Below are 54,986 nucleotides of genomic sequence, written 5' to 3'. Positions count from 1 at the left end.
AAGCACTTTGCCATTGGGCAGAAGGGAGGCCGTGTGATAAATGTGCTCATCGGCCATGTTGCCTGTGACACTCCACTGGTTCGTCTCGGGATCGTAGAGCTCGCCTTTGGTGAAGACGCTGCCAGCGCCCTCACCTCCCACGACAAGCACCTTGCCATTGGCCAGCAGAGTGGCCGTGCGGTTGTAGCGAGCGACGGCGAGGGTGCCGGCAGCACTCCATGTGCCAGCGACGGGATCGTAAAGTTCTGCGCTGGCAAGCGCACCGCCGTTCGCGACCCCTGAAGTGACCAGTACCTTGCCGCTGGGCAGCACGGTGGCGGTGTGAAAAGTGCGCCCGGTGATCATGCTGCCCGTGGGGCTCCAGCTATCTGTGGCGGGGTTGTACCGTTCAGCGCTTGCAAGAAAACCCCCGCCACCGCCGAACCCGCCGGTGACGAGCACTTCACCACTGCGCAGCAAAGTGGAGGTGTGGACACTGCGCCCGCCAATCATGCTGCCGGTAGCCCTCCAGGCGCCAGGGCCTACTTCGTATCGCTCGGCACTTGCGAGGTAGCCGCCAGTATTCCACCCGCCTACAACGAGCACTCTACCGTTGGACAGCAGGGAGGCCGTGTGGCTGACCCGGCCGGTGGCCAGGCTGCTGGTAGTGTCCCAGGTGCCGGTAGCGGGGTCGTAGAGCTCAGCGCTAGCGAGGTAAGTGCTGCCATCTCCTCCGGCAACAAGCACTTTGCCGCTGTGCAGCAACGTGGCGGTTTGAGAACTGCGCTTGTTGGCCAGGTTGCCAGTGGTGCTCCACATGCCTGTGGCGGGGTCGTACAGCTCGGCACTGGAGCGTGCGCCGTTGCCTCCCCCACCAGCCACCAGCACTTTGCCACTGGGCAGCAGGGTGGCGGTGTGACTGATACGCGGTGTGGTCATAGTGCCTGTGGCGCTCCATGTGCCAGTGACCGGGTCGTAAAGTTCAGCGGTGGCAAGGTAGCCAACGTCCGCGTTGTTCCCCCCCGCGACGAGTACCTTGCCGTTGGGCAACAACGTGGCAGTGTGGGCGTCGCGCGTGGTGACCATGGTGCCCGTGGTGCTCCACTGGCCGGTGGCCGGGTCGTAGACCTCTGCGCCATTCCCCGCGACAAGCACTTTGCCATTGGCCAGCAGGGTGGCGGTGTGGAACAAACGTGCGCCGGACATGCTGCCCGTGGCGCTCCAACTGCCTGTGCCAAGGTCGTAGAGTTCGGCGCCGGCAAGCGCGCCGCGGCTCCCTGCTCCACCGGAAACCAGCACCTTGCCATTGGGCAGCAGGGTGGCGGTGTGGTACGCGCGCCCAGCATTTAGATTTCCTTTGGCGCTCCAGGTGCCTGCGACCGGGTCATACAACTCGGTGCTGGCAAGGTTGCTGCTGCTGTAGGCCCAGCCCCCCGCAATCAGCACGGTGCCATCGGGCAGGACTGTTGCGGTATGGGCTTTGCGTGCGGTAGCCAGGCTGCCGCTGCCAGCCCAGGTGTTGGTCTGCGCCTGCACAACACCTGACAGCAGCACCATGGCCAACGCGACGGTGCAGCGCAAAAGCGCCCCCGGGACGGAGCGGCGGATCATCGCCATGGCCCCGCTACGGGAGCCAGGCGTCTGGTAAATCCGGGACAGCGAACGCCGGATCTGATGAATGCGAAATAAGACCGCTGTGCACTGGGCTTGCAATGGCTTCACTGGAACCGTCTTCCCTGAATGAGTCTTTGGGGGGAGAAGGCGCCGAATGAAAGCCAGTACCTCCTGGCTGGAGTGAGCGCGAGACGAACATCGCTGACCAGCTATCGCATCCTAGGAGGGTCAACCACATCCAGATTGACTGGGAGTTTCAGACAAATTGACTGTGCGTATCAAAATCTGCGTGCGGGCATGCCCGACGTGGCACAACATCCTCCGGCGGCTTGCCTGGGCACAGGCCCATGCGACGCCCCCAAGCATCCACGGCATCCTGATGGTGCTCCAGCGCGGCCCCGCGAGATCGTCAATCCCTGTTTGCAACCGCCTATCTCTGTCAGCAACACCCCACCAGGTCGTCATGATGGACCCCGTGAGCAACCTGGACCTGCTGTTCACGGAGGTTCGGAGCCTGGGCCTCACGTTGTCACAACAGTGGCCGATGGGAGATCAGACGGTGTTCATTCCCGGCCACGGCCCCGGGAGCACGTTCGGGCGGGAGCGCCAGAGCAATCCCTACGTGGGCGGGACCTGAGCCCCGCTGGACAGCCCCGCGGCGGCGCGCGGCCCGTGGCCCGGCTTGCATGCCGTGCCGTGCCGTGCCGTGCCGTGCCGACGGAAGTCTTGGTGTTTTGGATGTTTTTGGCCGCCAGCGCCTATCCATCAAGCGCCAATAGCTATTATATTGATAGCATAACCAGCCCCACCACAGGCGCCTGGCGTGCCCACCAGGACACACGCCAGACCCCGTGGCGGGGTTGCTTCGCTCGCGCCGTGCTTCGCCGGGATCAGAAGTCGAACGAGGCCGACAGGCGCACGGCGCGCGGCGCGCCCACGTTCACCCGGCCCGCGCCCCAGATGCTCTCGAAATACGCGCGGTTGGCGAGGTTGGTCACCGTGGCGCGCAGCACCACCGGTTGCGCGCCAAGACGCGTGGCGTAGCGGGCGCCCACGTCCAGGGTGGTCCAGGACGGCAGCTTCACGCTGTTGTCGCCCGTGAGCCATTGCGAACCGGTGTGGTTCACGCGGCCGTTCACCGACAGGCCCTGCACGCCGGGAACCGCCCAGTCGGCACCCAGGTTCAGGGTGAGCCGGGGCACGCCGAACTGCGCGCTGCCCTGGTTCACGCCCTTGTTCGTCCGGGTCTGGTCGGCCTCGGTGTAGGCCACGCCGCCCAGCAGGGAAAGCGCCGGGGCCAACTGCCCGAACACGTTCCACTCCACGCCCCGGTTGCGCTGCTCGCCGTCGAGCACCTGGCGGTTGTCTTGCTCGATCAGGGCGGGCTTGCTGATCTGGAACAGGCTCACGGTCTGCGTCAGGCTGCCGCTCACCCACTTCACGCCGACCTCCACCTGCTTGCTCTTGTACGGCGCGAAGGTCTGGCCTTCGTTGGCATAGGGCGCCTTCACGGTCGTGCCCGCGCTCAGGCCTTCCACGTAGTTGCCGTACAGCGCAACGGTCTCGCCCCAAGGCTTGGCCACCACGCCCACCAGCGGCGTCACGGCGCTCTCCTTGTACTTGTTGAGCTTTTGGTGCACCCGCTGCGCGCGCAGGCCCAGGGTGAGCTGCACCTGGTCGTCGGCGAACGACAGCGTGTCGACCGCGCTCAGCGCCGTCATCGCGTCATCGTTCATCTTGCTGTAGGTCGATGCCGCCGCCCCGGCCGGCATGGTGATGGGCGTGGGGTGGTAGATGTTGCTGTTGATGGGCGCCGTGCCGTTGCCGCGGCTGCCGCCTTCGTAATTCATCACGTTGGCGGCCAGGGTCAGCCTGTGCGCCACGGCGCCGGTGCCGAACTGGCCGCGCAGGCCCAGCTCGGCCGTGGTGGTGCCGTACTCGCCCCAGGAGTTGTAGGCCGTGCCCGTGGCGTTGCCCGAGGCCGCGTTCGCCGCCGTCCACACCGGGCGGGTGCCGAAGATGAAGCCGTCGTAGGAATGCTCGGCCTTGCCCGCCGAGGCAAACGCCGTCCAGCCCGCGTTGATCTTCGCCTGGCCGCGCACGATGAGGCCCTGGGTCTGCGTGTTGCTGTACACGCCCTCGCCGTAGAAGAAGTTGGTGGAGCCGTCGGGCGCCTTGGGCACCGTGGTCCAGCCCGCGATGATGGGCTGCATGGGCGAGCCCTTGCGCACCTTGTTCCTGAGCGAATAGGCATCGGCCTCCACGTTCCAGCCCTCGCCCTGGTAGTCGAGCGCCAGGTGGCCGATCTCGCGCGCCTTGGTCTGGTGGTCGAGCCAGGTCTCGCCGCCCGACAGCACGCCATTGACGCGCACGCCCAGGCGCTGTTCCCCGCCGAAGCGGCGCGACACGTCGGCGTGCGCGCCCACATTGGACTTAGACGAATAGGTGGTGGTCACGCGCGTGAGCGGCTCCTTGCCCGCGCGCTTGGGCACGAGGTTGATCGCGCCGCCCACGTCGCCCGCGGGGGGCAGGCCCATCATCATGGCGCCGGGGCCCTTGAGCACCTCCACGCGCTCGAACATCTCGGTGGGCGTGTTCTGCTCGGGCGCCAGGCCATAGGCACCGTTGATGGCCAGCGAGCCGGCGCCCACGCCGAAGCCCCGGATGATGAAGTTCTCGACGATGTGGCCTTCGTTGGTGGTGGTGCGCACCGAAGGGTCGTTCTTGAGCACCGCGCCCACGGTCTGCGCCTGCTGGTCGGCGATGCCTTCGGCGGTGTAGCCCGTCATGTTGAACGGCGTGTCCATGACCCCCACGTTGCCGAGCACGCCCAGCCGCGTGCCCCTGGCGACCTGGCCGCCCGGGGCCGCGGCTGGCAGGCTGTCGGGAGTCTCGGCGGCCGCATTCACCGTGACTTCCCGCAGCAGCGTGGCGGACGGGGCGGGCGCGTTCTGCTGCGCCAGGGCCGCGCCGGCACCCGCCAGCAAGGTCCACGCGCAGGCCTGGGCGACCTGGCGCAAGGCAAAAGGATGTGCCCGGGGGACACCCGGGGATGGGCGGCGAGTCTGCATAGAAGTCCTGAATCAAAAACGAAGGAGAAGGGAGTCCGCCTCGCCAACGGATTGCAAACAGGAATGAATGCGATTTCACTCAGGGCGCGCAGTGGCTCCGCGAGGAAGCCATCCAGGCGCGGTGCCCGGAACGTGTTGCAAGGCGTGCCGGCTGGTTCCACCCGGCATGGGAGCGATGATTTCACGCAGCCCGCCGCCCTGTGTTTGCACGCCCAACAAAGACGTTTGCCGCGGCCCCGCCAGGGCCGCCGTGGAACGGGCCTTGCCAGGACCGGGGGAGCCGCGAGGCGGCCCGGCGGGCTTCAGACCCTCACTCGCGCCAGCTTGGGGGGCATGCCAAAGCGCTTGCGGTAGGCCGTGGCGAAATTGGCGGCGCTGTTGTAGCCCGCCACCAGCGCCGCCTGGCCCACGGTCAGGCCCTCCTGCTCCAGGGCCTTGCGGGCGCGCTGCAGGCGGCTTTCGCGCACGAAGTCAAACACCGTCGTGCCGTACACCGCCCGAAAGTGCCGCTGCAGCGTGTTCGCGTTGGTGCCGGCTTGGCGCGCCAGGGCATCGAGCGACAGGTCCATGGCCCCTTCGGTCTGCAGGAAGGCATGCAGCGCCCGCATGCGCCGGTGCTCGTGGGGCAGCAGCCGCAGCCCGGTGGGCGCGGGAGCAGGCGCCGGCGCGGGCGCGGGCCCGGGGGCGTGCTGCGCCAGGCTGCCCAGCGCCTCGCCCACCAGCTCCAGCGCGCGGCTCTCCAGGTACAGGTGCAGCAGCAGGGGGCTCAGGTCCGGCGCATGGGTGAGCTGCTCGGCCAGGGCGGCGATGCGCGCCGAGGGCTGCCAGTGGTGCATGGCCAGGTGCTGGCGGCGGAAGGCCTCGATGGCGCCGGAGGCCGACGGGCCGGCCACCTGCTCCAGCCATTCGCCGCCCAGGCCCACGCTCACCCGGCGCGCATACGCGCCCTTGCGGGCGCGGCGCTCGAAGCGCTCCGGCTCCGCCACCGACACCAGCAGGGCGCGCGGCAGGCTGGCCAGGCCTGCATCGTGGGACTGGCGGGCGTGGTCCGCCGCGCTCGACAGCGCCACGCGGCGCGGCCCGTAGCTCACGTCCACCGAGCCCTCCAGCAGCACCACGATGCGCAGGCCCGTCTCCATCTCGCCGCTGGCCGTGAAATCCTGCGCATCGGCCGCATCGTCCGCGTGCAGGTGCAGGCCCGGACGCAGCACGCGCAGGCGCTGCAGATGGCGCTGCAGCGACGCCTGCATGCCGTCCGACGCGGGCGCGGCGGACAGCACACTCAAGGGGCTGACGACAGACATGGGCAGGCAGGTGTGACGGCGAAAAAGCGGCAGGGGCAGCGGACGGCAATGCGCCACGGCGCGTGGAACCCGGGGCCTGGCGTTTGCGCAAAGGTTTTTCTCCGCTTGGCAAACACGGCGGGCACCGCGGCATGGGATGCTAGCAAGTCGGCATAATAAATGCAAATGATTCTCAATATTGGCCATCGAACCGGCCGCCGCCGATGGCCGCCCGCACACCGTCCCTCCCATGCCCCTGATCCGTTTTTGCCCCTGGGCGCCACTGGCGGCCCTGCTCTGCGCCCTGGTCCTGGGTGCCTCGCCCGCGCGCGCGCAGGGGGGCACGCAGACCGTGACCGACCTGGCGGGCCGCGCCGTCACCCTGCCGGCCAAGGTGGAGCGCATCCTGCTGGGCGAAGGCCGGCTGCTGCCCGCGCTGGGCGTGTTCGAGCGCGACGACGTGGCCCGCCGCCTGGTGGGCATGATGGGCGACTACGAGACGCTGGATGCCGCCGGCTATGCGCAGTGGCGCGGCCGTTTCCCGCAGATCGACAAGGTGCCGCGCGTGGGCCGCAACAGCAGCGGCAGCTTCAGCGACGAACAGGCCATCGCGCTGCGTCCGCAGGTCGCCATCCTGGGGCTGGCGGGTGGCCACGGCCCGAGCAAGAACGACCGCGAAACGCTGGCCCGCCTGGAGGCGGCCGGCGTGGCCGTGGTGTTCGTCGACTTCCGCCACGACCCGCTCCGCAACACGACGCGCAGCATGGAGCTGCTGGGCGCCGTGCTGGGCAAGCGCCAGGAGGCCCAGGCGTTCAACACCTATTGGCGGGCCCAGCTCGACCGCGTGGAAGCCCGCCTGCGCACCCTGCCGGCCGGCACGCGGCACCCCGGCGTGTTCCTGGAGAACCGCGTGGGCCTGGCCGATGAATGCTGCGCCACCATGGTCGGCCTGGTGGGCGTGCTGCTGGATGCCGCCGGGGCTCAGAATGTGGCGCGCGGTCGCATTCCGGGCGAGCACGGCACGCTCAACCCCGAATTCCTGATCGCCACGCAGCCCCAGCTGTACATCGGCACCGGCATCGGCAGCATGGCCACGGCCGAGAAATCCCCCCTGCGCATCGTGCTGGGCGCCGACGCCACGCCCGAGGCCGCCCGCGCCTCGCTGGCGCGCGCCACGCAGCGCCGGGGCATCGCCCAGCTGCAGGCCGTGCAGCAGCCCGGCCGCGCGCATGCCATCTGGCACCACTACTACAACTCGCCCTTCAACGTCGTGGCGGTGCAGGTGTTCGCCAAATGGCTGCACCCCGAGCTGTTTGCCGACCTGGACCCGCGCGACACCCTGCAGACGATGTTCACCCGCTTCCAGCCCATCCCGCTGACGGGCGTGTACTGGACCAGCCTCTGATGCGCTCCATGCCCATGCCCCGCGACACCCGCCGCCGCGCGCTGCTGGCCTCTGGTGCCAGCCTGTGGCTGGCGGGCTGCGCCAGCGGCGCGCCAGAGGCGTCCCTGCTGCAGGCGGGCCCCGCGCGGCTGCCGGACACGCACCAGCTGGACCTGCGCGACCCGGCGAGCGGCCGCGTCTGGCGCATCTGGGTGCAGCAGCCCGCCGGCCCCGCGCCCGCCACCGGACACCCCGTGCTGTATGTGCTCGACGGCAATGCCGCCTTTGCGCTCGCGGCCCAGCTGGCCCGCAATGAGGCCGCGCGCCCCGCGCAGATGCGCGCGGACAGCGCCATCGTCGTGGGCATCGGCCACCCCGGCGATGCCGTGGTCCACCCCGCGCAACGCCAGCGCGACTACACGCCGCCCGCGCCCGGCGGCTCGGCCACGCCCGAGGCCGGCGGCGCGGACATCCTGCTCGACTTCATCGCGCGCGAGCTGCAGCCGCGCGTGGCGCGGGCGTTTGCCATCGACCCGCAGCGCCAGGCGCTGAGCGGGCACTCGTTCGGCGGCCTGCTGGTGCTGCACGCGCTGTTCACGCGCCCCGCGCTGTTCACCCGGTATGCGGCCACCAGCCCGTCGGTGTGGTGGAACGGCGCGCAGGTGCTGCAGACGGCATCGCAGTTCATGCAGGCGCACGCGACGGCGCCGCGCCCCTTCCGGGCCCGGCTGCAGCTGCGCGTGGGCAGCCTGGAGCAGCCCCGGGCCGCCCCCACCGCGGCACGCGCCGCCGTGCAGCACGAACGCCGCATGATCGAACGCACGCAGGCGCTGGCGGACCAGCTGGAGGCCTTGCACTGGCCCGAACTGCGCGTTCACATGGGCATATTGCCCGGCGTGGACCATGGCGGCGCCATGGCGCCGGGGCTCATCGACGCCCTGGCATGGGCCCAGCAGCCCCGCTGAAAACCGCCGCCCCGCGCCATGGAACCCTCTCGCACCCCACACGCCCTGCCCCGGAACTGCCTTCGTTGAACCCCGCCGCCCCGTCTCCCTTGCCGCAGCCCCTGGACGCGGCCCGCGCTGGTTCGCTGGCGCGGCGCTACCAGCACTTCGTGCGCCTGCGCCTGCTGCTGCTGGCCGCCCTGCTCGCCGTGCTGTGCGCCAGCGTGGTGGCCGACATCGCGCTCGGCCCCTCCACCTTCGCGTTCGCCGACGTGCTGCGGGGCCTGTTCGCCCCCGCCAGCCTGCCGCAGGCGCAGCAGGTCATCCTGTGGGAAGTGCGCCTGCCCTACGCGGTGATGGCCGTGCTGGTGGGCGCCAGCCTGGGCCTGGCGGGGGCCGAGATGCAGACCGCGCTCAACAACCCGCTGGCCAGCCCGTTCACGCTCGGGGTGTCGGCGGCGGCGGCCGTGGGCGCTTCGGCCGCCGTGGTCACGGGCTTCACGCTCGTGGCCTGGGGCGAGAACCTGGCCGTGCCGCTGTGCGCCTTCGCGGGCGCGGCCGGCGCCACGGCGCTGATCCAGCTGCTGGCCTGGCGCCAGGGCGCCACGGTGGACACCGTGGTGCTGTTCGGCATCGCGCTGCTGTTCAGCTTCGAGGCCCTGCTGTGGCTGCTGCAGTTCATCGCCGACAGCAACGCGCTGCAGCAGATCGTGTTCTGGACCATGGGCAGCCTGGGCCGCGCCACCTGGACCAAGATCGGCATCGTGGGCACCGTGCTCGCACTGTGCATGCTCTGGTCGGCGCGCCAGGCCTGGGCCCTCACGGCGCTGCGCGCGGGCGAGGACCAGGCGCGCAGCTTCGGCATCGGGGTGGAGCGGCTGCGCCTGGTCACGCTGCTGCGCGTGAGCCTGCTGGCGGCCACCGCCCTGTCGTTCGTGGGCACCATCGGCTTCGTGGGCCTGGTGGGGCCGCACATCGCGCGCATGCTGCTGGGCGAGGACCACCGCTACTACCTGCCCGGCAGCGCGCTGGCGGGGGCGCTGATGCTGTCGCTCGCGTCCATCCTCAGCAAGGCGCTGGTGCCCGGCGTGGTGCTGCCCATCGGCATCATCACCGCGCTGGTGGGCGTGCCGCTGTTCATGGTGCTGGTGCTGCGCCAGAGAAGGGCCGTATGAAGCACCCCCTGAGCCGCTGCGCGTCTTCCCCCTCTCTCTCTCGCATTGCTGCGCAATGCGGGAGGGGGACACCCCCAGCGCGGCGGGGCGGCCCTTGCGCGGGGGCGCTGGCTTGGGCCGCGTCAGTTTCCTCGGCCGCCGGGGGCGCACGGCGCCATGGAGGCTTGACATGACAACAGGCTTGAGCCTCCAACAACTCAGCGCCGGCTACCCCGGCCGGCCCGTGCTGCAGGGCGTGGACCTGCCTGCCGTGCCCGCCGGCACGCTGGTGGCCGTGGTGGGGCCCAACGCGGTGGGCAAGTCCACGCTGCTCAAGGCCGTGGCCGGGCTGCGGCCGGCGCAGGGCCGCGTGTGGCTCGAGGGCACGGACCTGGCCACCCTGCCGCCCCGCGAGCGCCTGCGCCGCGTGGGCTACCTGCCGCAGGCGCTGCCCCAGAGCACCTCGCTCGTGGCCTACGAGACCTGGCACAGCGCCCTGCGCGCCGTGCGCAGCGACTGGAGCGCCGCCCGGCGCGAGGCGGCCATCGAATCCGTCGTGGCATCGCTGGGGCTGCAGGCGCTGGCGCTGCGCCGGCTCGATGAACTCTCGGGCGGGCAGCGCCAGATGGTGGGACTGGCGCAGGCCATCGTGCGCGCGCCGCGCCTGCTGCTGCTGGACGAGCCCACCAGCGCGCTCGACCTGCGCTGGCAGCTGCAGGTGCTGCAGGCCGTGCGCGACCTGGTGCAGCAGCAGGGCACCGTGGGCCTGGTGGCCGTGCACGACCTGAACCTGGCGCTGCGCTTTTGCCAGCAGGTGCTGGTGCTGGGCGGCGGCGGCGTGCTGGCCGCCGGCGCGCCGGCCCCGCTGCTGACCCCCGCGCTGCTGCGGCGCGCCTATGGCGTCCAGGCCCGCGTGGAGCGCTGCTCGCAAGGCAACCTGCTGGTGCTGGCCGACGCCGCGCTGCCGCTGGATGCCGCTTCTTCCATGACCACAACCAGCCCCTTCCCATGATGCGACGCCAGGGCCATGTGCCCACGCCCGACGCCAGCCGCTACCTGCAGCGCCTGTGCTACCACTTCACGCGCAAGATCACCGTGACGTATGACGAGCACCAGGGCCAGGCCCACTTTCCCTGGGGCCTGTGCCTGCTGCGGGCCGATGGCGCGGCGCTGCACTTCGACTGCAGCGCCGACGACCAGGCCAGCCTGGACCGGGTGCAGTTCGCGATCGACTCGCACGTGGAGCTGTTCTCGCGCAAGAGCCCCATGGCCGTGGACTGGCAGCCCGTGCAAACCGTCAGCGCGCCGGCGGCTGGCACGGCGCCCCCCGCCCCTTAAGCCCCAATTGCGGCGCGCCTGCCGCCCACATCGGACGATGGGCAGCACAGGCGCTTCCTAGAATGTGACATTTTGTTATCGCGCCGCACCGGTGCCCGAACACCGGCGAGGCCCCTGCCCGCCATGGCACATTCCGCATCCGTCCGCCCCGAGCCCCGCCCGCCCCGCCCGTTCGCCATCCCGCAGCGCGGCTCCAGCCTGGCGGGCAAGGCCTACTGGGCCATGGTGCAGCGCGTGGCGCTCACGGCGGCGGCCATCGACGGCGGCTACATCGTGCTGTTCCTGTGGCTGGGGTCGCTGCCGCTGGCGGCCGTCAACCTGGTGAGCATCGCGATGTACCTGGGGGCCTACCGGCTCATCCAGTCGCGCTACAACGCGGCCGCGCTGGCGCTGATCTGGCTGGAGGTGGTGGGCCACGCGGCACTGGGCTCGCTGCTCATCGGCTGGAACAGCGGCTTTCACTACTACCTGCTGCTGTTCATTCCGGCCATCGTGATCGCCAACACGCGCGGCTTCGCGGCGCCCATGGTGATCGCGCTGCTGGCGTACTACCTGGGCCTGCAGGTGCTGTGCGACCACCTGGGGCCACTGGCCCCCCTGCCGCCCCTGAGCGTGAAGATCGTCAACTGGATCCACATCTGCCTGGTGTTCGCGATGTCGGCGGCGCTGGCGGCGTTCTACCGCCGCACCATCCTCATCGCCGAGGGCCGGCTGCGCAAGCAGGCCACGCTGGACCCGCTGACCGGCCTGAACAACCGCAGCCACTTCGAGGCGCTGGCCGCCCACACGCTGGCCCGCGGCCAGCGCGACGGCACGCCCATCGCCCTGCTGCTGTGCGACGTGGACCACTTCAAGCGCGTGAACGACCAGTACGGCCATGCCGTGGGCGACGAGGTGCTGGTGGCCATGGCCCGCACGCTCAGCCAGAGCCTGCGCGAAGGCGACGTGCTCGCCCGCTGGGGCGGCGAGGAGTTCCTGGCGCTGATGCCCGCCAACCCGCTCGATGCCGCCTGCGCCACGGCCGAACGCATCCGCGCCGCGGTGCAAGCAACGCCGATGGAGGTGGGCCCCGCGCCCCTGTTGCTCACCATGTCGTTTGGCGTGGCGCAGGTGCATGGCGCGGACGACCTGCAGGCCGCCATCGTGCGCGCCGACAAGGCGCTCTACGAAGCCAAGCACGCGGGCCGCAACCGCGTGAGCGTGGCCTGAGGCCAACGTCCATGCCGAGCGGGGCAGGGCACAAAAAAGGCAGCTGGCGCTTGATGGACAAGCGCAGAAAGCTACCATTTTAATAGCAACTCAGCACCAACACCCGGCCCCGGGGCCGCCCGGCGCCTCAGCCGTTGCGCCGCGCCGCCTCGTACAGGCCCTGCACCTTGGGCACGTTCAGCTCCAGCTCATGGATGCGCGCGGGACCCGAGGGGTGGGTGGACAGGAACGCCAGCCCGCCCTGCTTGCTGCCGCTGGCATTGCCCATCTTCTTCCACAGGCTCACGGCGGCCGAGGGCTGGTAGCCCGCGCGGGCGGCCAGCTCCAGGCCCACCAGGTCGGCCTCGCTCTCGTCCGAGCGGCTGAACTGCAGCGTGAGCAGCTGCCCGCCCAGGCCGGCGGCCGCCTGGCCCAGGTCGCCCAGGCCCAGCAGCTGCGAGCCCAGCCTCAGCGCGAGGTTGGTGCCCTGCGTCTTGGCGATGCGCTCGCGCGCATGTTCGCGCAGCGCATGGGCCATTTCGTGGCCCATGATCATCGCGGCCTCGTCGTCGGTGAGCTTGAGCTGGTCCAGGATGCCGGTGTAGAACGCGATCTTGCCGCCGGGCATGCAGAACGCGTTGATCTGCTGGCTGCCGATGAGATTGACCTCCCAGCGCCACTGCCTGGCGCGGTCGTTCCACGGCGCGGCGTGCGGGATCAGCCGCTTGGCGATGGCGTGCAGGCGCTGCAGCTGCGGGTGCCCCTCGGGCGCCAGCGCGCGCTTGGCCTTGGCCTGCTGCAGCATCTGCTGGTACTGCTGCGCGGCCGAGTTTTCCAGCGTCTCGGCGGGCACCAGCTTGCGCAGGCTGGACGCCGTGCCCACGTCCACCTGCGCGAGCACCGGCGCGGCGGCAGTGGCGCCGGCCGCCAGCAGGAACGCACGGCGCGCCGACCAAGGGGACGACGGTGCAACGGAGGGAGCGGGGCAGAAAAGGCACATACAGGCAATCCCTGAAGGAATAATAAGCAGCGCTGGCGCACCACACACCAGGGCTTGTCGCCAGATGGAGGCTGGCAGGCCGGGCTGCAAGGGTGTCGGCGATGATAGACAAAACCTCCGCCCCCCATGTCAGACACATCCACTTCCTCCCCCCCCGGCCTCAGCCTCGAAAAGTCCGCGCGCACGCCCTGGCTGCAGACCCTGCGCGTGTACCTGGAGCCCGCCAGCCTGCGCATGCTCACGCTCGGGTTCTCCGCCGGGCTGCCGCTGCTGCTGGTGCTGGGCACGCTGAGCTTTCGCCTGCGCGAGGCGGGCATCGACCGCAGCACCATCGGGTACCTGAGCTGGGTGGGCCTGGCCTACGGTTTCAAGTGGGTGTGGGCGCCGCTGGTGGACCGCATGCCGATCCCGCTGCTCACCCGGGCCTTGGGACGGCGGCGCAGCTGGCTGCTGCTGTCGCAGGCGCTCATCGTGGGCGGACTCATCGGCATGGCGCTGGCCGACCCGCGCCAGACGCTCGGACCCATCGTGTGGTGCGCGCTGGCGGTGGCGTTCGGCTCGGCCACGCAGGACATCGCGCTGGATGCGTTCCGCATTGAATCGGCCGACGCCAATCACCAGGCCGCGCTGGCGGCCTCGTACCAGACAGGCTACCGCCTGGCCATGATCTGGGCCGGTGCGGGCGTGTTGTGGATTGCGGCGCGCTCCGAAGTGGCCCCTGCGGTGGGGCAGGTGGTGGCGCAAGGCGCGGCCGCGTACCAGAACGGCGCCTGGCAGGCGGCCTACCTGGCCATGGCGGCGTCGATGGCGGTGGGCGTGGTCACCGTGCTGTTCTCGCGCGAGCCCGCGCCCGTGCAACTGCCCCCGGCCAGAAACGCGGCCGAGTGGATCCAGGGCGCCATGGTGGAGCCCTTCGCCGACTTCCTGCGCCGCTACGGCTGGCACGCGGCGCTGATCCTGGCGCTCATCGCCGTCTACCGCATCAGCGACGTGGTGATGGGCATCATGGCCAACCCGTTCTATGTGGACATGGGCTTCACCAAGGACGAGGTGGCCGCCGTGACCAAGGTGTACGGCGTGATCATGACGCTGGCGGGCGCCTTCGTGGGCGGCGTGCTGTCGATGCGGTTTGGCGTGATGCGCATCCTGATGCTGGGCGCCATCCTGAGCGCCGCGAGCAACCTGCTGTTCGCCTGGCTGGCGGGTCACGGGCACGACGTGACGGCGCTCATCGCCGTGGTGTCGGCCGACAACCTGGCCAGCGGCATCGCGTCGGCGGCGTTCATCGCCTACCTGTCGAGCCTGACCAACGTGAGCTACTCGGCCACGCAGTACGCGCTGTTCAGCTCCATGATGCTGCTTGCCCCGAAGTTCGTGGCGGGGTTCTCGGGCGACTACGTGAATGCCTTCGGCTACGCGCACTTCTTCACGGCCACCGCGATGCTGGGGTTGCCGGTGCTGGTGCTGGTGTGGCTGGCATCCCGGGTGCAGGCAGTGCGAGCCGCACACACGTCCCCTGGCCCGGCGTCGAAGTAATCTCAAGCACGGCGCCAATGGCCTGGGCGCGGGCCCGCATATTGGCCAGGCCCTGTCCGCCGGTGCCATGACCTGCACCCGGCAGGCCGACGCCGTCGTCAGCAATCTCCAGCACCAGTTGTGGCGCAGTGCACTGCGGCTCACCCTGGCAGCGCGCGTTCACCCGCACTCGGCCGGCGTGCGCATGGCGCAACACGTTAGTAAATGCCTCCAGCAGAATGCGCTGGATCTGCAGCACCATGTGCGGCGTGAGGCCGTCCAGTGCGGGCAGTTCCTCCACCCTCCAATCCACCCGGATGCCCGTGGCCGCCAGCCGGGGCTGCAGCCGGTAGCGCAAGGTGGCCAGCACAGTGGCAAGGTCGCCGTCCACAGTCTGCATTGCATCTACCGCCATGCGCAGTTCGTCCAGCGCGGCGTTGGCATGCTCGCGCAGTTGCTGGCGGCTCGTGCGGCCCTTGCCAATGAGACTGAGCAGGCCTACCAGTTGCGAGCCGACGCCATCATGGATATCGCGCATGATGCGCTGGCGCTCCACCAATGCGGCACGCTGGGCGTGCTCGTGCTGCAGCAGCGCATAGCTGGCCTGCAGTTCCTGTTCGCGCTGACGCACCTTCTCGTCCAGCGATAGGCTCAGCCCCTGGTAGGCGCTCATCTGGCGCGCATAGCGGCTCAGGATGAGCCAGCCCGCGACCAGTGAGAAAGGCAGCGTCACGAGTGGCAGGAAGTACGATCGGTCCGCGCCCTCGGCAGCCACGCGGATCCACAGGAAGTCATAAATACCCGTGCCGATGGGGATGAGACTGGCGACGGACAGCGCGATGGCTTCGGGCTGGCGTTCCACCAGAGCTCGGTGTACTGCGAAGGAGTAGACCGTTAGCGACGGAACGATCAGCAGCGCCAGGGCCCCGGTCCACCACGCCGGGCTGCCCAGGCCAAAAGCCCCAAGCACCAATACCGCCTCGCAGCCCACCAAGGCCCAGAAGCTGCGCCGCACGAGGGCGTCATCCCAACCCATGAGGGCCAGTCCAAAACGTGCCATCAGCAGCGCGTGCATCGCGAACGAGAAGCCCATGACCGCGCCCCACAGCGGCCAGCCCAGTGGAGCGGCCTCCCACAGCCTCTCACTATGGCGCAGAATGCCAAAAGGTGCACACAGTGCGAAGTAGCCATAGACGGGATCGCGATTGAGGCGCCACAGCCCCGCCGCGATCGCCCCCGTGAGGGCCAGCGCAAACACCACGCCGACCGCGCCCCACTGCCGCCAGACATAGCGTTCGCGGTATTGCGGCAGCAGGCTCGCCGCAGGGCCGAAGCTGGGCGGGGCCAGGCCGCCCCAGCGCACCGGCTGCATCGTCGCGCGGACTTCCAGCCGCGTCGGGCCGCTGGCTGAAAGCAAGCGCGCGGGTACGGGTACCCACTGTGGCGTCTTCGTCGCATCGTGGCGGCTGTCCCCCAGCGCGCCGCGGCTCAGGAGCAGATCGCCGCCCACGTAAACCTCCACCTGGTTGCCCATGCGCGAGAAGTACAGCCCCCGCAGCACCCCGTCCGCAGGCACCGGAGGCAGTTCCAGCACATAGCGCGCCTGCCCCGCATGGCCTGGAAAGGCCTTGTCCCAGCGGTGCGGCAGCGGCACCACGCCCGACCAGGCCGGTGCGCCCTCGGGCTGTAGGTGCACCTGGGCCGTGGTGAAGGTGAGCACGTCATCCGCTCGTGCATGCGCGTGGCCAGCCAACAGCAGCGCCAGCGAAAGCAGCCATGCCGCCACGCTCAGAGCCCTACAGCAATCCCAGTTGACGCGCCTCGAAGATCGCTTCGGACCTCGAATGGACGGCCAGCTTGCTGTAGATATTCTTGACATGGGATTGGACCGTAGATGGTGCGATGCCCAGGAGTTCGGCGGCCTCGGCATACGTGTAGCCGCGGGCGAGCTTGGCCAGGATATCCTGCTCGCGTGCCGTCATGGCATCTGCCTGCTGCAACACGCCGAGGGCAGGTTTGGGTGACAGGCGCGCCAACAACTTGCGCGCAATGATGGGTGTCATCGGCGAGCCGCCCGCGCTCAGGCTGAGCACATGCTGCGCGAGGTCGTCCTCGGTACCATCCTTGAGCAGGTAGCCGCGCGCGCCCGCCTCAAAGGCGCTCATCATGTTGGCTTCGTCGCCAAACATGGTGATGACCATGACCTCCGTCCCGGGGGACAGTACTTGGCACTGGCGGATCACCTCCAGCCCCGACCCGTCGGGCAGGCCCAGATCGACAAGCAGGACATCCACGCTGTTCTCGCGCAGCCAGCCCACCATCTCCTTCACCGTGGCAGCGGTAATCGCCAGGCACAGGCGCGGTGCGCGCGCCAGGGCATGGACAAGCCGCTCGCGCGTGCGTGGATCGTCCTCCACCATGGCGACGGAAATCGGGTGAGCTGATGCCATGGATCAGAGCTTAGTGCCAAAACCCCCTGGCCCCCCCCCCATATTCATGGGATGCGCAGGAAGCAGCGTTGGAAGACAGTCTTGGCAACCGGTGGCGGACGCGAACGCGACCACCGGCGACGGTACTTCCTCCGAATCCTTCTTCCTCCCACGACCTTGTTCAGGAGACCTTCCATGCACTCTTTTTCACCATCATCCAAACATCTGGCGCTGGCCTTTGGCGGCACCCTGGCGCTGGCGCTCACGGCCTGCGGCGGGGGCTCGTCGTCCGATGCGACCGCGCCGCCCTCTCCAGATACGAAAGTAACGCTCAGCGGCACGGTGATGATCGACCAAGCCATACGCAACGCCGTCGTCTGCATGGACCTCAATGCCAATGGTGCATGCGACGCCGGAGAACCCGCTTCGGCGCGTACCGGCGCTGACGGCGCCTACACCCTGACCTACGACAGCGCCCAGGTCAGCACGGCGCAGGCGGCAGCCGCATCGCTGGTGGCGCCCATGGTGCCCGGCACGCCCAGTGATGCCGCTACCACCATCGACGCAGCCGTCCCCACGGAGGGAAACACAGCCAGGCCTTATGTGTTGCGTCAGGTACCTGGCAAGAGCGGCCAGATCAACCCTTTGACTACGCTGGTCACGGCAGGCATGGCCGCCGGTATGACCGAAGCCGCCGCACGCAGCAACACCGCGCTGCAACTGGCGATTACCGAAAGCAAGATCGACGGCTACCAAGACGAACCGGCATCCGCCGGCGTGGCGGCTGACACCGCGCGCACCACGGCGCAGGTGGTCGCGCAGGCTCTGGAGGATGGCGCCACGCTCGTGGTGGGGGACCAGCGGGCTTCCGTCGATGCGGCCTCCGGCGACCTAGCCAGCTTCACCTACGCCGACTCAACGAACTATTCATACCGCACTATCGACACTGTGGCCAAAGCCAGCGGCACGCTGGGCACCACATCGCGCGACGTGCGCGGCGGCCTGACGGCCGGCACCCCTACGCCTGCCAGCACCCTCTACAACCAGGCCTACCTCACGCCCACCGGCTGGCAGCGCTGCAATGACAGCGTGGACCTGCAGGGCACGCTCGGCTCGCCCAGCCGCAGCACGTTCTGTGGTGCCCTCGTGCAGGCAGGCTTCACGGTGCGCGAGCCGATCGAAGCCAAGGGCATGGCCGCCGTAGTAACGGACCTGCAGGCTGACGCTGCCACCAACACCATCTACAGCAACGGAACCTCCACGGCCACGCTGGTAGGCAGCCTGGGCACCGCCGTTTTTCCCGCGGGTGCCAGGCTGCACACCCGCTACAACCTGTCCGTCTCGCATCCGGTCTACATCAACAGCATCAGCACGGACGCACGCCCGGCTTCAGAATCGACGCTGGAAAAACTCATCGCCGCTCGGCCTGCGGCGTCCGTGAAGCTGGCCACCGGCGCAGGCACCCTGGGGTTGGGCCTTTCAAGCGGCCCAACCCGCGCACTGCGCGTCGCGTTCACGGGCACGGTCAATGCCACGTCGGGTACTGTTCAGTTCTACGAATGCGACCTCGACGGCACGCAGACAGTGCTTTCCAACTGCTCAACGACGCAAACCGGCACCTATGCCATCGAAACCTTGCACGGGACGCGTGTGATGCGCTTTGCGGGTCATGCGCCGACGACAATGAACCACACCCGTGGCTACGCTGAAGTGGCGAACGCGCCCACCGTGACTAGCAGCAGCAGTGTGTACCTGGTGCGCGAAGGCAAGGCCGACGGGTCATCGAGCTTGACCGCCTTGCGGCGCCTGAATGCTGTGGCGTGGGCCGCCATGCGCTCGCAATTGGGGCTGTAGCCCGGCACTGCGTACGACGCCAAGGCTGAGGCTCCCTTCGGGGAGCCTTTTTCGTACTAGGAATCGCCTCTGGCACTTGATGGATAAACACCTAACGCTACAGCATCAACGGCCAACCGCAACCATTGTCGGCCCCAGCCCTTTACGGCAGCTTTACAAGGCCGACAACGCCGTTTGACGCCCTGCCCGCACTATCGGGGGCCTCCCACTACACTGCCCCCATGAGCTCCCAACTGCTGATGATCGAAGACGACGCCCGCCTCGCGCAGATGGTGGGCGAGTACCTGGGCCAGTCGGGCCTGCAGGTCACGCACCGCGCGGACGGCAAGAGCGGCCTGGCGCAGCTGCAGGGGCCGGACGCCGGGCCGTTGCCCGACCTCGTGATCCTGGACCTCATGCTGCCCGACATGGACGGGCTGGAGGTGTGCCGCCGCATCCGCTCGCTGCAGGGCAGCGCGGCGCAGGTGCCGGTGCTCATGCTCACCGCCAAGGGCGACCCCATGGACCGGATCATCGGCCTGGAGCTGGGCGCCGACGACTACCTGCCCAAGCCTTTCGAGCCTCGCGAGTTGCTGGCGCGCATCCGCGCCATCCTGCGGCGCCGCACCGATGGCGGCGGTGCCTCGGCGGCCACGCAGGTGCTGCGGTTCGGCACGCTGGAGATCGACCGCGACGCGCGCACCGTGACCGTGTCCGGCGAGCTGGCCGACCTCACCTCCTACCAGTTCGATTTGCTGGTGGCCCTGGCCGAGCGCGCGGGCCGCGTGCTCACGCGCGACCAGATCATGGAGGCCGTGCGCGGCCGCGAGCTGGAGGCGTTCGACCGCTCCATCGACGTGCACATGGGCCGCATCCGTGCCGCCATCGAGGCCGACGCCAAGAACCCGCGCCGCATCCTCACGGTGCGCGGCGTGGGCTATGTATTCGCGAAACAACAAGACTGACCGGTGGAGCGCGGCCCTGCCACGGCGCGCACCCCGCTTTGCTGAATGTCCCTCTCCACCCCCTTCTCCCGCCGCCTGTATCTGCGCATCTGGCTGGCCGTGGTCGGCGGCATCGCGGTGCTGACGCTGACCGTGGGCTGGGCCTGGCGCATGGCCGAAGAGCAGAAGGCGCAGAACGCGCAGCCTTTTGTGCCGCCGTCGCGCGAGATGGTGCTGCGCGACCCCGCCGGCAACCTGGTGCTGCGCGGCCTGGCCACGCGCCAGCCCAGCGAACCCGGCGAAGGGGCCGAGTTCCATATCGAGTCGGGCACCGGCCAGCCGTTCGTGCTGCAGATGGCGCCCCGCCAGCCGCGCGGCGAACGCGGCGGCCGGCCCGGCGGCCCCAATCAGGGCGACGCGGCTTTCTGGACCCGGCCGCCGTTCGGCTTCCTGTGGCTGCTGGGCATCGTGAGCCTGGCGGTGGCCGTGGGCGTGTACCCCATCATCCGGCGCCTGACCCTGCGGCTGGAGGCGCTGCAGCGCAGCGTGCAGAAGTTCGGCGAGGGCGACCTGTCGGTACGCGTGCCCGAGCAGGGACAGGACGAGGTGGCCGACCTCGCGCGCCAGTTCAACGCCGCCGCCGCGCGCGTGGAAACGCTGGTCAAGTCGCACAAATCCCTGCTGGCCAACGCCTCGCACGAACTGCGCTCGCCGCTCACCCGCATCCGCATGGGCATGGAGCTGATGGGCGGGCAGCAGCCCTCGCCCGCGTTCCGCGAGGAAATCCTGCGCAACATCGCCGAGCTGGACCAACTGGTGGACGAGATCCTGCTGGCCAGCCGCCTCGATGCGCGCGAGGCCGACGTGGGCACCGTGGAGCTGGTGGACCTCATCGGCCTGGCCGCCGAGGAGTGCGCGCGCGTGGATGCCGACCTGGATGTGAGCTCCAGCGCCGACTCCGTGGACGTGCGCGGCGTCTCCAAGCTGCTGCGCCGCGCCATCCGCAACCTGCTGGAAAACGCCCGGCGCTACAGCACGGGCGAGATCACGGTGGTGGTGCACCGCCGCCAGGGCCACGCCGAGGTGCGCGTGTGCGACCGGGGACCAGGCGTGCCAGCCAGCCAGCGCGAACGCATCTTCGAGCCCTTCTACCGCCTGCCGGGCGCCAGCGAGCGCGCGGGGGGCGTGGGCCTGGGGCTGGCCCTGGTGCGCTCCATCGCAGGGCGCCACAACGGCACCGTGCACTGCGAGGACCGCGAGGGCGGCGGCGCCTGCTTCGTGCTGCGCCTGCCGGTCAGCACGGCGGGCGCCAGCGCCATGCCATGACGCCGTAGAGCACGGCCCCCAGCACCAGCACCGAGCCCGCCACGCCCAGCGCCCAGTCAAAACCCTGCGCCTGCGAACCCGCGCGTGCCAGCAGCGCCGCCGCCATGGGCGGCCCCACGATCTGGCCGATGCCATAGAGCGCGGTCATCAGGCCGGTGAAGCCCGCGCCCGCCTGGGGCCACTGGTGGCGCGCCTCCTGCAAGGCAAAAAACGTGATGGCGGTGAACGGCAGCCCCAGCAACAGGCTGCCCAGCGCGAACCCCGCGCGCCCCGGCCAGAGCAGGCCCAGCCCGATGGCCGCCGCCTGCAGCAGGTAGGCCCAGGCCAGCAGCATGCGCCGGTCGCGGGTGGGTGCGATCCGTGTGGAGAGCAGCGCGCCCAGCGCCACGCCCGCGCCGAAGAGCGGCCAGAACAGGTCGGGCCAGACCGATCCGGCGGGCAGCGCCGCGCGTGCGATGACGGGCAGGAAGGTGGCCGTGACGATGTACCCCAGGCCCGCGAGGCCGTAGGCCACGGCCAGGAGGGTCCGCTCGGCCACGGGGCGCGCGGGCGCAGAGGCGCCGCCTGCGGCCCCCGCCGCCCCCGCGGCCGGGGCGTCCACCCCCTGGAACACCGCCCACGCCCCCGCGCACAGCACGGCCGCCAGTGCGCTGAAGGCCGCCCAGCCCGCCGCGGCGCTCCAGCCCGCAGCCACCATGGCGCTGGTGGGCAGGCCGGTGATGACGATGCCCAACCCCGGCCCGCAGAAAATCAGCCCCCCCAGGGCCGGGCGCCCCAGGTGCGCCAGCCGCCCCATGCACCAGTTGGCCGTGCCCAGGAACACCAGCGCGCTGGCCACGCCCGCGAGCAGGCGCAGCAGGGGCCAAAAGGCCGGCCACGGCACGGCCAGCAGCCCCGTGAGCAGCACCGTGGCCACGAGCCCGCCGCGCACGAGCGCCGCGTTGCCGGGCACGCCGCCCAGGCGCCGGCCCAGCCAGGGCAAGGCCATGTAGAGCAGCGCCCCCGCGAGGTAGCCGGCGTAGTTGGCCGTGGCCAGCCAGCTGCCCGTGGCGATGTCCACCACGCCGTCGTGCAGCATCATGGGCAAGAGCGGGGTGAAGGCAAAACGGCCGATGCCCATGGCCGCCGCCAGCGCGGCCATGCCGGCCAGGGCGACCTGCAGGGCCGTGGCGCCGTCAGCGTGCCGGGAGGTGGGAGGGGAAAGAGACGCCGGGTTCACGGTGGGGACATGGGGTTGCCACGGGGAATGCTGTTGCATATCATCTTAGCAAGAGATTGAATTTTTGTAATTCATACTTTTTCATGATGGACAAAGGGCCACCTCCGCTCGACCTCGCCGCTCTCGACATCTTCCGCACCGTGGCGGCGGAGGGCAGCGTCACGCGCGCGGCCGAGCGTTTGCAGCGCGTGCAGTCCAACGTGACCACGCGGGTGCGCCAGCTGGAGTCCGACCTGGGCACCCCGCTGTTCCTGCGCGAGGGCAAGCGCATGGCGCTCACGCCCGAGGGCGAGGTACTGCTGGGCTATGCCGACCGGCTGCTCGCGCTGGCCGAGGAAGCCCGCCAGGCGCTGCACCCGGGGCCGCCCGCCGGCCGCCTGCGCCTGGGGTCGATGGAAAGCACCGCGGCGAGCCGCCTGCCCGCGCCGCTCGCGCGCCTGCACCGCCAGTGGCCCGGCGTGGCGCTGGAGCTGACGACCGCCGCGACCCGCGTGCTCGTGGAACGCCTGCGCGCGCATGCGCTCGATGCGGTGCTGGTGGCCTGGCCGCCGGGCCAGCCCGCCGACCCGGCCCTGGAAACCCGGCCGGTGTTCACCGAAGAGCTGCTGCTGGTCCTGCCCGCCGGCCACCCGCATGCCGCCGGGCCCGACCAGGTGCAGCCCGGCACACTGGCGGTGTTCGAGCCCGGCTGCACCTACCGCCGCATCGCGCAGGACTGGTTCGCGCCACGGCGCGAGCCCATGCAGCTGCTGGAACTGGGCTCGTACCACGCCATCCTGGCCAGTGTGGCGGGCGGCGGCTGCGCGGGCATCGTGCCGCGCTCGGTGCTCAGCATCTCGCCGAACGCGGCCCTGCTGAGCCAGCAGCCGATCACCACCATCACCACCTTGCTGACCTGGCGCCAGGGCTACCGCTCGGCCGCGCTCGATGCGCTGCAGCAGGTGCTGGTCGACTGACCGCCTTCAGCTCGTTTCCCCCTTTGTTTCCCACTTCATTTCCTTCTTTCTTTCACGGAACGTCACCATGCCCGACCGCAGCCTGCGCACCGCCCTCTCCCTTCGCCTGCCCATCGTGCAGGGGCCCATGACCGGTGCCGACACGCCGGCCCTGGCGGCCGCCGTGTCCGCCGCGGGCGGGCTGGGCACGCTGGGCTGCGGCATGCGCTCGCCGGCGGCCATGGCCGAGGCCGCCGCCGAGGTGCGCCGCCGCACCGACCGGCCCTTCGGGCTCAACCTGTTCGTGCAAGACACACCCGCGCCCGATGCCGCCACCGTCGAGCAGGCGCTGGCCCGCGTGGCCCCGCTGTACGCCGAGTTCGGCCTGCAGGCCGCCGTGCCCGCGCGCTGGTGCGAGGACTTCCCTGCGCAATTCGAGGCCCTGGTCGAGGCCCGGCCCGCCGTGGCGAGCTTCACCTTCGGCATCCTCACTGCCGCGCAGGTCGAGCGCCTGCACCACGCGGGCTGCTACGTGATCGGCACCGCCACCACGGTGGCCGAGGCCCTGGCCTGGGCCGACGTGGGGACCGATGCGGTCTGCGCGTCGGGGATGGAGGCCGGGGGCCACCGCGGCACCTTTTTGCCCACGGGCCGGCCGCAGGCCGAAGGGCTTGCCCCCGCGGACGCCACCGTGCGCGCGGGCGTGCCATCGCAGGCCGACTTTGCCGCCGCGATGGTGGGCGCGCTCGCGCTGGTGCCACAGTGCGTGGATGCGCTGCGCCCACGCGGCGTGGCCGTGATCGCGGCGGGCGGCATCATGGATGGGCGCGGCATCGCCGCCGCGCAGGCGCTGGGGGCCGAGGCGGTACAGATGGGCACGGCCTTCCTCGCCTGCGACGAATCGGGCATCGGCCGCGCCTACCGCGACGCCATGGCCCAGGCCATCGCCACCGACACGCGCACCACCCGCGTGTTCTCGGGCCGCCCCGCGCGCGGCATCGTCAACCCCATGCTGCAGCGCCTGCATGCGCACGAGACGGAGGTGCCGGCCTACCCGGTGCAGAACGCCCTCACCGGCGCCCTGCGCCGGGCCAGCGCCGAAGCCGGCCGCGCAGACTACCTGTCCCTGTGGGCCGGCCAGGGCGTCGCCGCGGTGCGCCCCATGCCCGCCGCCGCGCTGGTGGCCGCGCTGGAAGCGGAATGGCGGACGGCGCTGGCCGCGCAGGCAGCGTTGCTGCAAGCGCAGTGACGCTATCTATTCGATAGCTGCTAGCGCTTACTGGACAAGCGCTAGCGGCAATTCAACCAGGATTCTCTGGAGAGTGATCGGGCTTTGCAACACCGTGTACGCCCTGGCTTCGACAGGCTCAGCCCGAACGGGTGGGAGTGATGGAGGCAGTGCGGACGGCCAATCCCGGTCTCTGCAAAGCGCGCGGCCCCGCCAGTGCACCCGTGGAACCGGCTTTGCCGAGCCACCGGGTGCGTCCCCCTCGGGGGATGGCGCGCAGCGCCTCAGGGGGGCTTCACTGCCTCCAGGGCAGTTCGCGCGCAGGCCCCTGGATCACCGGCGGCTGGGCATTGATCTTCTCGCCTGCGAGCACACGTTCGTACATCCGCAGGTAATTGCGCGCCATGCGCTCGGCGCTGAAATGGTCGACCACGTGCTGGTGGCAGGCGCGCGCATCGAAACGGTTGCCACGCACCGCCTCGGCCAGCACGTTCGCCTCGGCCGACAGCACGCCGCAGTGCAGCGGCACCAGCTCGGGCAGCGCGCCATAGGGCGTGGAAAACACCGGGCAGCCGAAGTACAGGCTCTCGATCACCGCCAGCCCGAAGGGTTCGTGCCAGCGCACCGGAAAGATCAGCCCGCGCGATGCGTTGAGCAAGCCCGTCTTCTGCGTGCCGCCCACCATGCCGTGGAAATGGATCTTGCGCGACAGTGTCCAGCGAAAGCCGCGCTTGAAATTGATGCGCGTGCCGCCCAGCACATCCAGCTCCACACCCGCGCGCAGTGCCACCTTGATGGCGCCGCGCACGTTCTTCACGCCCCACGCCGCCTTGCCCAGGAAGTGGTAGCGCGGGCGCGGCGATTGGAAGTCCACCGGGCCGTAGCCGCTCCAGTCCAGGCCGTTGTAGACGAACTCGGTGGAGCCATACCGCGCGGCGTGGTCGCGCGACAGGAACACCGTGTTGAGTGGCAGCGGCTTGGGCTTGCGCGCGTTGCCGTGCTCGGTCACCAGGTACGGCTTGGCCAGCTCGGTACGGGGGTTGAACTGGAAGTGCGTGATGTCCACGCCCTTCGGGATCTGCCCCTCCCACGGCTCGTCCGGGCGGATGGGCAGCACGTCGCCGAAGTCGCAGGTCGAACCCTCGGGCACCAGGTAGCTCACGCGGTGGCCCTGCTGGACGAGTGTCTTGCCCAGGTCCCAGATCACGCGCTCGGTTCCCCCGTAGCCGTAGACGGGGATGGGGGAGTTGTTGACCAGCAGGATGTGCATGAAGAATGCCTCTGTCTCAGTTGTCTATGGCTCTGTGCGAGGCCCGCAACGGTTGAAACCGGCACGGCCCAGTCCCGGGCAGCCGAGCAAGGGCCGCCCCGCAGCGAGGGCTGCGTCCCCCTGCCCGCATTGCACAGCAATGCGAGAGCGGGGGGATGCGGCGAAGCCGCTCAGGGGGGTGTCGCATCTAGAACGGCCGGCCGCAGCCGATGCGGGCACGCCGCTCGTGCAGGGCGGCCAGCAGCAGCGGGCACATGAAAAGATAGAACATGTTGCCGCTGTTGTGGGCCAGGAAGACCTGGGTGAGGCCGAAGCCGATGTACGACAGGGGCACCATCACTCCCACCAGGCACAGGGAAAGCGATTCCTTGTCCATCTTTCCCGCCCCATCGCGGATGCGCCGGGCCGTGGGCCAGAACATCGCCAGCGGAATGCCATAGAACGCCAGCAACAGCAGCACGCCGGGCAGCCCCCGCTTGGCGAAAAGATCCAGGATTTCGTTGTGCGCGTGGCCGAATTCGAGCACCACCGGGTGTGCCAGCCCGGCCGCCACGCGCCGCGCCTTCTCCTCGGCATAGCCCGCGCGGCCCCAGCCGGTCAAAGGCCGGTCCCAGCCCATCTCCCACGCCAGGCCCCAGTGCGCCAGCCGCTGCCCGACCGAGCTGCGGCCATCGCCGTGGTCCTTGTAGGTCTGCACTTCCTGGCGCGCCTCGTCCACCCGCTGCTCCACCGCGGGCACCTGCGACAACGCGGCCGCCGCCAGCGCCAGCGCGCACAGGCCCCAGTACATCCGGCGCTGCCCCGTGGTGCGCACCAGCAGCCACGCACTGACCGGCAGCAGCAGCACCAGCGCCAGCCATCCGCCCCGCGACTGCGACAGCACCGACCCCACCGCGCCCAGCACGATGGCCGCCGCCAGCAGCACCCGCTGCCACAGCACCCAGCGCTTCCACTGCACCACCAGCAACAGGCCGCTCATCACGGCCAGCAGCATGCTCAGGTTGCCGTACTGGATGGCGTTGGTGAAGCCATTGGCGCGGGGCAGCGCCTGCACGCAGATCTGGTAGATGGCCACCAGGCCGCTGCCCACCGCGCCCACCGCCACCCCCATCCACAGCCACGATGCGCGCGGCTCGAAGGTCATCAGGTAGAAGATGCAGGGCAGCGCCAGCAGGTACTTGACGGGGCGGTCCATGCTGCCCCAGCCCCAGGTGGCCCCCACGTCCAGCAGCCACAGCGCCGCCATGCAGGAAAACGCCGCCGTCAGCCACCAGGCCGCGCGCGGCGCGGGCCGGTTCCACCACACCGGCGCGCTGGCGAGCGCGGCCAGCAGCAGCACGACCGCCCCATAGGAATAGCCCGAGGGCAGCCACAGGGCCAGGCCCGGAACCATGAACGCGCCGAGGCTGGCGCAGCGCCCGAACCAGCGGTAGGCCTTCATCCGCGGATCACCCGGCCCGTGAGGCGGTCACGGTCGTACCGCAGCGCCGCATAGCGGAAGAACCCCTCCAGCGCCACGAAGAAGCAGTACAGGAAGCCCGCGCCCCCGCACAGGAAGCCCAGGCGGAACACGTACAGGCGCACGAACATGGAAGTGCCCGAAGCCAGCCCCCGCAGCACCCCCCCCCGCTGCCCGTTCTCGGCGCGCTTCGCGGCGCCGAGCATCACGTACTGCGTGAGCTTCTCCAGGCTGCCGCGCACCGTGGTGCGCGAGTAGTGCAGCAGGCGCGCCTTGATCAGGCGGCGCGGCACCTCGCCGCCACCGGGCAGCGCATGCAGCTGCGCCTGCTCGTGCACCACGCCCGTGTATTCCCGGACCATGCCGCGCACGAACAGCCGCTCGATCTGGGACTGCGAGCGAAAGTGCGTGAGCTCCTGCCCGAACGCCACCATGCGCCAGCGGATCTTCCACACGGCCTGCTCGCCCGAGCGCACGATGGCCTGCAGCTCCCGCGCGAAGGCCGGTGTCATCACTTCGTCAGCATCGAGGAAGAAGATGTAGTCGCCGCGCGCATGGGCGAGCAGGCGGTTGCGCTGCACGGCAAAGCCCTGCCAGTCCGGGTGGACATGGACTTCGGCGCCCAGGCCCCGCGCGATGGCCACGGTGTCGTCCGTGCTTCCACTGTCCACCACCAGCAGCTGGTCTGCAAAGGCGGCGCTCTTCAGGCAGGCTTCAATGCGGTGCGCCTCGTTGTGGGTCAGCACCGCCACGGTCAACGTGGGCGGCGGCGATGCGCCGCCGGCTGCAACTGGCATCAATCAATGACCGGCGTGCACGCGCTCGCCCGCCCTGAGGCGGTACACCGTTCCGCAGTAGGGGCACTTGGCCTCGCCCGTGCGGGCCACGTCCAGGTACACCTTGGGGTGGCTGTTCCAGATTTTCATGTCGGCCTTGGGGCTGGGGCAGAAAACCCCGCCCTGTGCGTTCAGGTCCTTGGCCAGGAGTTCAACGGTTGCTTGCGACATGTTCATCAGACCTTGGTGAGCCAGTGGGCGTAGTTGGAATTGCGGCCGTTGACGATGTCGAAGAAGGCACTCTGGATTTTTTCGGTGATCGGGCCCCGCGACCCCGCGCCGATCTCGATGCGGTCGAGTTCGCGGATGGGCGTCACCTCGGCGGCCGTGCCGGTGAAGAAGGCTTCGTCGGCGATGTAGACCTCGTCGCGCGTGATGCGTTTTTGCACGATCTCCAGGCCCAGGTCCTTGGCGATGTGGAACACGGTGTTGCGGGTGATGCCGTTCAGGGCGCCGGCCGACAGGTCGGGCGTGTAGATCACGCCGTTCTTGATCACGAAGATGTTCTCGCCCGCGCCCTCGGACACGAAGCCGGAGCTGTCGAGCAGCAGCGCCTCGTCGTAGCCATCGTCCAGCGCTTCCATGTTGGCCAGGATGGAGTTGGTGTAGTTGCTCACCGCCTTGGCCTGCGTCATGGTGATGTTGACGTGGTGGCGCGTGTAGCTGCTGGTCTTCACGCGAATGCCGCGCTTCATGCCCTCTTCGCCCAGGTAGGCGCCCCAGGCCCAGGCGGCCACCATCAGGTGGATCTGGTTGCCCTTGGGGGAGACGCCCAGCTTCTGCGAGCCGATCCAGGTCAGCGGGCGCAGGTAGCAGGATTCAAGCTTGTTCTCGCGCACCACGGCTTTCTGGGCCTCGTTCACTTCTTCCTTGCTGAAGGGAATCTTCATGCGCAGGATCTTGGCGCTGTTGAACAGGCGGTCGGTGTGCTCTTCCAGGCGGAAGATGGCCGTGCCGTTGGCGGTGTTGTAGGCGCGCACGCCTTCAAAGGCGCCGCAGCCGTAGTGCAGGGTGTGGGTCAGCACATGGATCTTGGCGTCGCGCCAATCGACCATCTGGCCGTCCATCCAGATCTTGCCGTCACGGTCGGCCATCGAGGGAACTACGGGGCTCATGGGTGTCCTTTTGTTGCTGTGGGTCGCAAACCGGGGATTTTACGGGGCGGCCGGGGGCTGGCCCGCCGGGGCGGCGGAACCGTCGCCTTCGGGCCGCCACAGCGTCCACTTCGCCAATTTGCCGTGGCGGAACTCGCACGTCACGTGCGACTGGGTGCCATCCGTCCAGCGGTACACCTCCGGCTCGGCCTGCGCCGGCGACAGCTGCTCGCCCAGGGACTGCGTCATGGCCACCACATGCATCAGGTTGACCCCCTCGCCGAGGCGGGCGTTGAGCATGACCGCGCTGCCCACATACCCGATGGGGCGGTTGGCGGCCTTCTTCATCACATTCATGAGCCGCGTGAAATGCAGCAGCGCCCACATGACCAGCCCGCCCATGACGGCGGCCACACCGGGCCATCCGTAGGCCATGAAACCAAAAACAACCAGCCCCACCACGCCCAGGGGCACCAGGATTTTGCGCAAATTCATGGGCGGTATTGTCATATGAGCGCCCGGGCCGCCGGCAAAGATCCCGAGGCCGGGGCGCCAAGCGGCCGGCAAGGCACCTCCAGACGCTGGCCGAGAAATTGTTTCGTTGTGTAAGCACTACATTAATGAAAGAACATCGCACGCGAAGGCGGGCCGGGCCCCCGCAAGTGTTTACGGCCGTGGCGGAAGCACGAAAAATGCGGACTCGTCCTTTCTGGAGATGGTCAATGAAATTGGATAACGTGCGCCTGTCGCCCAAGCTGTGGGGTTCTATCGTGGGGCTGCTGGGTGCCATGCTGCTGGTGTCGGTCTGGGCGCAGCACCAGGTGGCCCAGGTGATGGACCGGTCCATGGAGTCGATGGCATCGTTCGAGAACCGCATCACGCTCGCCGCGCAATGGAAGGGCGCCACCGAAACCACCGGCGAGCGGGTGCTGGCCAGCAATTCCACGCCCGATGCGGACCTGACGGCCCTGTTCGACGGCCGCGTGAAGGCCGGCGTGGCCGGCATCTCGGCCATCCAGGCCAAGGTGGTGGAACTGGCGACCAGCCCGGCGGACAAGGCCGCCCTCGAGCGCGTGGCCGCCGAGCGCACCCATGTGCTGGCCCTCAACAAGCAGGCGCGCGAAATCAAGCAGGGTGGCGACGGGGCCGCCTTCAAGTCGTTCATCGAATCCAAGTACCTGCCGTCCATCGGCCGCTATGTGGACAGCCTCGAGACCTTCGTGCAGTTGCAGCAGAGCCAGCGCGACGCGGCCCGGCAGGAGGCCCAGGCCGCCCGCAGCCGCGCCAACCTGCTGGCCTGGATCACCCAGGGGGCCGTGTTCGCGCTGGGCCTGGTGCTGTCGTTCCTGCTGGTGCGCTCCATCACGCGCCCGCTGAACCGGGCGGTGGACCTGTCCGATGCCATCGCCAGCGGCAACCTCACCGTGTCCGCGCAGGACGATCGCCAGGATGAGTTCGGCCACCTGCTGCGCTCTGTATCGCAGATGGCGGCCCGCCTGCGCGGCCTGGTTTCCGAGGTGCGCAGCGGCGTGGACTCCATGTCCAATGCCTCGGTGGAGATCGCCACGGGCAACCAGGACCTGTCGTCGCGCACCGAGCAGACGGCCGCCAACCTGGAAGAGACCGCCGCCAGCATGGAAGAGCTGACCGCCACCGTCACCCAGTCGGCGGACACCGCGCGCCAGGCCAACCAGCTGGCCACCACGGCCGCGCAGGCGGCCACGCGGGGCGGCGAGGTCGTGGCGCAGGTGGTCGAGAGCATGCAGCACATCACCAGCAGCTCGCGCAAGATCGCCGACATCATCGGCGTGATCGACGGCATCGCCTTCCAGACCAACATCCTCGCCCTCAACGCCGCCGTGGAAGCCGCCCGCGCGGGCGAACAGGGCCGGGGCTTCGCCGTGGTGGCCAGCGAGGTGCGGGGCCTGGCCCAGCGCTCCGCCTCCGCGGCCAAGGAGATCAAGGAGCTGATCAGCGCCTCGGTCGACACCGTGGAGACCGGCTCGGGCCAGGTCGCGCAGGCGGGCCAGTCGATGGACGAGATCGTGGCCAGCGTGCGCCGGGTGTCCGACCTCATCGGCGAGATCACCGCATCCTCCAGCGAACAGCGCGACGGCATCGGCCAGGTCAACCAGGCCGTGAGCAACCTGGACCAGATGACGCAGCAGAACGCCGCCCTGGTGGAGGAATCGGCGGCCGCCGCGGCCTCGCTGCGCGACCAGGCGCAGCGCCTGGCCGAGGTCGTGTCCGTCTTCAACGTGGGCCACCAGCCCGCCAGCACCACGCCCAGCCCTGCCCGCGCGCCGGCCCCGGCGCCCAGGCCGCGGGCGGCGGGCAGCGCGCTCAAAGCCGCCCCCGCCAAGGCCGCCCCGCCCCTTGCCAGGCCGCTGCAGGCCCCCGCGGCGCGCCCAGCACCGCCTCCCGCACCCGCGGCCCCGGCGGGCCAGAAGGCGTCGGATGACGACTGGGAGTCTTTCTGACGTGCCGGTGCGGCACGGGCCGCCACCATCGGCTGCTCTAATTGCGCACTTCTGCATCCAGCCCCCCACCGCTTTCCATGCGCAACCCTCCCCTTTTGCTGGCGGCCCTCGCCGCCATGCTGGCCGCCTCCACGGCCAGCGGCCAGAACCTGTTCAAGTGCACGGACGACAAGGGGCACACCACCTTCTCCGACCGGGCCTGCGCCCAGGCGCCACGCCCGGCCGCGCCGCCCAGCCCACGGCCGTCCCCCGCCACGGCACCCGTGGCCAAGGTCAAGGCCAGCGCGCCCTCCGCGCCACCGGCCGCGCCCGCCGCCAGCAGCCCCAAGGCCGAGAACATCACCAGGCTGACCCCGGCCGTGGTGGAGGGTGTGCTGCGGCGAGCCGTGGAGCTCGGCGACCGGTCGGACTACCGTGCCCAGTGCGCGCTGGCCGCGCCCGACCTGAGTTTCAAGCTCACCGACCACAGCAGCAGCCCCGCGAGCGTGTACTCCGGCGGACGCGCGGAGATCTGTGCGCTGCAGCAGCAGTCCGCGCAGGCCATGCAGGCCAGCGGTCTGCGCTCCGCAAGCCGGCTGGGCAAGCTGGACATCCGCGTCAATGCCGATGGCACCCAGGCCACGGCGCGGTCTGAATCGGCGGCGGCCATTTCCGCCCAGGGCCAGCATGTGCTGACCATGCAATGCACGCGCGAGGAGGTGCTGGGCCTGTACAGCGGCAGCGTGCTGTACCAGCGCGTCACCGCCGTCTGCAGGCCCTCCTAGCCCATCTCCCGCACCACGTTCATCGCCTCCTCCACGCGCTCCACGGCGTGGATGGTCAGGCCCTCGATGGGCTTCTTGGGCGCGTTGGCCTTGGGCACCACGGCCACGCTGAAACCCAGCTTGGCAGCCTCCTTGAGGCGCTCCTGGCCGCGCGGCGCGGGCCGCACCTCGCCCGCCAGGCCCACTTCGCCAAAGGCCAGGAAGCCGCGCGGCAGCGCCTTGCCGCGCAGGCTGGAGGTGATGGCCAGCATCACCGCCAGGTCGGCCGCCGGCTCGCTGATGCGCACGCCGCCCACCGCGTTCACGAACACGTCCTGGTCCATGCAGGCCACGCCCGCGTGGCGGTGCAGCACGGCCAGCAGCATGGCCAGGCGGTCCTTGTCCAGGCCCACGGACAGGCGCCGGGGGCTGGGGCCACCGCTGTCCACAAGCGCCTGGATCTCCACCAGCAGCGGGCGCGTGCCTTCGAGCGTGACCATCACGCAGCTGCCCGGCACGGGCTCGCTGTGCTGGCTCAAAAAGATGGCGCTCGGGTTGCTCACGCCCTTGAGGCCTTTTTCCGTCATGGCGAACACGCCGATCTCGTTGACCGCGCCAAAGCGGTTCTTGATGGCGCGCACCAGGCGAAACTGGCTGTGCGTGTCACCCTCGAAGTACAGCACCGTGTCCACCATGTGCTCCAGCACGCGCGGCCCGGCCAGGGCGCCTTCCTTCGTCACATGCCCCACCAGCACGATGGCCACGCCGGTGGACTTGGCACAGCGCGTGAGGTGCGCCGCGCATTCGCGCACCTGGGCCACGGAGCCGGGCGCGGACGTGAGCTGGTCGGAATACACCGTCTGGATGGAATCGATCACGGCCACCGCGGGCTGCATGGACTCGATGGTCGCCAGAATCTTCTCGAGCTGGATCTCGGCCAGCACGTTCACCTGGCTGTGGTCCAGCCCCAGGCGGCGCGAGCGCAGCGCCACCTGGGCGCCGCTTTCCTCGCCCGTCACATACAAGGTGGGCAGGCCCACGCGCTGCAGGGCATCGAGCGCCTGCAGCAGCAGGGTGGACTTGCCGATGCCCGGGTCGCCGCCGATGAGCACCACGCCGCCTTCGACAATGCCGCCGCCCAGCACCCGGTCCAGCTCATCGATGCCGCTCGGTGTGCGCTCCACATCGCTGGCCTCGATGGCCGACAAGGGCATCACCGCCTGCGCCTGGGCCAGGCCTGCAAACTGCGACCCGCTGTAGCGGTTCTTGCCCGGCCCCGCGTCGGCCACCTGCTCGATCAGCGTGTTCCAGGCACCGCAGGCCGGGCATTTGCCCAGCCAGCGCGGGCTGGTGCCGCCGCATTCGGTGCAGGTGAACGTGGTTTTTTCTTTGGCCATGGCGATGTAGAGGGAAAGCCCCCGGGGTGGGGCAGCCGACTATAGCGGCCATGCCCCCACGTGCTGGCAACAGCCCGTACGATGGAGGGCTTGGCACCCCGCCGCAGGAAGCTCACATTGCAGACACCCGTCAACCCCTTCAAACAGGCCATGGCCCAGGGCCAGTCGCAGATCGGCCTGTGGCTTGCGCTGGCCGACGCCTACAGCGCGGAAATCATCGCCGGCACCGGCTACGACTGGCTGCTGGTCGATGGCGAACATGCGCCCAACGACGTGCGCTCCATCCTGCACCAGCTGCAGGCCATCGCCAGCGCCGGCAGCGCCCTCGCCCCCGGCGCGCGGGCGCCCCACCCCATTGCGCGGGTTCCCGTGGGCGACACCGCGCTCATCAAGCAGTACCTGGACATCGGCGCGCAAACCCTGCTGGTGCCCATGGTGGACACCGCCGAGCAGGCACGGCAGCTGGTGCGCGCCACGCGCTATGCGCCCGAGGGTGTGCGCGGCATGGGCAGCGCGCTGGCCCGTTCGTCGCGCTGGCAGGCCTACCCCCGGTATGTGCACGAGGCCAACCAGCAGGTGTGCCTGCTGGTGCAGGCCGAAACGGTGGAAGCCATGGCCAACCTGGATGCGATTGCCGCCACGCCCGGCGTGGACGGCGTGTTCATCGGCCCGGCCGACCTGTCGGCTTCCATGGGGCACCCCGGCAACCCGGGACATCCTGACGTACAGGCCGCCATCCACGATGGCATCACCCGCATCCTGCGCGCGGGCAAGGCGCCGGGCATTCTGGCCACCACCGAGTCGCAGGCGCGCCAGTGGCTGGCGGCGGGCGCCCTGTTCGTGGCCGTGGGCGTGGACACCATGCTGCTGGCCAGCGCCGCGCAGGATCTGCTGGCCCGCTTTCGCACCGATGCCGTGGGCACCCCCCAGCGCCCGGCGGGCTACTGAGGCCCCGCAGCAGTCGCGCGCCCCGAATCCCTCACCACCACAAACAACAACCCTGGAAGACAAAGGCTCTACAACCATGAAAGCATGTATCTACGGCGCGGGCGCCATCGGCGGCTGGCTGGGCGTGGCCCTCGCGCAGGCGGGCCACCCGGTCAGCATGGTGGCGCGCGGCGACACGCTGCGCGCCCTGCAGGCCGAGGGGCTGCGAATGCGGCGCGCCGACGGCACGCTGGCGCAGGTGGCCGTCACCGCGCACGACGACCCGGCGGCACTGGGCGTGCAGGACCTGGTGGTGGTCGCAGTCAAGGCGCCGGGCCTGCCCGAGGTGGCGCGCGCCATGGCCCCGCTGATCGGGCCCGAAACCACCGTGCTCACGGCCATGAACGGCGTGCCGTGGTGGTTCCTCGACGGTTTTGGCGGCGCGGCGCAGGGCCATGCCCTGCAGTCGGTGGATGCAGGCGGCGTGATTGCCAAAGCCATCCCGGCGCGCAGCGTGGTGGGCAGCGTGGTGCACACCAGCTGCTCGCTGGAATCGCCCGGTTTTGTGCGCCAGCACTTTGGCAACCGCCTCATCGTGGGCGAGCCCGACGGCCGCCGCAGCGAGCGGCTGCAGGCGCTGGCCGACACGCTGCAGCGCGGCGGCATCGATGTGGAGGTGACCGGCTGCATCCAGAAGGACATCTGGTTCAAGCTCTGGGGCAACCTCACCATGAACCCGATCAGCGCGCTGACCGGCGCCACCACCGACCGCATCCTGGACGACGACCTGGTGCGCGGTTTTGTCAGCGCCGTGATGCTGGAAGCCAAGGCCATTGGCGAGAAACTGGGCCTGCCCATCGACCAGCAGCCCGAGGACCGCCACGCCGTCACGCGCAAGCTGGGCGCGTTCAAGACCTCGATGCTGCAGGACGTGGAGGCCGGCAAGCCCATGGAGATCGACGCCCTGGTGGGCGCGGTGCGTGAACTGGGGCAGATCACCCACACACCCACGCCCCACACCGATGCGCTGCTGGGCCTGACCCGCCTGATGGCACGCACACGAGGCCTGTACTGAAATATTTCAAGAAAATTGGCCGTCAGCGCTTACCTATCAAGCGCCAATAGCTATCTATTTTATAGCACATCAACCATGACCACTCTCACGCTCTACTACACCCCCGGCACCTGCGCGCAGGCCGTTCGCATCGCTTTGGAAGAGGCCGACGCCCCGTACCAACTGGTGCGCGTGGACTTCGCCGCGGGCCAGCAGCGCACGCCCGAATACCTTGCCGTGAACCCCAAGGGCCGCGTGCCCGCGCTGGCCACGCCACACGGTACCCTGACCGAAACACCCGCCCTGCTGGCGTATGTGGCGCAGAGTTTCCCCGAGGCGCGCCTGGCCCCCACCGATGCCCACGGCTTTGCGCGTCTGCAGGAGTTCCACAGCTACCTGGCCTCCACGGTGCACATCGCCCATGCGCACCGCCCCCGCGCCAGCCGCTGGGCCGACGAGCCCGAAGCGATTGCCGCCATGCAGCGCAAGGTGCCGCAGAACATGACCGACTGCTTCAACCTCATCGAAAGCCACTACCTGCCCGCTGCGGAACACGGCCCCTGGGTGATGGGCGCGCAGTACACCGTGGCCGATGGTTATCTCTTCACCATCGCCAGCTGGCTGGCCAGCGATGGCGTGGACATTGCGCTCTTTCCCAAGGTGCACGCCCACACCCAGCGCATGCTGCAACGCCCCGCCGTGCAGCGCGCCCTGGCCTGAAGCCCGCGGCGAGCAGCGGCAGGAAAAAAAAGCCCCGGGCTCTGGCAGCACCGGGGCTTGTTTTTTGCGGGGCGCAGGTGATCAATTCACCTTGAGATAACGCCAGTCGATCCGGTTGTCGGCACGGTGGATGATGTCCACCTTCTTCGTCGCCGCCCACGGGATCACCTGGTTGTACAGCGGGATGTGCGACACCAGCTCATGCTCCTTGATCAGCGCCTGCTCGATCAGGCCGTTGCGCGTGGTGGCATCGGACTCCTTCTTCACGCGCTCCACCAGGGCATCGAGCTGCGGGTCGGAGAAGCGGCCCAGGTTGAAGTTGCCGTCGCCGCCCGCGCCAGGCGAGCGCACCAGCGACTGCAGGCTGTAGAACGCGTCGAACGTGGGTACGCCCCAGCCCAGCAGGTAGATGCTGGCCTCGTTGCGCTGGATCATCGGGAAGTAGGTGGCAAACGGCAGCGAACGCAGCTTGGCCTTCACACCCACCTTGGCCCAATGTGACGTGATGGCCTGGCACAGCTGCTCGTCGTTGATGTAGCGGCCAGCGCTGCAGGCAAAGTCCACCTCGAAGCCGTTGGGGTAGCCCGCGTCGGCCAGCAGCTTCTGCGCGGCCTTGGGGTCGTAGGGGTAGCGCACGTCGGCCTTCCTGGTCCAGCCGTTCACCTGGTTGGCGATCAGCGTGCCCGTGGGCTGGGCCAGGCCGCGCAGCACCACGCGCTGGATGGACTGGATATCGATGGCCTGGTACAGCGCCTTGCGCACGCGCAGGTCCTTCAGCGGGTTCTTGCCCTTCACGTCCGAGCCGGGCAGCTCGTCGCGGAACTGGTCCAGGCCCAGGAAGATGGTGCGGTACTCCGGCCCTTCGAGCACCTGCAGGTTGGGCGTCTGCTTGATGCGCGCCAGGTCCTGCAGGCTGGGGTCGATCACGAAATCAATCTCGCCCGACAGCAGCGCGGCCGTGCGCGTGGCGTCGGCCTTGATGGGGGTGTAGACGATCTCGGTCAGGTTGGTGGGGTACTTGCCCTTGCCCCACCAGTGCGGGTTGGGCTCCAGCACCACGCGCTGGTCGGGCGTCCACTGCTTGAGCTGGTAGGGGCCGGTACCCAGCGCATTGCGGTGGGCGTACGTCTCGTCCTTGGTCTTGATGTCCTTGGGCTCGACCGACTTGTTCTTTTCGGCCCAGGCCTTGCTCAGAATGCGCAGCTCGGTGAGCTGGTTCACCAGCACCGGGTTGGGCAGGTCGGAGTGGATGTCGATGGTGTAGGCGTCGATCTTCTCGACCCGGTCAATGCCCTGCGTGTATACGGCAAAGTTGGAGCTTTTCGCCTTGGCCCGTTCCAGCGAGAACTTGGCATCGTCGGCCGTGAACTCGCTGCCGTCGCTGAACTTCACGCCCTTGCGCAAGGTCAGGCGCAACTGGGTGGGCTTGATGAGCTTCCACTCGGTGGCCAGCGAAGGCTCGGGCTTGAAGGTCTTGCTGTTGTATTCGACCAGCGTGTCGTACACCGCGCCGTGCATGGTGTTGTTCACGCCCACGTTCTGGGCGTGGATGTCCCAGGTGGAAATGTCCACCGACCGGGACCAGCGGAAGGTCTTGGCCTGTGCCGCCATCGGCAGGGCAGTGGCCAGGGCGGCCGCGAGCAAAAGGGTCTTGAAACGCATGGGGAAAACACTCCAGATCAGTCAATAGACCGACTATGGAGCAAGCCCGCGTTTTACCCAACGAACTTATCTTTCTTAGCTTAGACCCATCGCCACCGCCAGAACCATCATGGTGGCCGCCGTCACCCCGTCCAGCACCCGCCAGGCCCCGGGCGACGCGAACACGGGCGCCAGCCAGCGCGAACCGAAGCCCAGGCTCAGGAACCACAGGGCGCTGGCCAGCGAGCCCCCGGCCGCAAACGTGGCGCGGCCCCACACCGGGTAGGGGCTGGCCATGGTGCCCAGCAGCACCACGGTGTCCAGGTACACATGCGGGTTCAGCCAGGTCAGCGCCACCACGGTGAGCAGCGTGGCGCGCAGGCTCGCACCCGGCCCGTTGGCCGACACCAGCAGATGGGCCGGCTTGAAGGCCCGGCTGGCGGCTTGCACCGCGTACGCGGCCAGAAAAATCGCCCCCGCCCAGCGCATGAACTGCGCCCACTCCGGCCGGGCCAGGAGCACGCCGCCCATGCCCCACACCCCCGCCTGCAGCAGCGCCGCGTCGGACAGGGCGCACACCAGCACCACCGGCAGCACATGCTCGCGCCGCAGGCCCTGGCGCAGCACGAAGGCGTTTTGCGCGCCGATGGCCATGATCAGGATGGCCGTCGACGTGAATCCGTGAAGAAAGGCAGTGGTGCTCATGGGCGCGGATTGTGGGCCGCGTGCCATGGTCACGCCAGCTATACTTTTTAACGATCCGTCAGAATGGCTAACTATCCATGCGCCTCGACTCCGCCCAGCTCAACGCCTTTGCCACCGTGATCGACGAGGGCAGCTTCGAGCGCGCCGCCGCTGTGCTGCATGTCACGCGCTCGGCGGTGTCGCAGCGCGTGAAGCTGCTGGAGGAACGCGTGGGCCAGGTGCTGGTGCGCCGCGCCACACCCTGCGCGCCCACCGAGGCCGGTCAGGCCCTGTACCGGCACGCCCGCGAAGTGGCGCTGAGCGAGGCCGACGCGCTGGCCACGCTCGGCGGCGGGCAGCACGCGTCCACGCGCCTGGCCATCGGCGTCAATGCCGACTCGCTGGCCACCTGGTTTCCCCATGCCATGGCGCAGGCCGCGGAGGGCCAAAGCATCACCTTCGACATCCATGTTGAAGACCAGGACCATTCGGCCAACCTGCTGCGCGAAGGCCGCGTGATGGCCGCCGTGACGGCCGACCCCCAACCCGTGCAGGGCTGCAAGGTGCTGCCGCTGGGCACGCTGCGGTACCGCGCGCTGGCGAGCCCCGCCTTCCTGCAGCGCCACTTTGCCCAGGGGGTGAACGCCGCCACCCTGGCACAGACGCCCATGCTGGTGTTCAACCGCAAGGATGCGCTGCAGGCGCGTTTCGTGGGGCGCATCACGCGCCGCAAACTCGCGCCGCCCGTGCACTGGCTGCCCGAGGCGAACGCGTTTGTCATGGCCTCCCGGGCTGGCCTGGGCTGGGGCATGACCCCGGACCCGATGGTGCAGCACGACCTGAAGGCCGGCACGCTGGTCGAGCTGATTCCGGGCAAGCCCGTCGATGTTCCGCTGTACTGGCAGTACTGGCGCCTGAACGTGCAGGCGCTGCACCGCATGACCGAAGCGGTGCAGCAAGCGGCGGCGCTTACGCTGCTGCGCTGACCAGGTCTTCGTGGTGGTCCGCAGCGCCGCGCTTCCAATAGGCGGAGATGCGCATGCGCTTGGCGTCCACGCCCGGCTTGGCCAGCACGGCACGGCGCACGGCGGCCATGTCGCCGTGTTCGCCGGCGGCCCACACAAACCCCGCGCCGGTGGGCAGCGCCAGATCTTCCACCGCCGCGGGCAGCGCGTCTACCCATTGCAGATCGAGCCGCGCCGCGCTGGCCAGGACCCGCTGGTCGGCAGGATTGCTCACCTGGATGCGCACGGTGGCCTGGGTGTGCGCGGGCAGCTCGGCCAGGCGGCGGGCGATGGCGGGCAAGGCGGTTTCGTCGCCCAGCAGCCAATGCCAGTCAAAACCGGTCGGCACCACCATGCTGCCGCGCGGCCCGGCAATGCCCACCCACTGGCCCACGGCGGCGCTCGCGGCCCAGTCGGTGGCGGGGCCTGCGTCGTGCAAGGCCACCTCGATGTCCAGCTCGCCCGCAGCGGCGTCATGGCGCGCGGGGGTGTAGTCGCGCAGCACGGGGCGTGGGTCGGGGAAGACGGGGCGGCCGTCCTGCATCGACGGCAGCGACGGGCGCTCCTGGCCTGGCTGGGGCAGGATGAGCTTGAGGTGGTCGTCAAACCCCGCACTCACAAACCCGGCCAGTTCGGGCCCGGCCAGGGTGAGCCGCACGAAACCGGGGCTGACGGCGGTGCGCCGCACCACCTGGAGGTGGCGGGCTTGCAAGGGGTGGCGGACGCGTTCGATGGCAAGGTGCGCAGCGTCGGCGCGGGGTGTGGCGGTAGGCAGGGGTGCGTTCATGACTTAAAATGTTGATTTAATCAACCAATGATCTGCGCATTGGTTGATTTTGTCAACCACAAATCGCCATGACCACCCACGCGCCCGCCGATGTCTTTGAAGCCATGCACGACCTGCTGCATGTCTACCGGGCCCACATGGTGCGCGCCATGGCCGCCATCCACCCCGACCTGACGCACAACGAAGTGCGGGCGCTGATGTTCGTGGGCCGCCACCCCGGCACCACGCAGCGCGAACTGGTGGCCCACAGCGGCGCCGACAAGGCACAGGTGGCCCGCATGGTGGGGATGCTGCAGGACAAGGGCTGGCTGGAGAGCGCACCGAATGCCGAGGACAAACGCAGCCGCTGCCTGCGCCTGAGCGCCCAGGGTGCGGCCCTGCACCAGGCGCTGCGCGACGCCCGCCGGGGGCTGGCTGCGTCCCTGCTCAAAGGGTGCGACGACGCCACGCAGGCCCAGCTGCTCGCCCTGCTGGCGCAGGTGCGCAGCAACCTGGACGCCATCGAGACCGGCTGCGAAGGTGGCCGGGACTGCCGCCGCTGAGGCCGGGAGAGGGAACGCGGGGCCAGCCTGACCCAGGCCGGGAGGCGCCAGGACATGAAAAGAACCGGCCCCTACCGCTTGATAAGTCTATATTTCAAGCTACTAATTTAGTAGCATTCTGCCTTTTGCATCACTGCCCCTGGATCACGCGCACGGCCTGGGGCAACGACTGCACGCCGGGCAGGAAATGGTCGATGGTGGCACCCAGCACCACGGCGCAGACCAGCGCTCCCAGCAGCGGCTTCCAGGTCAGGCGCACGGCGGCCGTGAGCCAGCCCTCGCGCTCCACGCCCACGGCGGCCCGCGCAGTGGCCACCGAGAAGGCGATCTCCACCGCCACGGTCAGCAGCACATCCCAGCCAAAGAACAGCATGGCCAGCGAGCCCGCGCCAAAAATGATCGCCGCGCCGATGAGGAAGATCGCCACCACGGGCACGACCACCACGGCGCCTTCGTCGGCGCTGCCCAAGGCGTCGGCGGCGCCACTGGCCAGGTCGCCCAGCGCACTGGAATCGCTGCCGGAGCCCCCGCTGGACAGGCCCTGCGTCCATGCGCCACCAAAATCGCCCGACGCTCCGCCACCGCCAAAATCACCGCCGCCCGTGCGCGGCAGCGGCACCTGGCCACCGCCACCGCCCGACGGCCCGTTGCCGGGCCAGGACACGTCGGGCACATCCAGGCCGCTGCCATCGCCACCCGTGTCGCGGTCCTGCCGCACCAGCCGCGCCGCCCAGGCCCGCAGCACCAGCAGGTACCCCAGGTAGCCGACCGAGAGGGTGACGAAATACCGCAGCGCCAGCGACTCCACGCCCACCAGCATCTGCACGTGGGAGGTGCACCACATCAGCAGCAGCGTGAAGCTGCCGATCAGCAGGCCATGCCAGCGCAGGCTGTAGCGCTGCTGCAGGGTGCGTGCCACCGTGCCGTGGTGGGGCATGCGCACGGAGCGCCAGGTGGAGGTTTTCTTCTTGCTGTTGCTGTGGCGGTCGCTGCGGGAAGTGGCCATGGAGGAAACACCTGCGGTGGAAAGAGGGGGGCGGCCGGCGGTGTTGCGTGCCAGCGCCGCGCCATTTCACACCACTTTGGCCCGGCGGTGCAGCCCCGCGCCCCGCCGTGCGTGAACTTGTCGACGGTTCGGATCAGCCGATGCCATCCACCGACACGGGCACGCGCTGGGCCAGTGCCGTCAGCAGCTCCCAGCTGACGGTGCCCGCGGCGGCGGCCACCTCGTCCACGCGCAGCACCGTGCCGTTGCCAGCCTGGCCCCACAGCGTGACCTCGGAGCCGAACCCCGCGGCCACGCCCGCCTGCTGCAGCGGCGTGAGGTCCACCGTCACCATGTCCATGCTCACCCGCCCCACCAGCCGCGTGCGCACGCCGTTGACCAGCACCGGGGTGCCGGTATCGCAGTGGCGCGGGTAGCCGTCGGCATAGCCGCAGGCCGCCACGCCGATCAAGAGCGGCCCCTCGGCAGTGAAGCGCGAGCCATAGCCCACGGTGTCGCCCGCCTGCAGCTGCTGCGTGGCGATGAGGCGGGTGGCGAGGGTCATCGTGGGGCGCATGCCCCAATGGCTGGCGTCATGCTCGGGGTAGTCGGGCGCGCTGCCATACAGCGCGATGCCGGCGCGCACCCAGTCGGCGCGCACGCGCGCGTCCGCCGCGTGGCGCAGGGTGGCGGCACTGTTGCTCAGCGTGCGCTCGCCCGGCAGGTCCTGGGCGGCGGTGTTGAACACGGCCAGCTGGTGCGCCACGCCCCGGGGGCCATCGGCGTCGCTGAAGTGGGTCATGAACGAGATCTCGTCCACCTGCGGCAGCGCGTTGAGCCGCGCCCAGGCCGCGCGAAAGCGCTGCGGCGCGAAGCCCAGCCGGTTCATGCCCGAGTTCATCTTGAGGAACACGCGGTGCGGCACCTGCGTCTTGTGGGCGGCCAGCATGTCGATCTGCTCGTCGCAATGCACCGCGTGCCACAGGCCCAGGCGCGAGCACAGCTCCAGGTCGCGCGGCTCGAACACGCCTTCGAGCAGCAGGATGGGCCCGCGCCAGCCCAGATGCCGCACGCGTTCGGCCTCGGCCAGGTCCAGCAGCGCGAAGCCGTCGGCGCCGCGCAGGCCTTCGTACGCGCGTTCGATGCCGTGCCCGTAGGCATTGGCCTTGACCACGGCCCAGACCTTGGCATCGGGCGCCGCCTGTCGGACACGCTCCAGGTTGTGGTGCAGGGCTGCGGTGTGGATGGTGGCGGCGATGGGACGGGGCATGGAAAGGACCAGGTGGGGCAAGGGATTTACCGGGGAATACGCGCAGGATTCTGGCACCGTGGCCGTTTATCCGCGTGATATAACCGTCCGTCACTTGCCAGGGTCCCCACATTTAACAGGGCATCAGCCGAACTGATGCAGCCACCAGCCATTCGATGAAGCGCGGTTTCTACACCATCATGTCGGCGCAGTTTTTCAGCTCGCTGGCCGACAATGCACTTTTCGTGGCCGCCGTGGAGCTTTTGCGCACAGAAGGCGCTCCCGAGTGGCAGCGCGCCGCCCTGGTGCCCATGTTCGCGCTGTTCTATGTGGTGCTGGCGCCCTTCGTCGGTGCCTTTGCCGACGCCCTGCCCAAGGGCAAGGTCATGTTCGTCAGCAACGCCATCAAGGTGGTGGGCTGCCTGATGATGCTGTTCGGTTCGCACCCGCTCATCGCCTATGCGGTGGTGGGTCTGGGCGCCGCGGCCTACTCGCCCGCCAAATACGGCATCCTCACCGAGCTGTTGCCAGCCTCTCAACTGGTCAAGGCCAATGGCTGGATCGAAGGGCTCACCATCGCGTCCATCATCCTTGGCGTGCTGTTCGGCGGGCAGCTCGTGGGGCAGCACCTGTCGGGCATGCTGCTGGGCTTCGACCTGCCGATGATCGACACGGGTGTGGACACCCCCGCCGAGTCCGCCATCGCCGCGCTGATCGCGGTGTATGCGCTGGCGGCCTGGTTCAACACCCGCATCCCGCACACCGGCGTGGAAATGCGCCCCCTGCGCGCCGACCCCGCGCGCAGCGTGTTCTCCAACGCGCTGGCCCTGCTGCCGGACTTCTGGGCCTGCAACGGCCGCCTGTGGCGCGACAAGCTCGGCCAGATCTCGCTGGCCACCACCACCCTGTTCTGGGGTGCGGGCGGCAACCTCAAGTTCATCGTGCTGGCCTGGGCCGCCGTGGCGCTGGGCTACAACACCACGCAGGCCTCGGCACTCACCGGGGTGGTGGCCATCGGCACCGCCGTGGGCGCGGTGGTGGCCTCGATGCGCATGCGCCTGGACATGGCCACCCGGGTGATCCCGCTGGGCATCGCCATGGGGCTGCTGCTGATCCTGATGGTGTTCATCAGCAACATCTGGCTCGCGATCCCCTTCCTCATCCTGCTGGGCGGCCTGGGCGGCTACCTGGTGGTGCCCATGAACGCGCTGCTGCAGCACCGGGGCCACAACCTCATGGGCGCGGGCCGCTCGATCGCCGTGCAGAACTTCAACGAGCAGGCCTGCATCCTGGGCCTGGGCGCGTTCTACAGCCTGTCGCTCAAGCTGGGCCTGTCGGTGTTTGGTGCGATCATCACCTTCGGCCTCGTGGTGGCGGCCATCATGTGGATCATCCGCCGCTGGCACCAGCGCAACTGCATCAACCACCGCGACGAAGTGAACCACCTGCTGCACATTGCGCGGCACGATACGCATCATTGAGTTGCCCCCCTGAGCGGCTGCGCCGCTTCCCCCGGATGGGGACGCACCCAGTGGCCTGGCAGAGCCAGTTCCACGGGTGCACTGGCGGGGAAGCGTGCCAGTTTTTGGCGCCGCCTCACTTGCGCAAATTGCTACATAATCGATAGCTATTGACGCTTATCTATCAAGCGCTATAGCCTATTTTTATTCTCGATGCAATCTCCCCTGCCCTTTGCCGCCCTGCTGTTCAACGCCTTCGTCTGGGGCCTGGCGTGGTGGCCGTTCCAGCACATGCACCAGGCGGGGCTGCATCCGCTGTGGGCCACGGCCTGCATGTACGCCGTGGTGCTGCTCGCGCTCATGGCCTGGCGCCCGGGCATTCTGCGGCAGGTGCGCGAACATCCGCAGTTGTGGCTGCTGGCGCTGGCCTCGGGGCTGAACAACGTGGCCTTCAACTGGGCCGTGACCATCGGCGACGTGGTGCGCGTGATCCTGCTGTTCTATCTCATGCCTGCCTGGGCCGTGCTGCTGGCCTGGCGGGTCCTGGGCGAACGCCCCACGCCCGCCGCGCTGCTGCGCCTGGCCCTGGCCTTCGCCGGCGTGGTGCTGGTGCTGCTGCCCGAGGGCGCGCCCGCCGCCCGGCTGCTGCAGAACCTCAGCCTGGCCGACGCGCTGGCCCTGCTGGGCGGTTTCATGTTCGCGCTCACCAACGTCACCCTGCGCCGCCTGCACGCCGTGCCCGGGCCGGCGCGCATGGCCACCATGTTCGGCGGCTGCATGCTCATGGCGCTGGCCGTGGCTGGCCTCGGGCTGCAGGTGGGCGTGGTCGAGCCCTTCCCCGCCCCCAACAGCACCTGGGTCGTCACCGGCCTGCTGCTGGCCGGCGTGCTGATGCTGGGCAACTGGGCGCTGCAGTTCGGCGCCGCGCGCCTGGCGGCCGGCACCACGGCGCTGGTGATGCTGTCGGAGGTGATGTTCGCCAGCGTGTCTTCCGCGCTGCTGGGCGCCTCGGCCTTGAACACGCGCACCGTGCTGGGCGGGGCGATGATCCTGCTGGCGTCCCTGCTCGCCGCGCTGCAGTTCCGCAGGGCGGGCCCCAGCACCCCCTGAACCGCCGGGGCGAAAAGCGGAAAAGGGGCGCAACCCCTACCATGCACAGTCTTCCACCTTCAGGAGCATGCGCCATGCCCGACAGCATCTACGACTTTGAAGCCCAGCAGATGAACGGCCAGACCGTGCCCTTGTCGCAATACAAGGACAAAGTGCTGCTCATCGTGAACACCGCCAGCGCCTGCGGCTTCACGCCCCAGTTCGGGGGCCTGGAAGAGCTGCACAAGCAGTACGGCGGCCAGGGCCTGGTGGTGCTGGGCTTTCCCTGCAACCAGTTCGGCAGCCAGGACCCGGGCAGCAACGACGAGATCGCGAGCTTCTGCCAGCTCAACTACGGCGTGAGCTTTCCGATGATGGCCAAGATCGATGTGAACGGTGCCAACGCGTCGCCCCTGTACCAGTGGCTCGCCGCTGAAGCGCCCGGCCTGCTGGGCAGCAAGGCGATCAAATGGAATTTCACCAAGTTCCTGGTTGGCAAGGACGGCCGCGTGATCCGCCGCTATGCGCCGCAGGACGCGCCCAAGAAGCTGGCGGGCGACATCGAGGCGGCCCTCGCGGCCTGAGGCCGCGCTCAGCCTGCTGCCGCTGCCGCCGCAGGCGCCCAGCGGCACAGCACCCGCTCGCGGCCCGTGGCCGGATGGGTATCGACCGGCCCCTCCACCAGGCCATGGCGCGCATAGAAGCGGCGCGCGCCGTGGTTGCCCGTGGCCACGTGCAGGGTCCAGCCGCCCGGGCACAGGCGGATCACCTGCTGCAGCATTTCGGCCCCCACGCCCCGGCCCTGGTATGCGGGGTCCACGAACAGCTGGTGCAGATGCGCGCCGCCCACGTCCAGCACCAGGAACGCCGTGACCTCCGGCCCCACCGCACGCACCAGCACCGCACACGGCGGACCGAATTCCGCGCGCACCCGCGCCTCCCAGTGGCCGGGCGGAGCCACGGGCCTCACCGAGGGGTTGGCGGAACGCCAGGCCCTGCGCCACACGCGGGCCAGGCCGGCGTGGCTGTCGGCATCGGTCGCCGGCCGGATCACGGGCTGGACGCCAGGGGCATGGGAGCGGGGCTGCATGCTGGCATTGTCTTCGGAACGCGCCCGCGCCCGCCCGGCAACCCGAACAGCGGCCGCAGCCACGCCACACGCCGCACCACCGTCCCGGCCACCAGGACCCGCGGCTCCACCACCGGCCCCAGTCGCGCGGGCGCCAGCGCCCCGCAGCCTCCTTCATGCACCACGGCGTGCCCGGGTGCCACGAGGGCGGCGCCCAGGTACCGCGCATTGCCGGCCTGGTCGGCCGCCAGGGAGGCCGTGGCGCCGGTGGGCACGACGGGTTCGCGGCCGCCATGCGCCCCAGGCGCGGCAGCGGATCTTGCGCGACGGCGACGGCGACGGCGCCGGCCCGGATTATCCTGGGGGCCCGGAATCCTTGATCGAGCGTCCCGAAACCGCATGCAAATCCCGGTGCGTAGCAATTCGTTGCACTATGGTGCCAGGACCGCCGCACCCCAGGCCCGCGGCCCTGGCGCCCCATGCGAGGGCCGTCTTCCAGGCCGGGCATCTGTAGCTCAAAGTCCCATCAGCGCTTATCGAATCTGCGCAAATAGCTATTTTTTTAATAGCATCAAGAAGCCGCCGCACCACCAATGCCCCGCCACCCAAGGCCCCTCGCGCGCATTGCAGCCTGCCGCCAGATGTGAGAGGCTACTGCGCTGTCCCGCCCCCAAGGAGCACCAAGATGGTCAGCAAGAACACGGTATGTCTGTGGTACGACGGCACCGCGCTGGATGCCGCGAAGTTCTACGCCGAGACGTTTCCGGACAGCGCCGTGGGCGCGGTCCACCGGGCGCCCGGGGACTTTCCCTCGGGCCGGCAGGGCGACGTCCTGACGGTCGAGTTCACGGTGATGGGCATCCCCTGCCTGGGCCTGAACGGAGGCCCCGCCTTCCGGCACAGCGAGGCTTTCTCGTTCCAGGTGGCGACCGACGACCAGGCCGAAACCGATCGTCTGTGGAATGCGATTGTCGGAAATGGCGGCCAGGAAAGCGCCTGCGGCTGGTGCAAGGACCGCTGGGGCCTGTCGTGGCAGATCACGCCCCGGGCCCTGACGGCCGCGGTCACCGGTCCCGACAAGGCGGCGGCCGCGCGCGCGTTCGAAGCCATGATGGGGATGAAAAAAATCGACATCGCCACGATCGAGGCGGCCCGGCGCGGCTGATGCCTGGCGGGCCGGCGCGGCCCAGGGCCCAAAGGCCCTCAGGCCGTCAGCCCGGGCGTCGGCGCGGGCGGCCATTCGGGCGGCCGCGAGGCCATCTCCGCCTCCACCTTGCGCAGCATGTCGGCCAGCGTCTTGCCGGGCTCCTGGCGAAACTGCTCCTCCAGCACCACGAGGTCCACGATGCGGTCGATGCGAAAGCCTCGGAAATCGTTGCGCAGCTCGCACCAGGCCGACAGCGTCCAGACCTTGCCCCAGTAGAAGCACCCCAGCGGCCGCAGGCGGCGCAGGCTGGGGCGGCCGTGCACGTCGGCGTAGTCGATCTGCACCACGTGGCGGCTGTGCACCGCCTCGCGCAGGGCCTGCAGGGTGGCCTGCGCCCGGGGGTCCAGCCCCACGGACGGCGCATACAGCGCCTGCGCCTCGGCCGCCGCGCGCGCGGCCGGCGGCAGCACCGACAGGATCTTGCCCAGGGCCCCTTCCACCTCGCGCGCGAGCCCCGCGTCCAGCCAGGCCTGCGCCAGCCGCGCGGCCGCCACCAGCGCGTTGGCCTCGCCCTGGCTGAACATCAGCGGCGGCAGCTCGAAGCCGGCGCCCAGCCGGTAGCCCACGCCGGCCTCGCCCTCAATGGGCACGCCCTGGTGCTGCAGGTCCGCCACGTCGCGGTAGATGGTGCGCGGAGACACCTCGAGCCGCTCGGCCAGGAACGCCGCCGTGGACAGGCGCCGCCCCCGGATGAGCTGGACGATCTGGAAAAGGCGGTCAGCGCGGCGCATGGATGAAAGGGGACATCTTGTGGGTATTCCTGGCTTGCACCGCTCATGCCATCAGCGCGGGAAGCTATTGAACATATAGCATCATGCACCAACGCCAAGGCGCTGCGCGTGGCGGCTGGGCGGGGTGCGCCGCCATCGGCAGGCCGGCGGCGCTACGGCTTCACGCCGACGTGGATGGCCACGCTGTCCGGGCCCTCGTAGGCCTCGAAATCGGTGCCGAAACGGCGCTGCACCTGCGGGTTCTCGGCGAAGTAGCGCCAGATGCGGACCCAGGTGTCGATCACCATCTGGGGCATGTCGCCGTGGCCGGTGAAGACGAGGTAGTCGCCCGCCTGGATGTCCACGCGGGCGGCTCCGGGCACCGCCTGGGCCAGTTCCGGGTCGGCCGTGGCCACGCCGGCGGTCACGTCGAAGGCGCCGTGTTCGTTGGATTCGTAGCCGCTGTAGACGCCGAAGATGCGGCCATCGCTGTCGCGGCCAGGCAACTTGCGCTCCCAGCTCTGGCTGAAGAAGCGGTCCCACAGGCCCCCGAGGCGCGCGATGGCGGGGTTCATCTCGTCGCTGTTGCGCGTGCGGACGGCAATGCCGGCCACGCTGAAGGCGGGAATCTGGACGGTGGTGGGTGTGGTCATGGGCTGGTCCTCTCTTGTCTGTGAAGGGGATCGATGGATCGATCGGTGGTGTGCAGCTGCGAGGACCGATGGTGCGGACCCGCTGCTGACAGCCTGATGTCAGTAGCGTGCGCAACGCGCTGGGGGCCGGGCGGCAGGCTGCTGACACACCGTGTCAGCAGCCTGCCCCGGGGGGCCTCAGCCCTGCGGCTCCACGATGGCGGCCGTCACCCGGCGCACCACGGGCAGCACCAGCAGCAGCGTGGGGAAGGCGACGAGCCAGGACAGTGCCCAGGAGCTCATCCACAGGCGGGGAAGATCCAGCGAGAAGCCCACCACGCGCACGGTGCTGATCAGGGACACGATGAAGGTCATGAGCAGCGACAGCAGCAGGGGCATGACCCAGGCCGCGGACCGCGCGGGCAGCTTGCGCAGGCCCCAGGAGGTCCTGGGGGAAGGCGGTGGGGTGGGCGACGAAGAGTGGTTCATTGCAGTTCCAGAAAGCAGCCGGTCAGACAAGGTGCCGCCCCCGCCCGCCCACGCGGCGCGGGCCGCGCCGGGACAGGAAAGAGGCCACCACCCCGGCAAGGCCGGCGTTGGTTGGCACGTTGATTGACGTAAACGCTTACGGCAACCCATGAACCGGGCCGCAGCGGGATTCTAGGCGTTCTGCGAAGCGCCCTGTCCGGCATCCCCTGAGGCGCCGCCCCGCAGATGGCGGTGGATGTGCCCGGCCACGGCCCCGGCGTGCGTGCGGGCCAGGTCGTGGGCACCGCCTGGCAGCACGTGCATGCGCGCGCCGGGCAGCAGGCCGCACAGGCGCCACCCCACGGCCACGGGGCTGATGGGGTCCCTGTCGCCCCACAGCAAAAGGGCGGGCGCGCGCACCGACGCCAGCCGGGCCGACAGGTCCCACCGCGCCTGGGCCATCCACGGCGGAAACGCGGGGTTGGCGCGCAGGAAATCGGGCCGCCAGTCGTGGGGATGCAGGTCGTCCATGGGCACGCCGCCCGACGTGGCCACGAGCACCAGGTGGGTCAGGTGGTCGGGCCGCTCGAGGGCGGCGAGCAGGGCCACCACGCCGCCCAGGGACTGCGCGACCAGCGCGCAGGGCCGGTCCATGTGCGGCGTGACCGCATCGACCAGATCCTGCATGCCACCGGCCGCGTCCGGCGCCAGCCCCGCGCCGGCTCCTGCATCGCGCCAGGGCCAGCCCAGCAGCACGCGCGCGGCGGGCAGCGGCATGGCCGACGAGACCGGTTGCCAGAACGCGGGGTCGCCCCCCACGCCCGGCAGGAAGATCAGCCTGGAAGGTGCCGCCGGCACGGGCGAGCCTCTCGCGTCAGGCGTCTTGCGGGGCCGGTGCGATGGCGGCCACGGCCGCGGCCGCCGCGGCCTGCACCCGCGCGGCGGCGAGGCGGCGAGCGCGCTCGAGCTGCTGGCCCACGGTGCGGGGCACCAGGCCGTACATGTCGGCAAAGGCCTCCAGTGTCTGGCCGCTGGCCTCGAACGCGCGCAGCAGGGCCTCGTCCTTGGCGTTGCGCGCCGACCATTCGGCAAAGGCCTCTTCGAGGATGGCGTTGGCGGCTTCGTCGCGGCCCTGCACCAACTCGGTGTAGGCCTCGCGCGTGAGCCCCGAGGCCTCGAACGCGGCCATCATGCGGTTGCGCAGCTTGGGCAGCAGGTCCTCGGTGGCACGGGCCTTCTTGCGGCGGTAGACCTCCAGCAGCGCATGGTGCACGTGCTCGGGGGCCATGTCCTCCACGGGCTGGCCCGAGAGGTCATGGCGCCGGTCGCCCGCCGCCACGCTTTGCAGGTAGCGCGTGGAGCGGGTGTGGATGCCCAGCGCCACCTTGAGCGCCTCGCGCTCGAACACCTCGGGGTGCGCGGCCAGCAGGTCCTGGAAGATGCCGCGCTTGAGCGGGCGGAACACCGCGCCGAACAGGTGCGGGTAGAGTCCCGCCAGCTGCTCCAGCGCGGGGTGCACACGCTGCGGCGCGCGCGCGCCCGCAGGTGCGGGGGCAGAGGCCTCGGCGCCGCCCTCTGGCGCCGGGCGCCCTTCGGGCTTGCGGCGGTTGCGGCCGCCACGGCGTGATCCGCCCGCGCGCTGCTGGGGTGCCCCGGCAGCGTCGGCGGCGGCGGACGCCCCGGGAGCGGCGGCGGACGCCCCGGGAGCGGCGGCAGCCGCCTCGGCCGGTGCGGCCGAAACAGGCGCCGCCAGCGGTGTGGCAGGGGCTGCGCTCGGTTGTTCTTGTGCGGGCACGGAGTCGGTCATGGCGGTGCGAATGGGTGAGGGAGAGGGCAACAAAACCCTCAATCATGCCAGCGTTGGAGAAAAGCCCGCCAGCGGCGGCATCCCCTTGTCAGGCCAGGGCTTCGTCCAGCACCTCGATCCAGTGGCGCACCGGCGTGCCGGTGCCGCTTTGCAAATGGGTGATGCAGCCGATGTTGGCCGACAGGATCACGTCCGGGGGCTGGTCGCCGAACGCCTCGCCGAGCACGCCGAGCTTGCGGTCGCGCAGCTGGTACGCCAGGTCCGGGTTGAGCACCGAATACGTGCCCGCCGAGCCGCAGCACAGGTGGGCCTCGTTGCGCGCCGCGCGCAGCCGGAACCCCAGGCGCGCAAGCTGCGTTTCCACCCCGCCGCGCAGCTTCTGGCCGTGCTGCAGCGTGCACGGCGGATGGTAGGCGTACAGCACGTCGGCGGCGGGCTGGGCGCGGCCCGCCAGCTTGTCGGCCAGCTCGGGCAGCAGGGCCGGCAGCAGCTCCGACAGGTCGCGCGTGAGCGCGCTGATGCGTTCGGCCCTGGCGGCGTACTGCGCGTCGTCCTTGAGGATGTGGCCGTATTCCTTGACGGTGACGCCGCAGCCCGAGGCGTTCATGACGATGGCTTCCACCCCGCCCTGCTCCACCAGCGGCCACCAGGCGTCGATGTTGGCGCGCATCTCGGCCTTGCCGCCGTCCTGGTCGTTGAGGTGGAACTTGACGGCACCGCAGCAGCCCGCCTTGGGCGCGACCACGGTCTGGATGCCCACGGCGTCGAGCACGCGGGCGGTGGCGGTGTTGATGTTGGGCATCATGGCCGGCTGCACGCAGCCGGCCAGCAAAAGCACCTTGCGCGCGTGTTCGCGCACGGGCCAGGCGCCGGCATTTTGGGGCGCAGGCACCTTGGCCTTGAGGGATGCGGGCAGCAGGCCGCGCACCAGTTGCCCGGCCTTCATGGCGGGGGCGAACAGGGGCGAAGGCAGGCCCTCCTTCAGCGCCCAGCGCAAGGCCTTCTCGCCCACCGGGCGGGCGACTTTCTCATCGACGATCCTGCGGCCGATATCGACCAGATGACCATATTGCACGCCGCTCGGGCAGGTGCTTTCGCAGTTGCGGCAGGTCAGGCACCGGTCCAGGTGCATCTGGGTCTTGCGCGTGGGCTCGGCGCCCTCGAGCACCTGCTTGATGAGGTAGATGCGGCCGCGCGGGCCGTCGAGCTCGTCGCCCAGCAGCTGGTAGGTGGGGCAGGTGGCGGTGCAGAAGCCGCAGTGCACGCATTTGCGCAGGATGGCCTCGGCCTCCAGGCCATCGGCGCGGGCGCGGTATTCAGGGGCGAGTTGGGTTTGCATGGAGCATGCCTGGACAGGGGAAGGTAAAACAGGGCCGGAAACGCTCAGAGCGCGGGCGGCGGGGTGAGCGGCGGCTCCAGCGGCAGCGCCTTGCGCAAGGGGTGGCGCAGGCGCGCGCGGTCGGCCCACAAGGGGGGCAGCGACAGCCCCAGCAGCACCAGCGCCAGCGGCACCACGAACACGAAGCCCACGTGCTTGAAGCCAGCGGCCCCGGCAACGCCTCCCACGAGGAACATCGCCACGAGCCCCGCGAACAGCCGCAGCCGGGCCTGGTTGGCGCGCACCTGGGATTCCGGCGCGGTGCCGGTGCGGTTCCAGTAGAGCATCTTGCCCAGCTCGATGCCCAGGTCGGTCACCACGCCGGTCATGTGCGTGGTGCGGATCTGGGACGAGGACATCTTGGTCACCGTGGCGTTCTGCAGGCCCATGATGAACGACAGCAGCAGCACCGTGGTGGGCACGGCGAACGGCGTGCGCCAGTTGAGCGTGATGGCGCCCACCAGGCCGAACACCAGCATGAGCACCGCCACCACCAGCAGCGGCAGCGCATAGCTGCTGTGCAGCTTGCGCTGGCGCGCCCAGTTGACCATGACGGCCGTGGTGGCCGCGCCGCTGACGAAGGCCAGCAACGCCCCCACCGCGCCCAGCACCAGGGCCATGTTGCCCAGCACGAGGTTGTCGGCCAGCATCGAGACAAAGCCGGTCATGTGCGAGGTGTACAGGTGCACCACCAGGAACCCCCCGGCATTGACCGCGCCCGCATTGAAGGCCAGCAGCAGGCCCAGCACGCGGTTGCTCGCCACCGTGCGGTGGTGTCCGGTGAGATGGCGCAGGCGTCGCATGGGTGCCGCAGGCTGGCGCGTGGCTTACCAGGCGCGGGCCATGCGCCCGGGGTTGAAGATGCCCGCGGGGTCGAAGCTGTGCTTGAGGCGCGCGTGGATCTGCTCCAGCGCACTGGATTTCAAGCCAAACTGGCCGCTACCGCTTGATGCACCTGCGCTGGAAGCTATGAAAACAGAAGCACTTCCGCCCACCGCGCGTGCGGCCTCGCGCAGGGCATCGCCCGCCGCTTCCGGCGCCTGCACCCAGCGCAGGGCGCCGTGCCATTCGATGAGCGGCTGGGCCGCCGCAGGCAGTTGGAGCACGGGGGCCGTGGGCGGCAGGGACAGGCGCCACAGCGCGTGGCCGGGGCGCTGGGCGCGGTCGCTGAACCAGGGCAGGGTCTGTTCGCGGCAGGCGGCCCAATCGGCAGCCACGGCGGCGCTGTCGTCCATGCGCACGCCACCCATGGTCTTGCACGCGGCCTCGACGGCGGCCACGGCCCCGCGCAGGCGCACGTAGAGGGTGCCCGTGCCCGTGTCCTGCACCCAGCAGCTCGCGTTGAGCGGCAGGGGCTGGCCGCCCCAGGCGTGCAGCTTGCGCAAGGCATCGGCCTGGTTGCATTCGAAGCGCAGCGTGGCCTCGGCCGGGGCCACCGGCAGCACCTTGAGGCTGACCTCGGTGAGCAGGCCCAGCGTGCCCCAGGCGCCGGCCATGAGGCGCGACACGTCATAGCCCGCCACATTCTTCATCACCTGCCCGCCAAAGCTCAGCAGCTCGGCCCGGCCGTTGAGCAGCGTGACCCCCAGCACATAGTCGCGCACCGCGCCCACGCTGGCGCGGGCCGGCCCCGACAGGCCGGCCGCCACCATGCCGCCCACGGTGGCGGCATCCGGCGGGGTCTTGGCGAAGTGCGGGGGCTCGAAGGGCAGGCACTGGCCCTGTTCGGCCAGCGTGGCCTCCAGCTCGGCCAGCGGGGTGCCCGCGCGCACGGTGACGACCAGTTCGCTGGGCTCGTAGCTCACGATGCCGCGCAGCACGCGGGTGTCGAGCACCTCGCCATGCAGCGCCAGGCCATGGAAGTCCTTGGTGCCCCCGCCCCGGATGCGCAAGGGGGTCTGGTCGGCGGC

At 69.8% G+C, this 54,986-nt stretch carries 51 protein-coding genes and 1 pseudogene (2 of these 52 only partly in view); 24 read left to right on the top strand and 28 right to left on the bottom strand.

Features of this window, described 5'->3' with window-relative positions; genetic code table 11:
• Window positions 1–1,596, bottom strand: the 5' portion of a protein-coding gene (locus AC1RCS_RS01015) for an IPTL-CTERM sorting domain-containing protein (RefSeq protein WP_492244724.1). The gene continues 1,098 nt to the left of window position 1, outside the view; the window shows 1,596 of its 2,694 coding nt (coding positions 1–1,596); the start codon lies at window positions 1,594–1,596; the stop codon falls past the left edge of the window.
• A 535-nt stretch (window positions 1,597–2,131) separates the two neighbouring features.
• On the opposite strand from AC1RCS_RS01015, the pseudogene AC1RCS_RS01010 reads away from it, so the two are divergent.
• Window positions 2,132–2,230 (top strand): annotated as a pseudogene (locus AC1RCS_RS01010) (MBL fold metallo-hydrolase); the annotation flags it as partial.
• Between the two features lie 253 nt (window positions 2,231–2,483).
• Here AC1RCS_RS01010 and AC1RCS_RS01005 read toward each other — a convergent pair.
• Both AC1RCS_RS01005 and AC1RCS_RS01000 read right to left on the bottom strand, forming a co-directional pair.
• The gene (locus AC1RCS_RS01005; protein ID WP_492244725.1) at window positions 2,484–4,613 is read right to left on the bottom strand and encodes a TonB-dependent receptor; all 2,130 of its coding nucleotides are present in this window, start codon (window positions 4,611–4,613) and stop codon (window positions 2,484–2,486) included.
• A gap of 353 nt (window positions 4,614–4,966) precedes the next feature.
• Entirely contained in the window at window positions 4,967–5,968 is a 1,002-nt protein-coding gene (locus tag AC1RCS_RS01000) for a helix-turn-helix transcriptional regulator (protein WP_492244726.1), read from the bottom strand.
• A 229-nt stretch (window positions 5,969–6,197) separates the two neighbouring features.
• Between AC1RCS_RS01000 and AC1RCS_RS00995 the strand changes: the two genes are divergently transcribed.
• The 6 genes from AC1RCS_RS00995 to AC1RCS_RS00970 all read left to right on the top strand — a co-directional run bounded on the left by AC1RCS_RS00995 (window position 6,198) and on the right by AC1RCS_RS00970 (window position 11,976).
• Entirely contained in the window at window positions 6,198–7,352 is a 1,155-nt protein-coding gene (locus tag AC1RCS_RS00995; RefSeq protein ID WP_492244727.1) for an ABC transporter substrate-binding protein, read from the top strand.
• On the top strand, window positions 7,352–8,296 hold the full coding sequence (locus AC1RCS_RS00990) for an alpha/beta hydrolase (protein ID WP_492255466.1): 945 nt from the start codon (window positions 7,352–7,354) through the stop codon (window positions 8,294–8,296). Before AC1RCS_RS00995 ends, AC1RCS_RS00990 begins: the two co-directional genes overlap by 1 nt.
• Window positions 8,297–8,361: 65 nt before the next feature.
• Window positions 8,362–9,450, top strand: a complete 1,089-nt coding sequence (locus AC1RCS_RS00985; protein WP_492244729.1) for a FecCD family ABC transporter permease — start codon at window positions 8,362–8,364, stop codon at window positions 9,448–9,450.
• 169 nt (window positions 9,451–9,619) lie between these two features.
• Entirely contained in the window at window positions 9,620–10,441 is an 822-nt protein-coding gene (locus AC1RCS_RS00980) for an ABC transporter ATP-binding protein (RefSeq protein WP_492244730.1), read from the top strand.
• Window positions 10,438–10,767 (top strand): DUF2218 domain-containing protein, encoded by a 330-nt coding sequence (locus AC1RCS_RS00975; RefSeq protein ID WP_218296653.1) that lies wholly within the window; start codon window positions 10,438–10,440, stop codon window positions 10,765–10,767. Before AC1RCS_RS00980 ends, AC1RCS_RS00975 begins: the two co-directional genes overlap by 4 nt.
• Window positions 10,768–10,890: 123 nt before the next feature.
• The gene (locus AC1RCS_RS00970) at window positions 10,891–11,976 is read left to right on the top strand and encodes a GGDEF domain-containing protein (RefSeq protein ID WP_492244731.1); all 1,086 of its coding nucleotides are present in this window, start codon (window positions 10,891–10,893) and stop codon (window positions 11,974–11,976) included.
• A gap of 127 nt (window positions 11,977–12,103) precedes the next feature.
• Here AC1RCS_RS00970 and AC1RCS_RS00965 read toward each other — a convergent pair whose 3' ends face one another.
• Window positions 12,104–12,955 carry a M48 family metallopeptidase gene (locus AC1RCS_RS00965; protein WP_218339131.1) on the bottom strand — a complete coding sequence of 284 codons (852 nt, stop codon included), beginning with the start codon at window positions 12,953–12,955 and terminating at the stop codon, window positions 12,104–12,106.
• A 126-nt stretch (window positions 12,956–13,081) separates the two neighbouring features.
• On the opposite strand from AC1RCS_RS00965, the gene AC1RCS_RS00960 reads away from it, so the two are divergent.
• Window positions 13,082–14,491 (top strand): AmpG family muropeptide MFS transporter, encoded by a 1,410-nt coding sequence (locus AC1RCS_RS00960; protein ID WP_492244732.1) that lies wholly within the window; start codon window positions 13,082–13,084, stop codon window positions 14,489–14,491.
• Here AC1RCS_RS00960 and AC1RCS_RS00955 read toward each other — a convergent pair.
• Together AC1RCS_RS00955 and AC1RCS_RS00950 are read right to left on the bottom strand one after the other, a co-directional pair.
• Entirely contained in the window at window positions 14,382–16,349 is a 1,968-nt protein-coding gene (locus tag AC1RCS_RS00955) for a sensor histidine kinase (RefSeq protein WP_492266986.1), read from the bottom strand. The genes AC1RCS_RS00960 and AC1RCS_RS00955 overlap by 110 nt on opposite strands.
• A complete protein-coding gene (locus tag AC1RCS_RS00950; RefSeq protein WP_492244734.1) occupies window positions 16,267–16,920 on the bottom strand; it encodes a response regulator in 654 nt (217 codons plus the stop codon). The genes AC1RCS_RS00955 and AC1RCS_RS00950 overlap by 83 nt, the downstream gene beginning before the upstream one ends.
• 174 nt (window positions 16,921–17,094) lie before the next feature.
• Between AC1RCS_RS00950 and AC1RCS_RS00945 the strand changes: the two genes are divergently transcribed.
• The 3 genes from AC1RCS_RS00945 (at window position 17,095) to AC1RCS_RS00935 (ending at window position 21,002) form a co-directional block, all read left to right on the top strand.
• Window positions 17,095–18,753 carry a hypothetical protein gene (locus AC1RCS_RS00945; protein ID WP_492244735.1) on the top strand — a complete coding sequence of 553 codons (1,659 nt, stop codon included), beginning with the start codon at window positions 17,095–17,097 and terminating at the stop codon, window positions 18,751–18,753.
• Window positions 18,754–18,974: 221 nt separating this feature from the next.
• Entirely contained in the window at window positions 18,975–19,697 is a 723-nt protein-coding gene (locus AC1RCS_RS00940) for a response regulator (RefSeq protein ID WP_218296649.1), read from the top strand.
• A gap of 45 nt (window positions 19,698–19,742) precedes the next feature.
• On the top strand, window positions 19,743–21,002 hold the full coding sequence (locus AC1RCS_RS00935) for a HAMP domain-containing sensor histidine kinase (RefSeq protein WP_218296648.1): 1,260 nt from the start codon (window positions 19,743–19,745) through the stop codon (window positions 21,000–21,002).
• Here the strand turns inward: AC1RCS_RS00935 and AC1RCS_RS00930 are convergent.
• Window positions 20,971–22,260: a YbfB/YjiJ family MFS transporter gene (locus AC1RCS_RS00930; RefSeq protein WP_492244736.1), complete on the bottom strand. Its 1,290-nt coding sequence runs from the start codon at window positions 22,258–22,260 to the stop codon at window positions 20,971–20,973. The two genes, AC1RCS_RS00935 and AC1RCS_RS00930, sit on opposite strands and share 32 nt — an antisense overlap.
• 47 nt (window positions 22,261–22,307) lie before the next feature.
• Between AC1RCS_RS00930 and AC1RCS_RS00925 the strand changes: the two genes are divergently transcribed.
• Together AC1RCS_RS00925 and AC1RCS_RS00920 are read left to right on the top strand one after the other, a co-directional pair.
• Entirely contained in the window at window positions 22,308–23,177 is an 870-nt protein-coding gene (locus AC1RCS_RS00925) for a LysR substrate-binding domain-containing protein (RefSeq protein ID WP_218296646.1), read from the top strand.
• A gap of 67 nt (window positions 23,178–23,244) precedes the next feature.
• Complete coding sequence (locus AC1RCS_RS00920; RefSeq protein WP_492244737.1) at window positions 23,245–24,405, top strand: NAD(P)H-dependent flavin oxidoreductase; 1,161 nt, start codon at window positions 23,245–23,247, stop codon at window positions 24,403–24,405.
• 274 nt (window positions 24,406–24,679) lie between these two features.
• Here the strand turns inward: AC1RCS_RS00920 and AC1RCS_RS00915 are convergent, their stop codons facing one another.
• The 6 genes from AC1RCS_RS00915 to AC1RCS_RS00890 all read right to left on the bottom strand — a co-directional run bounded on the left by AC1RCS_RS00915 (window position 24,680) and on the right by AC1RCS_RS00890 (window position 29,538).
• Window positions 24,680–25,654: a glycosyltransferase gene (locus AC1RCS_RS00915; RefSeq protein ID WP_218296644.1), complete on the bottom strand. Its 975-nt coding sequence runs from the start codon at window positions 25,652–25,654 to the stop codon at window positions 24,680–24,682.
• Between the two features lie 187 nt (window positions 25,655–25,841).
• Window positions 25,842–27,095, bottom strand: coding sequence for an O-antigen ligase family protein (locus tag AC1RCS_RS00910; RefSeq protein WP_218339137.1), 1,254 nt, complete (start codon window positions 27,093–27,095; stop codon window positions 25,842–25,844).
• Window positions 27,092–27,910: a glycosyltransferase family 2 protein gene (locus AC1RCS_RS00905; protein WP_218296642.1), complete on the bottom strand. Its 819-nt coding sequence runs from the start codon at window positions 27,908–27,910 to the stop codon at window positions 27,092–27,094. The genes AC1RCS_RS00910 and AC1RCS_RS00905 overlap by 4 nt, the downstream gene beginning before the upstream one ends.
• 3 nt (window positions 27,911–27,913) lie before the next feature.
• Entirely contained in the window at window positions 27,914–28,120 is a 207-nt protein-coding gene (locus AC1RCS_RS00900) for a zinc-finger domain-containing protein (RefSeq protein WP_218339138.1), read from the bottom strand.
• A 5-nt stretch (window positions 28,121–28,125) separates the two neighbouring features.
• Window positions 28,126–29,064 carry a branched-chain amino acid transaminase gene (locus tag AC1RCS_RS00895; protein ID WP_218296640.1) on the bottom strand — a complete coding sequence of 313 codons (939 nt, stop codon included), beginning with the start codon at window positions 29,062–29,064 and terminating at the stop codon, window positions 28,126–28,128.
• Window positions 29,065–29,103: 39 nt separating this feature from the next.
• Window positions 29,104–29,538: a glycerate kinase gene (locus AC1RCS_RS00890; protein WP_218296639.1), complete on the bottom strand. Its 435-nt coding sequence runs from the start codon at window positions 29,536–29,538 to the stop codon at window positions 29,104–29,106.
• A 227-nt stretch (window positions 29,539–29,765) separates the two neighbouring features.
• Between AC1RCS_RS00890 and AC1RCS_RS00885 the strand changes: the two genes are divergently transcribed.
• Together AC1RCS_RS00885 and AC1RCS_RS00880 are read left to right on the top strand one after the other, a co-directional pair.
• Entirely contained in the window at window positions 29,766–31,523 is a 1,758-nt protein-coding gene (locus AC1RCS_RS00885) for a methyl-accepting chemotaxis protein (protein WP_218296638.1), read from the top strand.
• A gap of 77 nt (window positions 31,524–31,600) precedes the next feature.
• Window positions 31,601–32,287, top strand: coding sequence for a hypothetical protein (locus AC1RCS_RS00880; RefSeq protein ID WP_218296637.1), 687 nt, complete (start codon window positions 31,601–31,603; stop codon window positions 32,285–32,287).
• On the opposite strand, the gene radA is transcribed toward AC1RCS_RS00880, so the two are convergent.
• On the bottom strand, window positions 32,284–33,663 hold the full coding sequence (radA, locus tag AC1RCS_RS00875; protein WP_218339140.1) for a DNA repair protein RadA: 1,380 nt from the start codon (window positions 33,661–33,663) through the stop codon (window positions 32,284–32,286). The genes AC1RCS_RS00880 and radA overlap by 4 nt on opposite strands.
• Before the next feature lie 117 nt (window positions 33,664–33,780).
• Between radA and hpaI the strand changes: the two genes are divergently transcribed.
• The 3 genes from hpaI to AC1RCS_RS00860 all read left to right on the top strand — a co-directional run bounded on the left by hpaI (window position 33,781) and on the right by AC1RCS_RS00860 (window position 36,364).
• On the top strand, window positions 33,781–34,611 hold the full coding sequence (hpaI, locus tag AC1RCS_RS00870; RefSeq protein WP_492244738.1) for a 4-hydroxy-2-oxoheptanedioate aldolase: 831 nt from the start codon (window positions 33,781–33,783) through the stop codon (window positions 34,609–34,611).
• 76 nt (window positions 34,612–34,687) lie between these two features.
• A complete protein-coding gene (locus AC1RCS_RS00865; RefSeq protein WP_218296634.1) occupies window positions 34,688–35,665 on the top strand; it encodes a 2-dehydropantoate 2-reductase in 978 nt (325 codons plus the stop codon).
• Window positions 35,666–35,740: 75 nt separating this feature from the next.
• A complete protein-coding gene (locus AC1RCS_RS00860) occupies window positions 35,741–36,364 on the top strand; it encodes a glutathione S-transferase family protein (RefSeq protein ID WP_492244739.1) in 624 nt (207 codons plus the stop codon).
• An 81-nt stretch (window positions 36,365–36,445) separates the two neighbouring features.
• Here AC1RCS_RS00860 and AC1RCS_RS00855 read toward each other — a convergent pair whose 3' ends face one another.
• Together AC1RCS_RS00855 and AC1RCS_RS00850 are read right to left on the bottom strand one after the other, a co-directional pair.
• Window positions 36,446–38,026: an ABC transporter substrate-binding protein gene (locus AC1RCS_RS00855; protein ID WP_492244740.1), complete on the bottom strand. Its 1,581-nt coding sequence runs from the start codon at window positions 38,024–38,026 to the stop codon at window positions 36,446–36,448.
• 75 nt (window positions 38,027–38,101) lie between these two features.
• Window positions 38,102–38,710 carry a LysE/ArgO family amino acid transporter gene (locus AC1RCS_RS00850; protein ID WP_218296631.1) on the bottom strand — a complete coding sequence of 203 codons (609 nt, stop codon included), beginning with the start codon at window positions 38,708–38,710 and terminating at the stop codon, window positions 38,102–38,104.
• 77 nt (window positions 38,711–38,787) lie between these two features.
• Here AC1RCS_RS00850 and AC1RCS_RS00845 point away from each other — a divergent pair, with 77 nt between their 5' ends.
• Window positions 38,788–39,675, top strand: coding sequence for a LysR family transcriptional regulator ArgP (locus tag AC1RCS_RS00845; RefSeq protein WP_492244741.1), 888 nt, complete (start codon window positions 38,788–38,790; stop codon window positions 39,673–39,675).
• Here the strand turns inward: AC1RCS_RS00845 and AC1RCS_RS00840 are convergent.
• A complete protein-coding gene (locus AC1RCS_RS00840) occupies window positions 39,659–40,480 on the bottom strand; it encodes a siderophore-interacting protein (protein ID WP_369641114.1) in 822 nt (273 codons plus the stop codon). The two genes, AC1RCS_RS00845 and AC1RCS_RS00840, sit on opposite strands and share 17 nt — an antisense overlap.
• 68 nt (window positions 40,481–40,548) lie before the next feature.
• On the opposite strand from AC1RCS_RS00840, the gene AC1RCS_RS00835 reads away from it, so the two are divergent.
• On the top strand, window positions 40,549–41,022 hold the full coding sequence (locus AC1RCS_RS00835; RefSeq protein ID WP_369641113.1) for a MarR family winged helix-turn-helix transcriptional regulator: 474 nt from the start codon (window positions 40,549–40,551) through the stop codon (window positions 41,020–41,022).
• Window positions 41,023–41,152: 130 nt separating this feature from the next.
• Here AC1RCS_RS00835 and AC1RCS_RS00830 read toward each other — a convergent pair whose 3' ends face one another.
• A complete protein-coding gene (locus AC1RCS_RS00830) occupies window positions 41,153–42,028 on the bottom strand; it encodes a hypothetical protein (RefSeq protein ID WP_492244742.1) in 876 nt (291 codons plus the stop codon).
• 133 nt (window positions 42,029–42,161) lie between these two features.
• The gene (gene alr / locus AC1RCS_RS00825; protein WP_218296626.1) at window positions 42,162–43,277 is read right to left on the bottom strand and encodes an alanine racemase; all 1,116 of its coding nucleotides are present in this window, start codon (window positions 43,275–43,277) and stop codon (window positions 42,162–42,164) included.
• A gap of 155 nt (window positions 43,278–43,432) precedes the next feature.
• Here alr and lplT point away from each other — a divergent pair, with 155 nt between their 5' ends.
• The 3 genes from lplT (at window position 43,433) to AC1RCS_RS00810 (ending at window position 46,389) form a co-directional block, all read left to right on the top strand.
• Window positions 43,433–44,737, top strand: a complete 1,305-nt coding sequence (gene lplT / locus AC1RCS_RS00820; RefSeq protein ID WP_218296625.1) for a lysophospholipid transporter LplT — start codon at window positions 43,433–43,435, stop codon at window positions 44,735–44,737.
• 192 nt (window positions 44,738–44,929) lie between these two features.
• Entirely contained in the window at window positions 44,930–45,826 is an 897-nt protein-coding gene (locus AC1RCS_RS00815; protein ID WP_492244743.1) for a DMT family transporter, read from the top strand.
• Window positions 45,827–45,900: 74 nt separating this feature from the next.
• Window positions 45,901–46,389, top strand: a complete 489-nt coding sequence (locus AC1RCS_RS00810; protein ID WP_218296623.1) for a glutathione peroxidase — start codon at window positions 45,901–45,903, stop codon at window positions 46,387–46,389.
• A gap of 8 nt (window positions 46,390–46,397) precedes the next feature.
• On the opposite strand, the gene AC1RCS_RS00805 is transcribed toward AC1RCS_RS00810, so the two are convergent.
• Entirely contained in the window at window positions 46,398–46,895 is a 498-nt protein-coding gene (locus AC1RCS_RS00805) for a GNAT family N-acetyltransferase (RefSeq protein ID WP_492244744.1), read from the bottom strand.
• Between the two features lie 664 nt (window positions 46,896–47,559).
• On the opposite strand from AC1RCS_RS00805, the gene AC1RCS_RS00800 reads away from it, so the two are divergent.
• Window positions 47,560–48,039, top strand: a complete 480-nt coding sequence (locus tag AC1RCS_RS00800; protein ID WP_218296622.1) for a VOC family protein — start codon at window positions 47,560–47,562, stop codon at window positions 48,037–48,039.
• A 38-nt stretch (window positions 48,040–48,077) separates the two neighbouring features.
• Here AC1RCS_RS00800 and AC1RCS_RS00795 read toward each other — a convergent pair whose 3' ends face one another.
• The 8 genes from AC1RCS_RS00795 to glcE form a co-directional block, all read right to left on the bottom strand.
• Window positions 48,078–48,812, bottom strand: a complete 735-nt coding sequence (locus tag AC1RCS_RS00795) for a helix-turn-helix transcriptional regulator (protein WP_218296621.1) — start codon at window positions 48,810–48,812, stop codon at window positions 48,078–48,080.
• Window positions 48,813–48,964: 152 nt separating this feature from the next.
• Window positions 48,965–49,444, bottom strand: a complete 480-nt coding sequence (locus tag AC1RCS_RS00790; protein ID WP_218296620.1) for a GyrI-like domain-containing protein — start codon at window positions 49,442–49,444, stop codon at window positions 48,965–48,967.
• A 177-nt stretch (window positions 49,445–49,621) separates the two neighbouring features.
• The gene (locus tag AC1RCS_RS00785) at window positions 49,622–49,912 is read right to left on the bottom strand and encodes a DUF2798 domain-containing protein (protein ID WP_218339154.1); all 291 of its coding nucleotides are present in this window, start codon (window positions 49,910–49,912) and stop codon (window positions 49,622–49,624) included.
• Window positions 49,913–50,083: 171 nt separating this feature from the next.
• The gene (locus AC1RCS_RS00780) at window positions 50,084–50,749 is read right to left on the bottom strand and encodes an alpha/beta fold hydrolase (protein ID WP_492244745.1); all 666 of its coding nucleotides are present in this window, start codon (window positions 50,747–50,749) and stop codon (window positions 50,084–50,086) included.
• A gap of 16 nt (window positions 50,750–50,765) precedes the next feature.
• On the bottom strand, window positions 50,766–51,698 hold the full coding sequence (locus AC1RCS_RS00775; RefSeq protein WP_492244746.1) for a ProQ/FINO family protein: 933 nt from the start codon (window positions 51,696–51,698) through the stop codon (window positions 50,766–50,768).
• Window positions 51,699–51,786: 88 nt separating this feature from the next.
• Window positions 51,787–53,037 carry a glycolate oxidase subunit GlcF gene (gene glcF, locus AC1RCS_RS00770; protein ID WP_369641105.1) on the bottom strand — a complete coding sequence of 417 codons (1,251 nt, stop codon included), beginning with the start codon at window positions 53,035–53,037 and terminating at the stop codon, window positions 51,787–51,789.
• 44 nt (window positions 53,038–53,081) lie between these two features.
• Window positions 53,082–53,879: a YoaK family protein gene (locus AC1RCS_RS00765; protein ID WP_218296616.1), complete on the bottom strand. Its 798-nt coding sequence runs from the start codon at window positions 53,877–53,879 to the stop codon at window positions 53,082–53,084.
• Between the two features lie 24 nt (window positions 53,880–53,903).
• Window positions 53,904–54,986, bottom strand: partial view of a glycolate oxidase subunit GlcE gene (glcE, locus tag AC1RCS_RS00760; protein WP_492244747.1) — the 3' portion only. Its footprint extends 54 nt past the window's final position; only the last 1,083 of its 1,137 coding nucleotides appear in the window; its start codon lies off the right edge, out of view — the gene reads right to left on this strand; its stop codon occupies window positions 53,904–53,906.

It is taken from the genome of Acidovorax sp. GW823-FHT01C06 (assembly GCF_058798375.1).
The sequence above is the reverse complement of the archived record's forward strand: the minus strand, read 5'-3'. Positions and strand labels throughout refer to the sequence as shown.

Excerpts from the sequence above, each read along its gene's own strand:
- AC1RCS_RS01000 (WP_492244726.1), bottom strand. The coding sequence starts at position 5,968 with ATGTCTGTCGTCAGCCCCTTGAGTGTGCTGTCCGCCGCGCCCGCGTCG.
- AC1RCS_RS00995 (WP_492244727.1), top strand. The coding sequence starts at position 6,198 with ATGCCCCTGATCCGTTTTTGCCCCTGGGCGCCACTGGCGGCCCTGCTC.
- AC1RCS_RS00990 (WP_492255466.1), top strand. The coding sequence starts at position 7,352 with ATGCGCTCCATGCCCATGCCCCGCGACACCCGCCGCCGCGCGCTGCTG.
- AC1RCS_RS00980 (WP_492244730.1), top strand. The coding sequence starts at position 9,620 with ATGACAACAGGCTTGAGCCTCCAACAACTCAGCGCCGGCTACCCCGGC.
- AC1RCS_RS00975 (WP_218296653.1), top strand. The coding sequence starts at position 10,438 with ATGATGCGACGCCAGGGCCATGTGCCCACGCCCGACGCCAGCCGCTAC.
- AC1RCS_RS00970 (WP_492244731.1), top strand. The coding sequence starts at position 10,891 with ATGGCACATTCCGCATCCGTCCGCCCCGAGCCCCGCCCGCCCCGCCCG.
- AC1RCS_RS00965 (WP_218339131.1), bottom strand. The coding sequence starts at position 12,955 with ATGTGCCTTTTCTGCCCCGCTCCCTCCGTTGCACCGTCGTCCCCTTGG.
- AC1RCS_RS00960 (WP_492244732.1), top strand. The coding sequence starts at position 13,082 with ATGTCAGACACATCCACTTCCTCCCCCCCCGGCCTCAGCCTCGAAAAG.
- AC1RCS_RS00955 (WP_492266986.1), bottom strand. The coding sequence starts at position 16,349 with ATGTCAAGAATATCTACAGCAAGCTGGCCGTCCATTCGAGGTCCGAAG.
- AC1RCS_RS00950 (WP_492244734.1), bottom strand. The coding sequence starts at position 16,920 with ATGGCATCAGCTCACCCGATTTCCGTCGCCATGGTGGAGGACGATCCA.
- AC1RCS_RS00945 (WP_492244735.1), top strand. The coding sequence starts at position 17,095 with ATGCACTCTTTTTCACCATCATCCAAACATCTGGCGCTGGCCTTTGGC.
- AC1RCS_RS00940 (WP_218296649.1), top strand. The coding sequence starts at position 18,975 with ATGAGCTCCCAACTGCTGATGATCGAAGACGACGCCCGCCTCGCGCAG.
- AC1RCS_RS00935 (WP_218296648.1), top strand. The coding sequence starts at position 19,743 with ATGTCCCTCTCCACCCCCTTCTCCCGCCGCCTGTATCTGCGCATCTGG.
- AC1RCS_RS00930 (WP_492244736.1), bottom strand. The coding sequence starts at position 22,260 with ATGCAACAGCATTCCCCGTGGCAACCCCATGTCCCCACCGTGAACCCG.
- AC1RCS_RS00925 (WP_218296646.1), top strand. The coding sequence starts at position 22,308 with ATGGACAAAGGGCCACCTCCGCTCGACCTCGCCGCTCTCGACATCTTC.
- AC1RCS_RS00920 (WP_492244737.1), top strand. The coding sequence starts at position 23,245 with ATGCCCGACCGCAGCCTGCGCACCGCCCTCTCCCTTCGCCTGCCCATC.
- AC1RCS_RS00915 (WP_218296644.1), bottom strand. The coding sequence starts at position 25,654 with ATGCACATCCTGCTGGTCAACAACTCCCCCATCCCCGTCTACGGCTAC.
- AC1RCS_RS00910 (WP_218339137.1), bottom strand. The coding sequence starts at position 27,095 with ATGAAGGCCTACCGCTGGTTCGGGCGCTGCGCCAGCCTCGGCGCGTTC.
- AC1RCS_RS00905 (WP_218296642.1), bottom strand. The coding sequence starts at position 27,910 with ATGCCAGTTGCAGCCGGCGGCGCATCGCCGCCGCCCACGTTGACCGTG.
- AC1RCS_RS00900 (WP_218339138.1), bottom strand. The coding sequence starts at position 28,120 with ATGTCGCAAGCAACCGTTGAACTCCTGGCCAAGGACCTGAACGCACAG.
- AC1RCS_RS00895 (WP_218296640.1), bottom strand. The coding sequence starts at position 29,064 with ATGAGCCCCGTAGTTCCCTCGATGGCCGACCGTGACGGCAAGATCTGG.
- AC1RCS_RS00890 (WP_218296639.1), bottom strand. The coding sequence starts at position 29,538 with ATGAATTTGCGCAAAATCCTGGTGCCCCTGGGCGTGGTGGGGCTGGTT.
- AC1RCS_RS00885 (WP_218296638.1), top strand. The coding sequence starts at position 29,766 with ATGAAATTGGATAACGTGCGCCTGTCGCCCAAGCTGTGGGGTTCTATC.
- AC1RCS_RS00880 (WP_218296637.1), top strand. The coding sequence starts at position 31,601 with ATGCGCAACCCTCCCCTTTTGCTGGCGGCCCTCGCCGCCATGCTGGCC.
- radA (WP_218339140.1), bottom strand. The coding sequence starts at position 33,663 with ATGGCCAAAGAAAAAACCACGTTCACCTGCACCGAATGCGGCGGCACC.
- AC1RCS_RS00865 (WP_218296634.1), top strand. The coding sequence starts at position 34,688 with ATGAAAGCATGTATCTACGGCGCGGGCGCCATCGGCGGCTGGCTGGGC.
- AC1RCS_RS00860 (WP_492244739.1), top strand. The coding sequence starts at position 35,741 with ATGACCACTCTCACGCTCTACTACACCCCCGGCACCTGCGCGCAGGCC.
- AC1RCS_RS00855 (WP_492244740.1), bottom strand. The coding sequence starts at position 38,026 with ATGCGTTTCAAGACCCTTTTGCTCGCGGCCGCCCTGGCCACTGCCCTG.
- AC1RCS_RS00850 (WP_218296631.1), bottom strand. The coding sequence starts at position 38,710 with ATGAGCACCACTGCCTTTCTTCACGGATTCACGTCGACGGCCATCCTG.
- AC1RCS_RS00845 (WP_492244741.1), top strand. The coding sequence starts at position 38,788 with ATGCGCCTCGACTCCGCCCAGCTCAACGCCTTTGCCACCGTGATCGAC.
- AC1RCS_RS00840 (WP_369641114.1), bottom strand. The coding sequence starts at position 40,480 with ATGAACGCACCCCTGCCTACCGCCACACCCCGCGCCGACGCTGCGCAC.
- AC1RCS_RS00835 (WP_369641113.1), top strand. The coding sequence starts at position 40,549 with ATGACCACCCACGCGCCCGCCGATGTCTTTGAAGCCATGCACGACCTG.
- AC1RCS_RS00830 (WP_492244742.1), bottom strand. The coding sequence starts at position 42,028 with ATGGCCACTTCCCGCAGCGACCGCCACAGCAACAGCAAGAAGAAAACC.
- alr (WP_218296626.1), bottom strand. The coding sequence starts at position 43,277 with ATGCCCCGTCCCATCGCCGCCACCATCCACACCGCAGCCCTGCACCAC.
- lplT (WP_218296625.1), top strand. The coding sequence starts at position 43,433 with ATGAAGCGCGGTTTCTACACCATCATGTCGGCGCAGTTTTTCAGCTCG.
- AC1RCS_RS00815 (WP_492244743.1), top strand. The coding sequence starts at position 44,930 with ATGCAATCTCCCCTGCCCTTTGCCGCCCTGCTGTTCAACGCCTTCGTC.
- AC1RCS_RS00810 (WP_218296623.1), top strand. The coding sequence starts at position 45,901 with ATGCCCGACAGCATCTACGACTTTGAAGCCCAGCAGATGAACGGCCAG.
- AC1RCS_RS00805 (WP_492244744.1), bottom strand. The coding sequence starts at position 46,895 with ATGCAGCCCCGCTCCCATGCCCCTGGCGTCCAGCCCGTGATCCGGCCG.
- AC1RCS_RS00800 (WP_218296622.1), top strand. The coding sequence starts at position 47,560 with ATGGTCAGCAAGAACACGGTATGTCTGTGGTACGACGGCACCGCGCTG.
- AC1RCS_RS00795 (WP_218296621.1), bottom strand. The coding sequence starts at position 48,812 with ATGCGCCGCGCTGACCGCCTTTTCCAGATCGTCCAGCTCATCCGGGGG.
- AC1RCS_RS00790 (WP_218296620.1), bottom strand. The coding sequence starts at position 49,444 with ATGACCACACCCACCACCGTCCAGATTCCCGCCTTCAGCGTGGCCGGC.
- AC1RCS_RS00785 (WP_218339154.1), bottom strand. The coding sequence starts at position 49,912 with ATGAACCACTCTTCGTCGCCCACCCCACCGCCTTCCCCCAGGACCTCC.
- AC1RCS_RS00775 (WP_492244746.1), bottom strand. The coding sequence starts at position 51,698 with ATGACCGACTCCGTGCCCGCACAAGAACAACCGAGCGCAGCCCCTGCC.
- glcF (WP_369641105.1), bottom strand. The coding sequence starts at position 53,037 with ATGCAAACCCAACTCGCCCCTGAATACCGCGCCCGCGCCGATGGCCTG.
- AC1RCS_RS00765 (WP_218296616.1), bottom strand. The coding sequence starts at position 53,879 with ATGCGACGCCTGCGCCATCTCACCGGACACCACCGCACGGTGGCGAGC.